The sequence below is a fragment of the uncultured Amphritea sp. genome (assembly GCF_937127095.1).
GTDB lineage: Bacteria > Pseudomonadota > Gammaproteobacteria > Pseudomonadales > Balneatricaceae > Amphritea.
The window spans coordinates 1-54,556 of sequence record NZ_CAKZLP010000069.1 but is presented as its reverse complement, the minus strand read 5'-3'; the positions used below and the strand labels follow the sequence as shown (position 1 = coordinate 54,556).

The following is a 54,556-nucleotide window of genomic DNA, read 5'->3' as shown; positions in this document are numbered from 1 at the left end:
AGCACGAAAAAGTTAAGAATTTGTAAAAAACATCGAAGTTTTTAACGGCGAGTCGTTAGAACGCGGCTGCGCCGCTGCTAGACGCTTCGCTTGCTAGTGGTTAGCAGTGCCTTCTTTATGGGTATTGTGAAAACTGACTTCGTAAGAGCATCCGCAAAACAGAAGCCAAAAACATAAAAACCGCCTCACGGCGGTTTTATGTTTTTTCTTGGCTTTTTCTAGCAGGAAACGCAGTTTCCGTTCTCGCCACTAGCAAGCGAAGCGTCTAGCTCCTAAATAAGCGAAGCGACGGTTTTTTTTACCCACTAACGTATCCAAGTGGAATAACGGTACTCCACATGATAACCGTTACCGCCAGTAGACCGACCAGCACACACAGCCCAACGGTCAGGATGGATGAGGCGAAGAAGAATGCCCGGTCTTCAGGTATCTGCATGATTTCGGGAACGCCGGTGAACAGCAAATACACGGTAAAAGCCAGCGCAATCATACCTACGATCACATTCAGCCATAGAACCGGATACAAGCCAACAATTCCCGCCATAAACATGGGTGTCGCGGTAAATGTTGCTAGCACCATGCAATCATCCAGGCTGGCCTTCCCACCATAGGTTCGCTCCATCCAGTGGATAACATAGGCGATAAAGCCAACACCTACCCACATCGCTACGTAGAATGCGATTGCCGCCATCATTGCACTTTGCATAGACAGTTTAACAAACTCGCCCCCGGATATACTCCAGCCAATCTGAGTGGTTCCGATAAATAGAGACAGAGCCGGGATTGCGGCCAGAATGCTGATCTGTGACACGAAGCAGTGCATCATCGAGTAATGCTCTTTGCGTATATCTCGCCACTCATGTTTAGGGTCGTAGATTACACCCCACATATGTTGCAGAAACATAGGTCATACCTCCCAAGGCTCGGACTTATTATCCCCCGGCCTTATTCTTGTTTTTGGGTAACCGTACTCTTCCTAATGTCCGGTTCTCGTCTGTCAGTGACAGTTCTTGATAATCAGTAACCAAAATTCGTTGAAATTATGCGTTTCATTTTAATCAGTGTAGACCTATTACATAGTGATCAACCAATAACACCACAAATAACCACATAATATATTTCACACTAAACCAGAACATCGCCATCGGTGCTGAGGGATCTTTCGCCTGATACACCCTTACTGCCCATTGGCAAAATCTCAGATTCAGCAGAGTCACCCCGATGAGATATATCAAACCACTCATCCCGGTCATGTACGGAAACAACGTGGTCAGCACCATCAGCACGGTGTAGAGCACTATCTGCAACCGGGTGTATTGCTCACCATGAGTGACCGGCAGCATCGGAACACCTGCGCGGGCATAGTCATCTTTCTTGTGGATGCACAGCGCCCAGAAATGCGGCGGTGTCCAGGCAAAAATAATCAGTACCAGCAACAGGCTATCCGGCTCAACCTGGCCGGTTACGGCGACCCAGCCCAGCAACGGTGGCGCAGCACCGGCGATGCCACCGATAACAATATTCAGCGGCGTCGCCCGCTTCAGCAGCATCGTATAGATCAGTGCATAGCCTATCAGAGCCCCCAGAGTCAGCCATGCGGTCAGCAGGTTGGTCCAGAGTATCAGTACCACAATGCCTGTCAGGGCGAGAAATGCCGCAAACAGCAGCGCCCGATTCTCATCAATGGTGCCCTGTGGCAAAGGACGCCGATGAGTTCGGGCCATCTTTGCATCAATGCTACGATCCATCACATGGTTAACGGCGGCTGCACCGGCAGCCATCAAACCTATCCCCAGTGTTGCACTGATGACGGTCATCACCGGAGGAAACTCAGGCGTCGCCAGACACATCCCTACAATCGCGGTGAGCAGCATCACGGCAACTACCCGGGGTTTGCACAGTTCAAGATAGTCACGCCACAAGGCAAACGGTGAACTAAATATACGTTGTTGACCATTACTCATAGCGAACCTCCGATTCGTAACATGACTTCAGCCATAACAAACATAACAGCAGCAATACAGCACCCAGATGATGCAACCAGGCCAACATCACCGGTATGCCATAGACAACATTGGCGCCCCCTACGAAGAGCTGGAGAACCAATAGAATAAAAAGCACCAATGCCGGCTTTCGGCTCGCACTGTTGCGCAACGCCAATACCCCAACCAACAACATCACTACTGTAACCACTAGCGCGCCTAACCGATGTGTCATCTGTATAGCTGCCCGGGCAGGCTGGGGGAGCGTTCCTCCCTGATGGTTCTGATCGGTGTCATAACGCAAACTAAACCCTGCCCTGAAATCCAGATCAGTCCGTTGTCCTTCGACACAACTCAACCAGTGAGTACAGGCCCAACCGGCGTAGTTCGCACTGGTCCAGCCCCCCAGCAGAATCTGCATAAACAGCACCAGTACAGCTAAACGCATCATCCATCGGCCCGCCGGTTGAATTTCAGGCTCGTCTGCCCCGCGCAGCTTACCCTGCAGCATAACCAGCAATGTTAATGTCAGTAACCCACCCAGCAAGTGCCCGGTCACCACTGGTGGTAGTAGTTTCAAGGTCACTGTCCACATGCCAAACAACCCCTGGCAAACCACCAGCACCAGCAACAGGATTGACAGCCGTACCGGATAGCCATTTTCTTTACGTTTCTGCCACGCAATCACCGCCAGCAACAAAATCAGCAACCCCAGCGTTGACGCCATATAACGATGGACCATCTCTATCCACCCTTTACCGGCATCAACCTCAACCCCCGCATAGTTTTGCTGTGCCTCGGCAATGTGCGCCGCAGACATAGGTGCGGTAATCCGGCCGAAACACCCGGGCCAGTCGGGACACCCCAGACCTGCATCCATAATTCGGGTCCAACCGCCCATCAGAATAACCATAACCGTCAGCACTATCGCCATATAACAGATCACCAGGGGCCGCCGATTATTCATCTCATCCCACCTTAGATATGCGCAACAGACGCTTAAGATCTTTGACTACCGTTTTGGGCGACAGGGAAAGATCATAACGGGTGACCATAAAGCCGCGCGGATCCGCCAGTAATAAACCGCTGCCATGCTGATCATCATCGATACGCTGCCACAGCAAACGGTCACGATCCTTACCCAAAGATGCCTGCAGGTTTGGTAGCAGGGTCTGCCAATCGCTGCACTGATCTTCACAATCGCTATCCACCAGAAGTATCAATTGCCAACTGCCCTCAGCTATTACACTCTCTCCTGGCAGCTGAAGATCCTGAAGCGTCACCCCCGGCTGATACAACTCGCCTTCGGTAATTTGCTGTGCAGGTCGCCAGCCAGAGAAGAAGGCCAGTGACGCCGCGAACAGGGGCAGCAGTGCAGCCCCCCACACCAGCCAGAAAACAGTTCGGGGATAATGTCGGTTACTCATACCTGCTCCTTACGATGCAAAACCAGCCAGCTGCAACCACCCATCAGTACTATCGCCAGACCAAACCACTGGATCGCATAGCCGACATGTCGTTCAGGTGTCATATTCACCACCGGCCAGCCTACGCTTAGCCCTGACAGCAACGGTTTATCAATACGGATAACCGCCGGGTATAAGCCCGGATGCCTCAACGCTAATCGATCCATATCCAACTGCTGTATTCTCACCCGCCCATTCTCCTGCCACCTGTCAGGACTCAGCTGCATGGCCTGCGACGGGATTGCAAGCCTACCGGTAATACTCTGTGAGCCTGAGGGCAGACTAATATCCGGCAACTGATCCCGGTACTGACTGGCGGCCAGCCATCCCAGATTAACCAACACGACCGGGTGTTTGGCATTGGCATCAGTATCGGGTTTAAACGGCACAATCACTTCATAGCCAGTGCGTCCCTCCCGGGTGCGGTTATCCAAAAGATAGATAACATCACTGATAAATTGCCCGTGGAGGCTCACGCCGACCGGCTCAGTACTTTCCCGCTCAGGCAGCTCAGTCAGGTCTGTGCGTGCACTACTCCAACGATCCAGTAACTTCTGTTTTTCATCCGCCCGCTGTAGTTGCCAAACACCCAGCCACAGCAGCAGAGGAATCAACAACAGCGCGAGAATCACAATCAGCCACTTGCTAACAGGTAGCCTCTGAACTTTACTCAAATGAAGTCTGTTCATAGACGCTTCACTCATAACCGCTTTACTCATACACCGACCTGAGCACTGCATATGTTTAAGACTGTGATTGTTATCATCTTTATTCTTATCATCATCACCCTCTTCGCGGGACTCTACTTTTTGTTGAAAGATCAGAGCCGCTCGCGGCGCACCGTGCAATCCCTGGCGCTACGGGTATCCTTGGCGGCGCTTCTACTCATCATCATCCTCTTTGGCTTCTACACCGGGGAGCTGAAACTGCGAACACCATTCCCCCTGGCTCCGGCATCGCACTCTTCACTACAGTACCCGTCACAACAGATAGACAAACAGGAATAGTCCGACCCAGACCACATCGACAAAATGCCAGTACCATGACACCGCTTCGAAACCAAAATGGTGGTCCGGCTCGAAATGCCCACGTATTACCCGCAGCAGAATAATCAGCAGCATCAGCATACCCAGGGTCACATGCATCCCATGGAAACCGGTCAGTATGAAGAAGGTGGCACCATAGATACCTGCATGCAAGGTTAGCCCGAGTTCATGATAGGCTTCTGCATACTCCACTGCCTGAAACACCAGAAATAATGATCCCAGGGCGATAGTGAGTACCAACCACACAATCACCTGCGGGCGGCGATCCTGCTTTAAGCGGTAATGGGCGAAGGTCATAGTAACGCTGGAACTCAACAACAACAGAGTATTCACCAACGGCAGATGCAGGGGGTCAATAACCCCTTCGGGACCGGGATAGGCGGTCATATCCGGCGTTTTCATCAGCGGCCAGGTTGCTTCAAATCCCTGCCACAACATATTGGCGACGCCTTTCTCACCCTCCCCGCCCAACCAGGGAACGGAGAGGTTTCTAACGTAAAACAGCGCACCAAAGAATGCGGCAAAGAACATGATTTCAGAGAAGATAAACCAGCTCATTCCCCAACGGAACGAACGATCCATCTGATCAGAATAGAGCCCCCTGCGGCTCTCATCGATCACATGACCAAACCAGCCGGTTAGAATCAGCCCCATACACAGAGCACCGACTAACAAAAGGCTCAACCCAAGGGCTCCGCCAGTATTGGCACTCAACGCATTGATCAGCGTCCCGGCGCCATAAGCGATCAGAAACAGAGACACCGATGCCAGAATAGGCCAGCGGCTTTGAGCCGGAACATAATAAGCCTGAGTACTCATAGAACACTCCTTGCCGGTACAGTGAACACGCTACTCACCGGCCTGGGTTCAGGGGTAATATCAAATAATGTATACGAGAGGGTGATAGTGGTGATGTACTTCGGCAGTTCATCATCCACCATAAATACCAATGGCATTTCGCGCTTTTCGCCTGCAGCGAGCGGCTGCTGCTCAAAACAAAAACAGTTAACTTTATGCAGAAAAGGAGCGGCTTCAGAGGGCGCAACGCTGGGTATGGCCTGCGCTACCATATTGCTGTTGGTTGGATTAAAGGCCATGAAAGCGGTTTGCGTCATCTCTCCCGGATGAACCGAAATTTCAGCCAACTGAGGATCCAGTCGCCACGGCATCGACTCATTATTAACCGCCAGAAACTGCACACGCACTTTGCGCTTATCGTTAATCGCATATTCCTGCGTCAGCGCACCGGTGTTCTGCAGTTTGCCATTCAAGCCGGTGATATCGCAGAACACGTCATACAGTGGTACCAGCAAAAAACCAAAACCAAACATAAGCACGGCACCCGCTAACAGCTTTATTAACAAAGAGCGATTACGTTGCTGCAGCTGATTCATTGTTCACCTCAACCATTATCTTTGTAAGGATGCTTGAATACTGGAGGTTCAGTGAACGAGTGATAGGGGGGCGGAGATGACAGCGTCCACTCCAGCCCATGACTGCCCTCCCAAACGTTGTCGGTCGCTTTTTTACCTGAACGGATACAGCTGATGATGTTATAGACAAAGAGTAACTGGGAAAAACCAAACAGGAATGCCCCAAACGTCGCCACCATATTAAAGTCGGCAAACTGCAGTGCGTAATCGGGAATACGCCGCGGCATACCCGCCAGGCCAAGGAAATGCATCGGGAAAAAGGTCACATTCACGCCGATAAAGGAGAGCCAGAAATGCAGCTTCCCCATCGACTCGTTGTACATATGCCCGGTCCATTTAGGTAGCCAGTAGTATGCCGCTGCCATGATCGAGAACACCGAACCCGGCACCAGTACATAGTGGAAGTGAGCCACCACAAAGTAGGTGTCGTGATACTGGAAATCGGCAGGCGCGATCGCCAGCATCAATCCGGAAAAACCACCGATGGTAAACAGCACAACGAATGCCAGGGCAAACAGCATCGGCGTTTCAAAAGTCATCGAGCCGCGGTACATGGTAGCGACCCAGTTAAACACTTTGACGCCGGTCGGCACCGCAATCAGCATCGTGGAATACATAAAGAACAGCTCACCCGCCAACGGCATACCCACAGCAAACATATGGTGCGCCCAGACGATAAAAGAGAGTATCGCAATCGAAGCGGTGGCATACACCATCGAGGTGTAACCAAACAACCGCTTGCGGGCAAAGGTAGGGATAATCTCGGACACCACACCGAAGGCCGGCAGGATCATGATATACACCTCAGGGTGGCCGAAAAACCAGAACACATGCTGAAACAGCACCGGATCACCACCACCAGCCGCATCAAAAAAACTGGTGCCAAAATGGATATCCATCAGCATCATAGTCACCACACCGGCTAAAACCGGCATTACCGCAATTAACAGAAATGCCGTGATCAGCCAGGTCCAGACAAATAGCGGCATATCCATAAGTTTCATACCGGGTGTGCGCATGTTGAGAATGGTGGCGATCACATTGATCGCCCCCATAATCGAACTGATCCCCATCATATGCACGGCGAAGATAAAAAATGTCACACTGGGAGGGGCATAGGTGGTCGATAGGGGGGCGTAAAAGGTCCAGCCAAAATTGGGGCCGCCGCCCTCCATCAACAGGGTGGAAAGCATCATTGTGAAGGCAAAGGGCAAGATCCAGAAGCTCCAGTTATTCATCCGCGGCAAGGCCATATCCGGTGCACCAATCATCATCGGAATCAACCAGTTTGCCAGCCCGACAAAGGCAGGCATCACCGCGCCGAACACCATGATCAGCCCGTGAGAGGTGGTCATCTGATTGAAGAACTCAGGCCTGACCAGCTGCAGCCCCGGCTGAAAAAGCTCGGCCCGGATGGTCAGCGCCATGCAGCCACCAATAAAGAACATCATCAGACTGAACAAAAGATAGAGCGTACCGATATCTTTATGGTTAGTCGTATAAAGCCAGCGGGTGATACCTGTGGCAGGGCCATGGTGACCTGTACTGTGAACCGGTTGTTCTAAACTACCCATCACCCTACTCCTTCAACAATTCACTGATTTGCTGAACCGTAACCATGTCACCCTGATTACCCCAAGAATTTCGTTCGTAAGTAATCACTGACGCCAGATCGGCCGCATTGAGTTGCTCGCCAAAGGCTTGCATCGCAGTACCGGAACGACCATGCAGCACCACATTAATATGCTCTGCCGGATCTCCGGTCATCAGTGGACTGCCAGCCAGTGCCGGGAAGACTCCGGGAATCCCTTGACCTTCCTGCTGATGGCAGGCAGCGCAAGCGCCCTTATACACCTGCTCACCCCTTTCCATCAGCTGAGCCTGGCTCATCTCCTGCTGCGCCGACTGCGCTTCTGCTACTTTCAGACTGGCCTGCTCAGCGACCCACAACGCATAATCGTCCTGAGACTTCACCTCAACAACAATTGGCATAAAACCATGATCCCGACCACAGAGCTCAGCACACTGCCCGCGATAGATTCCCGGCTCATCCACCCGCGTCCAGGACTCATTGACAAACCCCGGAATAGCATCTTTTTTCACCGCCAGCGCGGGCACCCACCAAGAGTGAATAACGTCATTTGAGGTCAGCAGGAAACGGACTTTCTTCCCAGCAGGGATCACCAACGGTTTATCCACCTCCAGCAGATAATGATCGCCTTTAGCCTGTTCATTGCTGATCTGTTCCTGGGGCGTTGCGAGGGAGCTGAAAAAATCGATATCCTGGTTGAGATACTTATAGCGCCATTTCCACTGATATCCGGTGATCTGAATATCAATATCCGCGCTGTTTTTATCGTACATCTGAATCAGGGTGGTGCTGGCTGGAACCGCCATAGAAACGAGGATGACCACGGGCACAATGGTCCAGATGATCTCAACCCAGGTACTTTCGTGAAAATGTGCAGCTTTCGCTCCACGGGATTTGCGATGCCAGATGATCGACCAGAACATAACGCCGAACACCACAACTGCAATAGCAACGCAGATGTAAAAAATAATCATATGCAGGTTGTAAACGGAGCGACTGATCTCAGTTGCCCCCTCAACCAGATTTACCTGCCACTGTGCTGCAACCAGCGGCGCATAAAAAAGTCCGGCCAGAAACAGGACCCTTCCTATACGTCGAATCATCCCCAGGTCTCCTTGCTGCTGAATACTCAACAGCGGTACACCAAGCCTAAAAATGATCCCTTTTAGTCCAGTTCAATATCCCAGCTGATCACTTGGTTATAAGCCAGTATAGCAGCAGATTTCAGAGTGCAAGGGGAAAGTTCAACCTGCGTATAAAGTACAGGGGCGCAAATAAGCCGCCCCTGTCGGAGAGAGAAAAACTTCAGGTTATTCTGAAAACTGCCTACCCTGCCAACGTCGTTAAAAGCCAGAAAAGTAGCGCAATTAACGCTACCATAAAGACTGCCAAAACCAGCAGACTTGACCACACAGACTTCATCGGGAGGTTATATCGTCGCTCCCGCTCATCAGGTGGTTTGGTGAATACCATGCACCATAACTTATGAATCCCGGCTATCCAGTTAATCAACAGCAGCAGTTGTTCAGAGAGTCGGTTCGGATACATAGTACCGCTCCTCTATTAACTGAGCCTTTTAAGATATAGTCGATAGCCCAGCAAAAGAGCTAATAAAATTGCGAAAATAAGTTGCTGCAAGAAGTCAGCCCGGATCTGCCAAAGAAAGTGAAGCATCACCAGAAGACTGGCTGGATAGATAAGAGCGTGCAGTTTTTTCCAACGTTTACCAAGGCGACGCTGCATCCCCTGAGTTGAAGTCACCGCCAGTGGCAACAGCAGCAACAAGGCTACCGAGCCCACGACGATATAGGGGCGTTTAGTCAATTCGGTTATCAGGATATCCCAGCGCCAGCCCAGCAAAAAAGTGGCAAATGCCAGCAGGTGCAGCAGCCCATAGAAGAAAGCATAGAGCCCGAACATTCGCCTATAGCGAGCTAGCCAGCGCCAGCCAAATAGTTTTCGCGACGGGGTAACCGCCAGTGTCAGCCATAGCCAGCACAGCGCCCAGAAGCCAAGTTCTTTAACAATATATTTTGCCGGATCAGCCCCAAGATCATCGGTCAGCAGCCCTTCCAGCAACAGCCCCAACGGCAACAGTAATAACAGGAAAATCAGCCACCAGCGAATCAACCCGATACGCTCTACAGGTGTCATCAAAACCACTTGGTCAGATCCATCCCCCTGTAAAGGTGGGCAACCTGATCTGCATAGCCATTAAACGGCAGTGTATCAATAATATTCGGGGTTAACAGCGAAGAGGGTAAGCGTCGTTCAGTAGCCTGAGACCAGCGCGGATGATCAACCTGAGGATTCACATTGGCATAGAAACCATACTCATCCGGGGCTATATCATTCCAGCTGGTAGCGGGTATCGTGTCACTGAAGTGGATACGGACAATCGACTTAATCGACTTAAACCCATACTTCCAGGGCACCACCAGCCTTAACGGCGCGCCATTCTGAGGAGGCAACGCATTACCATACAGCCCCACCGCCATCAGCGTCAGCGGATTCATCGCCTCATCCATTCTCAGCCCCTCAACATAGGGCCACTTTATCGTGCCAAAAAAACCGCGCTGTCCCGGCATCTGATCTTTATCCATCAGGGTGGTGAACTGCACATATTTCGCTTTCGATGTTGGCTCAAACCGTTTAATCAGATCAGCCAGAGGAAACCCTAACCAGGGGATCACCATCGACCAGGCTTCAACACAACGAAGCCGGTAAACCCGATCTTCCAACGCATGGGGGGCGAGAATATCTTCCAGGTTGTAGCTGCCCGGCTTGGCAACTTCACCGCTGATCTCGACCTTCCAGGGGTCGGTAACAAACCCCTGAGCATTGCGCACCGGGTCACGTTTATCGGTACCGAACTCATAGAAGTTGTTATGGGTAATCGCATCATAATAAGGTGCCAGAGCCTCACTGGTCGAAAAGTCGTTATTACGTACCGCATCAGCAAGCTTCTGTTGCAGCCATAAAGGCCCTTTATAACGGGGCAGATCCGCAGGAATATCATATTCTGCAGCACCGGCCAGAGAGGGAAAACCCACCATTGGAATTGCCGCAACAGACAGCGCCGCTTGCATAAAACGGCGCCGGTCACGATAGACCGATTCAGGGGTAATCTCTGATGGCAGGATCGGTTGCGATATCCCGGTTTTATAACGTTTCAAAGCGTTTACCTCCTGCCATAAAACATAGCGGTTTAACTGCTGATTGACTTACGTTTACGCAGTAACCAGAGAACTGGACCAGACAGGGTATAACCCAACAGCAGTAACCAGAGAAAGATGGGCGGGCTGATTGAGATAACACCGATGGTCAGCACAATCACCAGCAAAATCATAAAAGGGATCTTACCCTTAGGGTCCACATCTTTGAAACTGTAGTAAAGCACATTACTGACCATCAGCACGCCCATCAGGGCAACATAGATGGCGATCGGGAAGACAAAACCGCTGACATCGATATCAAACTCGACACAGGCCCATACCAAACCGGCAACTGAAGCCGCCGCCGCAGGGCTGGGCAAACCGATAAAGTAACGCTTATCCACAGAGCCGATCTGTGTATTAAAGCGCGCCAGTCGCAGGGCCGCCCCGGCAACATAGATAAAGGCGCAGAACCAGCCAAACTTACCGGCACCGCTGAGTGCCCAGCTAAAGGTTACCAGCGCTGGCGCGACACCAAATGAAACCATATCCGAAAGTGAATCATACTCAGCGCCAAATGCACTCTGAGTGTTGGTCAGACGGGCTACACGTCCATCCAGACCATCCAGCACCATTGCAACGAAGATCGCTATTGCAGCATTATCAAACACACCGTTCATACCGGCGACTACCGCATAAAAACCACAGAACAGCGCCCCTGTGGTGAACAGATTCGGCAGCAGATAGATCCCGCGACTGCGGGGCTTGGGATCTGTCTGATCCGGACATGCCTGTTCCTGATCGGATTGTTCAGATGGTTCCGGTTTGTTTCCCTGTGGGTCATTCATAGAGCTATTTACACCAATGGATTAACAAAATGTTCCGACATTCTACTTACCCATATACGGGAAAGCTATCGGTACGGAAAAGCTCTCCTACCCGAGAGCCACGACAAAACACTGCTGCAACGTATCATTACAGCGAACTATCCGAGTCCTAGAAGTACCCGGTCGACAAATTTTCGCACCAGAATATTCGACTCCGGCGTGTCGACCGCCGAGTTTAAGACCTGCTCCAGTTGACCATCACCCTCGGTATAGTGGGATTTATAAAAGGTCAGCCGTTCAATCAGGGTGGCTTTATCAACCTCCGGATGAAACTGAAACGCCCAGAAGGGTTTCCCCTCTAACTTGAAGCTGTGAACACACTGGTCGGTATAGGCTAGCAACCGGCAACCCGGAGGCAATTTTTCCGCATATTGCCGGTGCACCGAGACAGCGGCAAACTGATCCGGAGTGTCATGATAAAGCAGATCATTAGCGGCCGTTGCGGCCAGGGTAATGGGGATGGCACCTATCTCGAAGCCAGTATCTTTGTGCAGAACCTCTCCGCCCAGGGCAAGTATCGCTAACTGAAAACCAAAGCAGGAAGCAAAAACCGGCTTACCGGTTTCGCCGCAGTGACGAATCAGCGCCTGACACCCCCGGATAAACGCATACTGATCCGGTTGCAGAACATCCGCTTCACTGGCGCCGCCAACTAACAGCGCATCATACTCATCGGCAACCGTTACCGGAAAATCCGGTGTATCAAATACGTTAAGGATCTCGATCTGCCGGGGCGAGACACCACAATATTCGGCAAAGCTATGGTGCTCTTCCCGGCGTACCTGCTCGCCATCACGGATCTGCAGTAGCAGAATTTTCAGTTGCTCTCGGGTTTTCATAACAGGGACTGGTCCGGACATCTTCGCTCTTAACACTCAGTTTTAGCTACTCAACTCTTAGTTCTGAGAAGTAAGTTCTCAGAACTAAGTTCTGACTGATAGCATTAAGAATACCCTGCTAAGTTGAAGACTCAATAGAAAAAGGGCAATTGTGATAGAAATCGCCCTTTCACTACCACCCGTTCAATCGGGTCTCTGCCCGTTATTTCAAGCCCGGCAGAAAGAAGGGAATATCGATCTTCTTTTCTGTCAGTTTACGGGTGATCACCTGTTTCAGCGGGGCAAAGTTATTGGCAATTCGCAGCGTCGCCTTACGGGCAATTTTTGCCGCAAAATTATCATTGGTAAACAGCCCGACCACCAGGTTCGTGCCCATATACAGCGGTTTGGTTACCCGCATATGGCTGCTTTGATATTTTTCCAGCACCGCGTGTGAACCGATATCCAGCCCCTTAGACAACGCGTGCTTAATCTCTTTGGTCAGAGTTTCCTGACTGCGTAACCCCAAATTAAAGCCGTGTGCTGTAACCGGATGCATCCCCACCGCCGCATCACCAATCACCGCAAACCGACGGCTGATAAACTTATTCGCATGCACGGCCACCAGCGGATAAAGATGGCGGCGTCCGTAGAGCTTCATGTTACCCAGCTGCCCCTGCAAACGCTGCTCAATATCAGCCGCAAACGCCTCTTCACTCATATTAAAAATAGTGTCTGCCTCGGCACTGGAGACGGTCACCACGATAGAAGACAGATTACCGGTCATCGGCAGAATAGCCAGCGTCCGGCCATAGTGGAAACACTCAAACGCGGTCTGATTATGGGGCCGGGTATGTTCCATCCGACACACTATCGCCGTGCGGGAAAAATCTTTCATGGTTGCCGGCACACCCATTTTGCGGCGGGTTTCGGAGAAGCGGCTGTCTGCGGACACCAGCAGATCACACTCGATCCGTTCACCATTGGACAGCACAACCCAGGCGCAGTCGGCACTGCTGCCAACATCTTCCACTGATATCTCAGTCAGCAGTTCAACGTTCTCAACTCCCTCAACAACCTCGAAATATGCCTTGCGGATCTTATCGTTGGGCACCAGATAACCCAGGGCATCCAGGTCGGTATCGTTATTATCGAAGTTCAGGGTATAGCTGGAGTTTCCATCCAGCACTTTTGCGGCACAGATCGGTGAGACATCTTTGTCGGCCAGCTGCTGCCAGGCCCCTGAAGCCTTCATCATCTCAATCGACAGGTGCGTCAGCGCGATCTCACGGCCATCTTCCGGTGGCTCGCGCAGGGTCGCCAGGGATGAGCGCTCCACCAACAGCACTTTCAGGGAAGTATCGCCAAGCGAGCGGGCAAAACTCAGCCCGGCCGGACCTGCGCCAATTATTACGATGTCATACTTCATACCGGACCTCAGGGCGAGCAAACGCCATTGCAACGTGAATATGACCGCAAACAGTACCGGCAATAACGGCAGATTTCCCTAATCCAGATCAAGCCTGTCAGAAAAAGCAGATCGTTAGCACCGATCAGGACAGCTTTTTAGACACAACAGCCCGAGGAGTAAATCTTTATTGCAGTTTTCGATACATATGTGAAAATATATTTCAAATACTGCAACACATTGACCGACGATTAGATTATGGACACCCGCTCTCTTAAATTTTTTATCAGCCTCTGCGACACCTTGCACTTTGGCCGCGCCAGTGAAGCCTGCCATATCAGTCCTTCCGCGCTGACCCGGTCAATTAAGCAACTGGAAGACACTCTGGGAGTACAGCTGTTCGACCGGGATAACCGCACGGTCAGCCTGACCCGAGAGGGAAAACGCTTTCAGGAGTATGCCCGGGAAGCACTGATCGAATGGGATGTAATACGCAATGCGTTGCTGCAAGGCGCGCAGGAGCTGCAAGGGGAGATCAGTGTCTATTGCTCGGTGACCGCCAGTTACAGTTTTCTCTATGAGATTCTTAGCAACTTCCGCAGGCAGTACCCCAAAATCGAAATCAAGCTGCATACCGGCGATCCGGAAAGCGCGATTCAACGGGTACTCAGCGGTACCGATGATATAACCATTGCCGCCCGGCCAGATACCTTCAACGCCAGCCTGGCATTCAAACATATCGCCACCTCGCCACTGGTATTTATCGCGCCGCAACAGGATAAACAGCTGGATGCATTGTTAAACGGCACACCCGACTGGTCAGCGGTACCGATGATACTGTCCGAGGAGGGCGTATCACGCAAACGGATCGATCAGTGGTTTAAAGCCCGGCAGAGTAAACCGCTTATCTATGCTCAGGTGGCTGGTAATGAAGCGATTGTCAGCATGGTCAGTCTGGGGTTTGGCGTGGGGGTTGTCCCCAGGATAGTCCTGGATAACAGTCCACTGGCAGAGCGGGTTCGTATCCTCAATATCGAGCCGGAACTGAAAGCTTACGACGTTGGCCTGTTTGCGCTGAAAAAGAAACTGCAGAGCCCGCTGATTGACGCTTTCTGGTCACAGATCCGCTAGAGCGCTTTACTACCGAAGCCATTTCTACAGCGGGGCATCGCTAGAAGCGGGTTACTCTGTTACCACCCGCTTACCCGGTTTATTGACCAGATAGATACCCAGCGCCACCAGCAACAATGCCCCGAGCATATCGAGTGTGAGCTGCTCATCCAGAATCAACCAGGCAAACAGCACCCCAAACAGCGGTGTCAGAAAGGTAAAACTGGCAATCTTCGATGCCGGATAATGACTCAGCAACCAGAACCAGGCCAGATATCCCGCAAACGCCATTAACACTGTCTGGAACAACAGCGATCCGATCACCAGTGAAGTCAGGTTGGTTATCCCCGGCTCATTCATCAGCCACGACAACAAGGGCAACATCAACGCAGATACGACCAGCTGATAGAGCAGCACCCGGGAGGGTGACTGATGCCGTTGGGGCGAAGCCTTCAGCACCACCGTTGTGGCGCCCCAGAAAAACGCCGCAGCCAGCGCCAGACTATCGCCCAACAGTGAAGCTTCACCATCGAGTGAATCCCTGAAGGCTAAGAAAACACCGGCAAAAGCGATTATCAGCCCGACAACCTGCGCCCTCTTCAGTGATTCATCCGGGACAAACAGATGTGTGCCCAGTGCGACAACAAACGGCGAGGTATAGAGAAAAATGGTGGTATGAGACGCGGTGGTCAGGGTCAAAGCTATATAGATCAGCAGAAACTCGATGGCAAACAGCACACCTAATAATACCCCCCACCAGAAAGCACCGTCGTCACGAAAGATCTTCTCGCCGCGAAACACCATCCACAGCATCAGCAGCAGTGAGGCGCCAACCGATCGCAGACCCGCCTGCATCAACGGCGATATCCCCTCCAGGCCAAACTTAACCACCACCTGATTGAGGCCGAACAGCATACACAGCCCCACCAACAAGACAATGGCGGGAGTATCAAAGGAGGTTTTAATCATGCGCTGAACAGCGCATCAAATTCCGGGGGAAGATAGGGTCGCCCACGTTGATTCAGAGCAGCACCGACTACCAGACCGGCAACACAGACCTTTTCATCCGCAAGACGGACAACCTGTTGACGGAAACCAAACCTCGCTTTCCCTACCCGTTCCAGCGCAACCTCAACCCGAAAGCGGTCTCCACTTTTCAGTGACGCTTTGTAGTCCAGTTCAGCACGAATGACCACCAGATTAATCCCGGCCTCAGCTAAGGCCGAAAAACTGATACCATTGCCTGTCAGAAACTCATGTCGGGCGTGTTCCAGATAGTTGAAATAAACACCATTGTTGACGATGCCCTGCATATCCAGTTCATAATCCCTTACGCTCATCTCTATACTGAACATTGCAAACCTCCAGGACAAAAAAAGAGGGTGCGATCATAGCACCCTCCTGAAAATCAGTCATAATTTAGTGTGTTGAACGGGCAGCCTTAACCGAGGCTGGCGCCAGAGATTCTATCAGTTTCAATAGCGCATCCACACCTTCCTGCAGGTGCGTATTATTATCGATCAGCATAATATTTTCCGGCAGACTATCAACAAACTGGCGGTGTCGGTTCAACCGTTTAACGATCTCGGCTTCGGTTTCCCGGCCACGCTGAATCAACCGCTGTTGCAGTATCGCTTCATCCACCTCAACCAGTACCGGAATCAGATTCGGATAGGCATGCATCGCAATCTGCAGATATTCCCGCGAGCCATTGATAACAACATTGATCCCTTTCGCCAGCCAGTTATCGATCTCTGAACCGATGCCATAGCTATAATCATGGGAATACCATTGCATGGCAAACATCCCCATCGTGGCACGCATATCAAACTCTTCAGGGGACAGGTGGATATGATTTTCCCCGCCAACATTGGCCGCACGGGTGATATAGCGATGGGCAACAAAACAGCAATGGTTTGGCTGCAGGCGCTGGCGACAGCCCTCAAGCAAGCTGTCTTTACCACTGCCTGAAGCGCCTACCAGATAGAGCAGTTTTCCACTCATAGGATGATCTCTGAATACTATAATCAGTTATGTTGAGACCAAGAGTAATACGCTTAAATTTGAAACGCCAGTATTGATTACCCCCGCACCGGATCACGGGGGCAATATAGCATCAGGCAAGCATCTCCTGTTCAAATACAATAACGTAGGTATCATTCCAGCGGGGGAACGGAGTGGTTAACCGCCATGGTGGCTCCTGGTGATAACCGCCAACCGTCTGCAGGTTTGCAATCCCCACACCGGTTGAGCTCAGATAGGCTATAGCAAGTAGAAAGGCCAGCATTATTAGCCTGATTGAATGGATCATAATAACCTCCTCAGACCGGTACTCTGTTAATAGACTTCCTGACTCTGTCGCCAGGACACCGCAGGTTCCCTGTGCCGCCGATCTGCATCCCCGTATTTAATTCCCGGAGGACTGTTAATTATAGTCTGAATAACAGATTCGCCAGAAAATTTCAGATTTTTCATCTTTTATATAAGCAAAGTCCGGTAGCCCCCAGGCAACAAGAATCCGCTGCAATAAGTCTGAATACCTGACGCGAAAGGGCATAGAAAAAATTTCACCACTGATAACACGCAGAAAAGCTGCTCATCAGATTTTCTCTGTGCTCTCTGAGTCCTCTGTGGTGAGTCTGTTTTTGATGGTGGGAATGACTACAGAATATAACTCAACCAACCTCTGCCATGACGAAACCCTTGCTCAGTAAAGTACTGATGAACCAAAAAAAAGCCACTCAGTGAGCGGCTCTTTATCAATAATGGTCAACAAAGCCCGAATATCAGAGGCTTAACACCTTTTCACCACGGGACAGACCCGAAACACCGGTACGCACCACTTCCATAATATTGGTGGTTCCCAGCGTCTGGATAAACGCATCCAGTTTGTCACTGGCACCGGTCAGCTGAACCGTATAAGTGTTCGGCGTTACATCGATGATCTGACCACGGAAAATATCCGCCGTCCGTTTGATCTCTGCACGCATCTGGCCAGTCGCCTTCAGCTTGATCATCATCAGCTCACGCTCAATATGATCACCTTCTGTCAGATCCACTACCTTAACCACATCGATCAGCTTATTCAGCTGCTTAGTGATCTGCTCGATCACCCGGTCACTACCGATGGTCGTGACGGTCAAACGGGACAGGGTCGAATCTTCTGTTGGCGCAACGGTCAGCGACTCAATGTTAAAGTTCCGCTGGGAGAACAGACCAACCACCCGGGACAACGCGCCGGGCTCGTTTTCCATCAACACAGAAATAATATGTCTCATGATCAGGTTCTCTCCGTCTTGCTCAGCCACATATCACGCATAGAGCCACGCGGTACCTGCATCGGGTATACATGCTCAAACGGATCTACGCTGATATCCATAAACACCATGCGATCTTTCAGGGAGAACGCTTCGGTCATCGCAGCTTCCAGATCTTCATATTTCTCTACTTTCATACCCACATGACCATACGCCTCAGCCAGTTTCACGAAGTCCGGCAGGGACTCCATATAAGACTGCGAATGGCGAGACTCATAGTTCATATCCTGCCACTGACGCACCATCCCCAGAGACTGGTTGTTAAGGCAGATAACCTTAACCGGAATATTGTACTGACTGATGGTCGACAGTTCCTGAATGTTCATCTGGATACTGCCCTCACCGGTGACACAAACAACCTCTTCATCCGGGAAGTTCATCTTCACACCCATGGCTGCCGGCAGACCGAAACCCATGGTGCCCAGACCGCCGGAGTTGATCCAACGATTTGGTTTGTTGAACTTATAATACTGCGCCGCGAACATCTGGTGCTGACCTACGTCAGAACAAACATAGGCATCACCCTTGGTGACTTTACTCAGCATCTCGATAACCTGCTGCGGCTTCATCTTATCCGAGTCATCGGTGCGATAACGCCCGCCGTGACGGGCACGCCACTCTTCAATCTGCTGCCACCAGGAATCGATTGCTTCTTTGACTGGCTGTTTCTTACTCTCTTTTACCAGCCCAACCATCTCCTGCAGAACATGCTTAGCAGGTCCTACAATTGGCACATCAGCCTGAATGGTTTTCGAGATAGACGCCGGATCGATATCAACATGGATAATCTTGGCCGTAGGACAAAACTTATCCACACCGTTGGTGACACGGTCATCAAAGCGCGCACCGACCGCCAGAATCAGGTCAGCGTGGTGCATCGCCATATTCGCTTCATAGCTGCCATGCATCCCCAGCATACCGATAAACTGACGATCCGTACCGGGATAACCACCCAGGCCCATCAGCGTATTGGTCACCGGCGCATTCAGCAGTTTAGCCAGCTCAGTCAGCTCAGTGCTGGCATCACCCATGATAACGCCACCACCTGCATAGATAACCGGACGGCGGGCATCCAGCACCATATCGATCGCTTTCTTAATCTGGCCACTATGACCACGGCTAACCGGGTTATAAGAGCGCAGTTTAATGCTTTTCGGATACTCGTAATTAAAGCGATCTGTCGGGTTAGTCATATCTTTAGGGATATCAACCACAACCGGCCCTGGACGACCACTTTCAGCAATATGGAACGCCTTCTTGATAATAGAAGGGATATCTTCAGGGTTCTGAACACTGAAACTGTGCTTAACCACCGGACGGGAGACACCGATCATATCGGTCTCCTGGAACGCATCTTCACCGATCAGGAAGCTCATCACCTGGCCGGTAATCACCACCATCGGAATCGAATCCATGTACGCGGTAGCAATACCGGTGATCGCATTGGTTGCACCCGGGCCGGAAGTTACCAGCGCCACACCGGCTTTACCGGTTGCACGGGCATACGCATCAGCCATATGGGTGGCAGCCTGTTCATGACGGACCAGCACGTGTTGTACTTCTTCCTGCTGAAACAGCGCATCATAGATATGCAGCAGCGCTCCGCCCGGATAGCCGTAGATGTGTTTCACACCCTCATCTCTAAGAGCGCGAATAACCATTTGTGCGCCAGAAAGTTGTTCCACAATAGTATCCTCAAATTACATGCACGAACGCATGTATAAAAAATTCTGATACTGGAGGATGTTATGACGCGCCTACTGGTGTTGGTGTGTAATAACATCAACCAGCAGGCTTTTGCGAAGATGACCGGTACGGTCAGAGAAAGGCAAAAGCAACTCTTCATCCGATGATTAAGTGTGGGTACACACTGTAAACCCGGGAAAATAAGCTGGGTGTGCTTATCAGGTTTCTGCTTCGGGGTAACCTACTTAACGCAGAAACAACTAAATTGTGCCGCCATTCTGCCAGCAGCGCCGAAATTGATCAATAGATAATCAGCATAAATATTATATTTTTCAGATGCTGAAACGGATAGCTGCAGACCCGTCAGTGAGAGTGCTATAGTGAGGCCATCAGACTTTCCCCTTTTCTGTCGGAGACCGTTGCATGAATACTTCGGAAATTAAAAACAAGGAACGCGCACTCAACGAATTTCTGCTGGTACTGCGCAAGATAATGGTAGAACCACACATCTGCGCCACCGCGCTGGAAATTACCCGCAAACATATTGATGATAAACACGCCAATGTAAAAATTGCGGATGAGTTATCCGCCACCACCAGCGTCAAGATCCCCGCTGTACACAGCGAAGCAGACACGCTGTTTCTGGAGATGCTCAAAGATCTGGTGCGGGACGAGAAAGCGCTGTATTAAGCTAATCCAGATAAATCATCATCGGGGTCTTCGTGGCCCCGTCTTAACTAAAAAAGCATCCCCCTCCTCTTAACATACCCCTTGCTATAACTTACACTTAACACCCTCAAAGGCAGTGAAGCCAATAGAATGACACCCCCGCTTGTCAAACAAGCGATTGCCACAGAATTAAAGGAATAATTCATATGTCAGTGCGCATCAGCGACCATCCAGCTTGCGATAGTAAAAAACTGTTTATTGAAGTCACCGGTATCAATCACACTACTGATCAGACATTTCAATTTTACGATCTTAGCGATAATACCCAACAGGAATATATTGAAGCCAAGCAGGCTATAGAGCAGGTCGATGACACCACTATTTTCAGTTGGGACTGGACCCCCGAAACAGAAAACCGCAATGTTTGGCTCTCAATTTCAGGTGATAGTGGTCCCATAAAGTTGCCACTGTTTCCCGATGTAGCAGACGTACCCCGTCAGTTGAAAAACCAACACTATCAGCTTCAGGCCATCTTACCCATGACCTTGCTGCCCAGTTTTAACCACCTGGACGATACACAACGACTGGCTCCCATTCGCAATGGCTATATCTACCTTATCTACAACAATAAAATATGGCGAGAGATCGCCATTAATCGCCCCTCTGTTGAGCAGATGGAATTTCGCGACATTAACCTCTACGCTCACCGTGTGGGCCGTGACAAACCTTTTAACAAAGGGCCTCGCGAAGCCAGCGGTACACCACTGAAAGATATCTGGCTACCCCTTAAAGCAAACAACCGTACTGTGCATCTGCGGGCAGCCTATTCTGAAGTTCAGTGGAGCGCAGCCTATCTCAACTTTTTAGAACAGAAAGAAAACTGGCCTTTGTTGGCACAACGCAGCCATACCGTAAACCCAAACCAAATTGAGAATCTGTATCAACAGTTTCAACATGGTTTTATACCCCCGATGCGCCTGCGCGAACCGGAGCTGGAAACTCAACTGGCGGAACCAGCCAACCACAACCGTGATATCAGCGGCAACTACCGGGGCAACTTATATAGTCAGATGCAGCAAGAGATCGCGAGCATGCGCTACAGCGCTCAGAGCGCTGCCGATGCGATTAAATTCGATACGCCGTTAAGGATGGAATATGGTGTCCGCAGCGCAGCACTGAATCAACAGGTCAATGGTATAAATGACGAACAGAAATACTGGCAGCCAATCAATGGCAGCGATTATCTCAGCGAAGCCCGCGAACGCAAACTACGCTTATTACAACTCCCCGACCCGCTATTCGATCTTCGCCACCATACTCAGATGGCGATGCAGGTCAGTGCCTGCCTGTTCCATATTCTGGAAGACGCGGGTCAGCAGAAATACTTTCAGAGCGCCGAGCTGGTGCAACGCTTTGTGGTGCCAGATAAACTGCCCAACGGTCAGGAAAACCCCAACCACAAGCACCTGGACAGCTTTGACTTCAGCCCTATCAGCGTATTCCAGCGCACGCTGCGCACGATAGAACGGCAACGCTGCCATGCGGATATGGCGCTATTCCAGGAAGCCCTTGGCCAAACGCTGGATAATCCGGCCACCGCTGCGGCAGTGCGGGATATCACCAGCCAGGAACGCGGCGCCCCCGGCGCCTACCGATTAGTCGGCAATGCCTTCCAGGCCCTGAGCCTTAACCTCACCGCTATCGATCCGCTGCAGGACAACGGTCAACCGCAAGACTGGCCCGGCCGCAGCACCATCGCCAACTTCTACACTCGGGGCGCCAGCCATCCGCTGCATGCCCTGCTCTACCCCCCTGCCGATCAGGTGCCGCTGGACACCGCTTACACCGCGCCCAGCCCAGTGAACGACGGTAGTGGCCTGGCAAACACAAGCAACATCGCCGGCTGGGCCGGAGATACCCTGCTGCTGAATGATCAGATAGAAAATCTGGAACAGGCGCTCCTGCTGGCCGAAAACAGCGAAGATGGCTTTAGCGGCAGCCGCCGCCTTCTGAATACCGCCGACGGAGTCCTCAGTGGTTTCTTTACCGCCATGCTGGCACTGCAGAACAAAGCCAGCGCCCGCGCCAGCCTCAGCGAACTGGTCGAAACCATCGAATTCAAGTCAGCCTACCTCGACAATATCCGTCTGGGCAAACTGATAGCGCCGGACAGTTTCGGGCAAGCCACCTTTATTCCCACCTCCGGCGAATCGATTGCGGGCGCCTATGTGGTGGGGGTACACAGCAAAAAAGCCGGGCTGCACTTTGGCCTCACTGAAGGACTGCGGAAGCAAACGACCGGACAACGTACCGGCGTACTCCAGGATAGCAACGGTAAACTATTGGCCTCCACCAATAAACGCAGTTTGCAAGGTACCGAGCTAAGACAGGGTGCCACTGCCCGCAGCAAAGCCGACCTCAAGGCTCTGGTGATACCCGATGATAATCCTGTCACCCAGATGAAGGTCGAACAATTAGCGAAAGAAGCCGATCTGGCGGACAAACTGAAGCCCCAGAGCAAAGCGGGCGGCATCGCCGGACAGGCCTACACGAGGCTGGGGGTTCCCTACTTTATTGTGGTGCTGGAGATTGTTAATTTGCAGAGGGCAGTAGCGGGGTTTGAAGGGAAAAGTACGTCTTATATTCTAACTTCAGGAGCTAGTGCATTTTGGGATCTTGGTGTAGCTATAGTCAATGCTTCAAACTTTCTGTCACGAGAAACAGGCCGTGTAGCCACTTATACAACCAAGACCATTATTAAGTTACCAGCAAGTGCTGTCAGGCTCCTCTCCGCGCCTTCTTTAGGCCTGCATCTTGAAAGGAGCCTAAGCCGACTCAAAATTGCCGGAGTGGTCGGCGGCGCTTTAACAACAGCGGTTGCCATATGGGATACCTGCCTGTTAATTTCCGCCCAGGACAAGGATGCCGCAGCGGCTATGGCAATGGTGGCGCTCGGCACCGGCCTGTCAACTTTTGGTAGCCTCTATACCGCTACCTTCCTAATGAGCCCGCTGGGCTGGATCGGACTAGCCATAGCCCTGGTAGGCTTCGGCCTCTACATGCTGTTTAAAGACAGTCCGATGGAGACCTGGCTTAAGAACGGCCCTTTTGGCGCAAGTCCCGACCGGACCGGCGACTATAAATATCTGCAAAAACCGGACAAGGCCTGGCAACACTTTATCAACCTGATTATGAATCTGCGGATTAAAACCTACCTAATACAGCAGATCGAACTACCCACTAAACTACGTCTGCACCTGGAAAATCTTGGAGCCACTCACGGCGTCTGGGTAACCAGCAACATGTTTGGCCTGAGCAACCCAGATCAGCAAGCATTGCGCTTCCATGCCAGACAGGCAGTATTAAAAAGCACGGTTAAAGTCACCCGCATAGGTCGTCAACGGCCAACGTTCAGTGTAGAACAGTTGAGCCGTTCTGACGCTCCTGTGATCTATCAGCACAAGCTGGATAACGGTTATATCTTCTTCTATCGCTACGATAAAACCGTGCCTCGCCCCGATAGTGAATATAAGCTGCTGGAGGGCAGTAGTTATCTCTATAATTATGATCCCCATTTCCATACCCGGGCCCAGCTGCAGATCGGTGAGCATACCTTCCCCACCCCGCCATTAAACAAAGAGGAAGAAGCCGGCAGCCCTCCCCGCACCCCGACCTTTACAAAAGGGGAATACTGGTGGGCCAATGAATTTGGCTGGGAACAGTAACAGGACTCATTATGAATAAAATAGAAACGCCACAGGATCGATATCAAGACAGCGCCTGGAATAGTCAGCATTACAGCAACCAGAAACCCCGCCCCGAACAGGGAGTGCTGATAAAGCTTCTACAGGGAAGCGACCCCCTGCCCTGGAGCCGGGCCAACGAAACGGTTCCGGTCAGTATGGTTGAGGAACCCACCCCAACCGAGATCAGGCAGCGCCTAAAAGAAAACAAAGGGGAAACCCACTGGGATGAAAACCAGTATAGCGCAGGGTCATTGAATAAATGGGGACTGATCTATTTTTACCTTACGGCCTTCGGTAAAGGTATCTGTACAATGTTCTTACCATTCTTTATTTTGGTTGTAATTATTCTTCCTTTTATATACGAACCTATAACACATTTAGATTTAATCGAGCCGATATATATATATATACTCTATGTTTTTATCCCTTCAGCCCTGATCTGGGGCTACTTCGAAGCCTCAGGCCGGGGATATCTCCCCATGCCCTGGTTTATGAAAGCGGTCAAACATTTCACCTTCAGCCGCAGCACCGGTATGGTCACCCGCTATAAAAACAATAAAGAGCTCTATAGCCATCCTTTCCCCGAATTCGACTGTTATCTGGTTAGCAGCCCCAGCCATCAGGGTATCCTCAGCTATCAGCTGCATCTGGTGCACCGCTATCATCGCTACTTCGACAGTATTCCCCTGCACGGTTTCAGCACCAGCCAGCAACCGGACGAGTTTGAGCGGATCTGGAACCTGATTCAGCGCTATATGGACACCAGCCAACCGATGCCCGATGTACCAGAGTTAGAGCTGGCCCGTCCTCGCGACCCTACAACTGCCGCCTGGGACAAACAACATCACCGCAAGCCCGACTACTGGTTCTCAATGGATGATGACGAGTTTGAAGAGGCGATAAATCAACTGCGTGCCGAACAACGATTTATGCCCACGCAGGGCCCTGAGATCGATCTGTTTAATGGCGGCACTCAAGCCTGATAACGCCTGAGCACACTAACGGACTGAATAGATAGAAATGGACTTCCAACAAATAACGCCCTATAGCAGCACGGCCTGGAACAGCGAGCGCTACTCCAACCAGAAGCCACGCCCGGAACAGGGCTCGCTGATTAAACTGCTGCAAGGTGGTGACCCGCTACCCTGGAGCCGGGCCAACGAAACGGTTCCCGTCAGTATGATCCGGGAGCCAACCTCCGCAGAGATCAAACAGCGCATCAAAGACAATAAAGGGGAAACCTATTGGGATGAGAGCCAGTATAGCGCAGGCTCATTAAATAAATGGGGACTGATCTATTTTTACCTTACTGCAATCGCCAAAGGTTTTTGCACGATAGGCGGACCACTTTTCATCATTGTGATTTTAGGCTTTATTATTTTTGACACCAGCTTAAATTTTAATGAACTACTAGAAACCTTATATATATATATACTCTTTGTCTTCCTTCCATGCGGACTGATCTGGGGCTACTTCGAAGCCTCGGGCCGCGGCTACCTCCCCATGCCCTGGTTTATGACAGCGGTCAAACATTTCACGTTTAGCCGTGCTACCGGCATGGTCACCCGCTACAAAAACAATAAAGAGCTCTATAGCCATCCTTTCCCCGAGTTCGACTGTTATCTGGTTAGTAGCCCCAGCCATCAGGGGATTCTCAGCTACCAGCTGCATCTGGTGCACCGCTATCATCGCTACTTCGATAGCATCCCCCTGCACGGCTTCAGCACCAGCCAGCAACCGGACGAGTTTGAGCGGATCTGGAACCTGATCCAGCGCTATATGGACACCAGCCAATCGATGCCCGATGTGCCTGAACTGGAACCCGCCCGGCCCCGCGACCCCACGACTGCTGCCTACGATGCTAAAACCAATCGTAAACCTGATTACTGGTTCTCAATGGATGATGATACATTTCAGAAAGCGCTTCAGGAGCTGCGCTTCGGTCCCTCAATGGGCCCGGAGATCGATCTGTTTAATGGCGGCACTCAAGCCTGATAACGCCTGAGCACACTAACGGACTGAATTGATAAAAATGGACTTCCAACAGATAACGCCCTATAGCAGCAGTGCCTGGAACAGCCAGCGCTATTCCAACCAGAAGCCACGCCCGGAACAAGGCACGCTGATTAAACTACTACAGGGGGGTGACCCCCTGCCCTGGTGCAGGGCCAACGAAACCGTTCCGGTCAGTATGATTGAGGAACCCACCCCAACCGAGATCAAGCAGCGCATCAAAGACAATAAAGGCGAAACCCACTGGGATGAGAACCAGCATAGTGCTGGGTCACTGAATAAATATGGATTAATCTACTTTTATCTTACTGCTATAGCCAAAGGAATATGTACCATATTACTACCTGTGTTTATTGCTGTATTACTTTCTTTTGCTGTTTTTGACGGCTGGGGCTTTACAAAAATCGCTGGGGCCATATATATATAGCATTTACGTGTTCCTTCCTTCAGGCCTAATCTGGGGCTACTTCGAAGCCTCTGGCCGCGGCTACCTCCCCATACCCTGGTTTATGAAAGCGGTTAAACATTTTACCTTCAGCCGCAGCACCGGCATGGTCACCCGCTATAAAAATAATAAAGAGCTCTACAGCCACCCTTTCCCGGAGTTTGACTGTTATCTGGTCAGCAGCCCCAGCCATCAGGGGATTCTCAGCTATCAATTGCATCTGGTGCACCGCTATCATCGTTACTTCGACAGTATTCCCCTGCACGGCTTCAGCACCAGCCAGCAACCGGATGAGTTCAAACGGGTCTGGAACCTGATCCAGCGCTATATGGACACCAGCCAACCGATGCCCGATGTGCCTGAGCTGGAACCCGCCCGTCCTCGCGACCCCACGACGGCTGCCTACGATGCTAAAACCAATCGTAAACCTGATTACTGGTTCTCAATGGATGATGATACATTTCAGGAAGCTCTTCAGGAGCTGCGCTTCGGTCCCTCAATGGGTCCGGAGATTGATCTGTTTAATGGTGGCATACAAGCCTGATAACACTAACGGACTGAATAGATAGAAATGGACTTCCAACAGATAACGCCCTATAGCAGCAGTGCCTGGAACAGCGAACGCTACTCCAACCAGAAGCCACGCCCCGAACAAGGCACACTGACCAAGTGGCTACAGGGCGGTGATCCCCTCCCCTGGTCACGCCCCAACACAAGCCTTCCAGCCAGCATGATCCAGGAACCCACCCCAACCGAGATCAAGCAGCGTCTAAAAAATAATAAAGGCGAAACCCATTGGGATGAAAAAAAGTATGGGGCAGGATCACTAAACAAGTGGGGGTTAATTTACTTTTACTTAACCATGTTTGGTAAGGGCATTTGTACTATCTTTGCTCCTATTTTTTCAATAGTCGTTTTATGTTTCATAATTTTTGACGACAATCTTGATTTCAATGAATTAGCAGATGTCATATTTATATATATAGCCTATATTTTCCTCCCTTCCGGCCTAATCTGGGGCTACGCTGAAGCGTCTGAACATGGATATTTACCCATGCCTTGGTTTATGAAAGCGGTAAAATACTTTACCTTCAGCCGCTCCACCGGCATGGTCACCCGCTACAAAAATAATAAAGAGCTCTATAGCCACCCTTTCCCGGAGTTCGACTGTTATCTGGTCAGCAGCCCCAGCCATCAGGGTATACTCAGCTATCAATTGCATCTGGTGCACCGCTATCATCGTTACTTCGACAGTATTCCCCTGCACGGCTTCAGCACCAGCCAGCAACCGGATGAGTTCAAACGGGTCTGGAACCTAATCCAGCGCTATATGGACACCAGCCAGCCGATGCCTGATGTGCCGGAACTGGAGCCAGCCCGGCCCCGCGACCCTACAACTGCCGCCTGGGATAAGCAACATAACCGCAAGCCCGACTACTGGTTCTCAATGGATGATGACGAGTTTGAAGAGGCGATCGCTCAACTGCGCGCCGAACAACGCTTTATGCCCTCCCAGGGCCCGGAGATTGATCTGTTTAATGGCGGTACTCAAGTCTGAGTAGCCTGACATTGACTGCCGTAATAGTTAACACATGGAGGTGTAACCGATGAATCATTCTGTATTGAAAGATCTTAGTTTTTCCAAAGCCAGTGAATACACTGAAAAGATGGCCAGGTTAAACAAAAATCTGAACAGTCTTAAGTACCAGCTGTTGTTCGCTTATCTGTTATTAACGTTCACACTCTTTGCGATGATAAATTTCCCCTACCTACCGGTATACGCATTTGTCATTATTTTCATATTCCCGATATTGTCGGTATCACGTCAAATCAAACACTATGAACACGCCATTCAAACACTAAAAGAATCCGTCGAAGATTTTGACTTCTATATGCACTGATTTTCGTCATAAAAAAACGCGCTGGCCTTTCGGACAACGCGTTTTTATTTAACCAACTCTAAAGAGTAGGCAGCATCAGATCACAAACAGGTGGTGCTTTTTCTTACCCAGTTTCACCAGGAAGAAACGACCGTAAGTGCCGTTCGCAGCGGCGAACACTTCAGCCGCTTTCATGTTGTCATCCATACCCTTCTCAGCACCGTTAACGATAACAGCATTACGCTGCAAGGCATCTTTGATCTGTTTACCGGAAGCCGCCAGACCCGCATCACTCAGCAGAGTGGTCAGCGGTGTTTCCACCAGGTCAATACCTGCAAGACTGGATGACGGCAGACCATCCAGTTGCAGCTGTTCAAAATCCGCTTCGCTCAGGTCAGAGAGGTTTCCACTGAACAGGGCGTCAGTAATGCGCATCGCAGCAACCAGCCCCTCTTCGCCATGCACCAGACGGGTCACTTCCCTTGCCAGTACCGACTGTGCTTCAGGGCGGCCTTCACGCTCAGCATCCGCTTTTTCCAGTGCATCGATCGCTTCAATGGATAAAAAGGTGAAGTATCTGAGGAAGTTGTATACATCAGCATCATTAGTCTGCAGCCAGAACTGATAGAAGGCGTATGGTGAGGTTTTAGCCGGCGACAGCCAGATAGTGCCAGACTCAGTTTTACCAAACTTAGTACCATCAGATTTGGTAATCAGTGGCAGGGTCAGACCAAAGGCTTTGTTGCCGTTCATGCGCCGGGTCAGCTCGGTACCACCGGTGATATTACCCCACTGATCAGAACCACCGATCTGCAGGGTGCAGCCGTGACTGGCGTTCAGTTGCTGATAATCATAAGACTGCAGAATCATGTAGGTAAATTCGGTAAAGGAGATCCCCTCACCTTCCCGGTCGATCCGCTGTTTGACCGACTCCTTAGCAATCATCTGGTTAACGGAGAAATGCTTACCCACATCCCGCAGGAAGGTAAGAATATCCATCCCCCGGGTCCAGTCGAGGTTATTCACCACCTCTGCACTGTTTGCACCACAGTCGAAGTCGATAAACTGACTCACCTGACCTTTGAGTTTTTCAACCCAGCCCGCCACGGTGCTGTCATCGTTGAGTTTGCGTTCCTGGGCTTTAAAGCTCGGATCACCGATCAGACCGGTGGCACCACCCACCAGCGCCAGTGGCTTGTGACCGGCCTGCTGAAAACGTTTCAGCGCCAGCAGTGGCACCAGTGAACCGATGTGAAGACTATCTGCGGTGGGGTCAAAGCCACAATAGAGGGTAACAGAGCCTTCAGCCAGGTGTTGTTCCAGCTCTTCTTCACTGGTCATCTGCGCGATCAGTCCGCGCGCACTGAGATCCTGTAACAGTGTTTTGTCTGTCATTGCCGTCTATTAACCTTCACAAAATAAGTAGTAATCATGGATTGGGGGCATATTCTACCCTTCCACATTAAATCCGACAAACCTATGATGTTCAGATCAAACAAAGCCAACACTTTTTTCAGGCTAAACATCGCTTTACTTACATGCGGCTTACTTACAGCAACTGCAGACAGAACTTTCCTCTGAAAACGCGTTCTGATAGAGCTGACCGGACGCGCAACCCTGTCATCCTGATCTGAAAAAGAGACAACCGCGTCTGCGGATGCTGAACTTTTCGCTTAATTTGTAACGTTTTTCGCCGATACAGGGTGAATATTTCGATTATGTGACAGCATCCGGTATAATTCAGCGAATTTTTGCATACAGAGGTACAGTGCCGTGTTTTTAGTTGAACGGTTAAAAAGGCATCTCCCGATCACCCACCTGATGGCGGTCATCATCTGTACAGCCATTATCGGTCTGACAGCGATGCTGATGCCGTCTGCGGAGGCTCCGGCTTCAGACGCGCCAACGACATTCAGCCAGCCTCAAATCAACGACTCAGAACCACCGTCTCCATTCGGTCTACAGTCTGCCACACCACATGCAGATAAGACTAAGCCCGATCAGATGGCGATGATGTCACCCGCAGCCCAGCCAGCGTCCCCTCAGCCAGAAGAGCAGAAACCAGACGTTTGGCAGGATGTGACCGTTCGCAGTGGCGATACCCTGACTTCTGTGTTTCAACGGGCGGGTCTTAGCAGCCGGGATGCTTTTCTGGTGAGTGATGCCGTTAAAGGCACTGAAGCGCTGAAACGAATCTACCCTGGCCAGACCATCAGCTTTGTTATCGACGATAAACAGTTGGTTAAACTAAAGCATATCCGCAATCAACTGCAAAGCACTCTTCTAAGCGCCACCGATCAGGGCTACAGCGTTAAAGAGATAACCAAGCAACCTGATATCGAGTCCCGTTTTGCTTCCGGCACCATCGAAAACTCCCTGTTTCTTGATGCCTCTGCTGCGGGCCTGTCCGACAAGATGATTATGGAGCTGGCCGCGATTTTTGGCTGGGACATCGACTTTGTTCTCGACCTGCGTCAGGGCGATAGTTTCAACCTGATCTACGAAGAGAAGTTTCTCGATGGCAAAAAGATCGGTGAAGGCGACATCCTCTCTGCCCAGTTCGTTAATCAGGGTGAAACCTACACCGCTATCCGCTTCACCGACAGCGATGGCAACAGCAGCTATTACACGCCGGAAGGCGACAGCATGCGCAAAACGTTCCTGCGTAGCCCGGTGGATTTTGCTCGCATCAGCTCCAGCTTCAAAACCAACCGAAAACACCCTGTGCTGGGTCTGACCCGCGCCCATAAAGGCACTGACTATGCTGCGCGCACCGGCACACCGATCAAAGCGGCTGGCGATGGCAAGATTATCTGGCGCGGCAAGAAAGGCGGCTACGGCAACTGCGTGATCGTCCAGCATGGCGGCAACATTACCACCCTCTACGGCCATATGAATAACTTCCGCAAAGGCCAGAAAACCGGCAGCCGGGTCAGCCAGGGTGATGTGATCGGCTATGTAGGAAAGACCGGACTCGCCTCAGGTCCGCATCTGCACTACGAGTTCCGGGTTAATGGTGTACATAAAAACCCGCAGACAGTAAAACTACCTCAGGCGGCATCTATTGATAACGCTGAGCGTAAAAAGTTCTTAGTCGTGGCTGAAACATCACTGGCACAACTGGAGTCGTTCAAAGCAACTCAGCTGGCATCAGCGGCTAACTGATCTCAGCATCCGGCAGGCAGACACCTCAATGAGCAGCCCAACTCCTGACCCAATGAATGCGCCCCTCTATATAGGCCTGATGTCGGGTACCAGCCTGGACAGCATCGATGCGGTAGCAGTTCGCTTTGAACCGGCATTTGAGCTGCTTGCCTGTCATAGCGAACCGATCCCTGCGGCTATCCATGCAGCCACCCTGGCGCTGTTCGACCCCGGTGATAATGAGATTGAACGACTGGGGCGACTGGATCTTGAGCTCGCTGAACTGTTCGCCACCGCCGTCGAAAACCTGATTCGCCTGAACGCTCTGGACCGCCAGCAGATCGCCGCGATTGGCAGCCATGGACAGACTATTCGTCACCGACCCGAGGCACATTTCACCCTACAGATTGGCGACCCGAATCTGATCGCCGAACGCACCGGCATCACCACCATCGGTGATTTCCGTCGCCGTGATATGGCTGCAGGCGGTCAGGGCGCACCACTGGTGCCCGCGTTTCACAGTGCGCTGTTTCGTCACCCTGATCATAACCGGGTGCTGGTAAATATTGGCGGTATGGCTAACATGACCATTCTGGAAGCAGCTAAGGATAAACCGGTGCTGGGTTACGATACCGGCCCCGGTAATGTGCTGATGGACAGCTGGATTATGCAGCACAAAAGCGAAAGCTATGACCGGGATGGGCGCTGGGCCGCTACAGGCAAAGTACTGCCAGCACTACTGGAAAAACTGCGAGCACTACCCTACTTCAGTGAAGCTCCCCCAAAAAGCACCGGCCGGGAGCAGTTTAACCTGCATTGGCTGGAGCAGACGGTGCAGACCCTCACAGAAAAACCATCGTCTGAAGATGTTCAGGCAACCTTGCTGGAACTTACCGCAGTGTCGATTGCCGATGCCATCAAAAGCCACCATCTGAGTGACTTGCAGATATTTCTCTGTGGTGGCGGCAGCCACAACAGCCTGCTGAAAGCCCGGCTGACTCAACTGCTGAAACCACACTATCTGAGCACCACCGCAGAACTGAGCCTTGATCCGGACTGGGTTGAAGCGGCAGCATTTGCCTGGCTGGCCTACCGCACCCTCAACCGGATGAGCGGTAACGTTCCGGAGGTTACCGGCGCTGCAGGATATCGGCCGCTGGGGGCAATTTACTGGGGTTGACTAGCCTGAAACTTCAAACCTAACCTACCGCCAACAATGGAATCAGCTGATTCTTATTCACCATCAGGTCGGCCAGGGTGTAGTTTCGCAACGTATCGATAAATGCCCGCATCCCTTCAATCAGGGCTTTTTTCAATTCACAACAGGGAAGCAACTGACAGGATGTCGTGGTGCAATCAACACCGTCGAGATAATTTTCTAACTGTTCGATAACCTCCCCGATATTGATCGTTTCAGGGCTAACTGCCAGCCGGATTCCACCATTTTTGCCGCGAATTGTCTGCACATATCCCAGTTTTGCCAGTTGCCCGATCACTTTAACCATATGACTCTGAGACACCTGATATACAGCAGAGACTTCTGCCACGCTACTGAGCCGCGCCTCTTCCAGAGTAGCCAGATACATCAGAGTACGCAGGCCAAAATCAGTGAAAGCGCTTAATCTCATGGACACTCCTCAGGGTCAAAACAATAAAAAACGGGGTATAGACAACTATACCCCGTTTAATTGCCTCGCCATAGCGGCAGCAATCATAAACGCCTCAACAATAAATTGCAGCAGGTGGCCAGTGCAGCCGCTTGTGGATAAAGCTTAGCCCACAGGCCCAACTGGTCGGTACTAAAACAGAAGAACAGCGACATCACACCGGCAACCACAGCACTCTTAACGATCAGTTTCACTTTGCTCAAGCCAGACTTTCCCCCGGGCCAAACACTTCATAGTGAAGCCGGTCATCATCAATATTACGATCTTTCAACTGCTGATAGATCGCCTTCATAAACGGCAACGGTCCGCAAAAATAATACTCGGCATCTTCCGGGCAATAATGTTCAAGCCAGTCGGCGGTGATATAACCTGAGTGGTCATAATCAACCCCCTGCCGGGCATCGCTCAAATCATCATAAAAGGTGACTGCGGTCAGCTCGGGGAAGTCCCTATTCAGGCAATGGATATGTTCTGCAAACGCATGGGTATTACGGTTACGGGTGCCATGCAGCCAGACAATTTTCCGACAGTCCTGATTGAACAGCAGCTGATTCAGCATACTCAGCATCGGTGTTATCCCCACCCCTCCACTAATCAATACCACGGGGCGATTATTCTGCTGCAAAAACAGATCGCCACCGGGCATATGGATCGCCAGGCGACTACCCACCTCAACCTGAGTATGCAGATAATTAGACACCCGGCCTTCAGGTATATCAGCAGCCGGTGAAGGCTCTCGTTTGACTGAGATTCGATATCCCTCTGGAGTATAACGATCAGACAGACTGTATTGGCGAATCTCTTCATGTTCCCAGTCCGGATTCACAATTTTCAGGCTGAGAAACTGACCCGCAAGGTAAACAGGTAGCGGCTTGCCATCCACCGGGCTCAGATAGAAAGAGCGGATCTCATCGCTCTCATCGACTATACGGGTAACGCTGAACGCTTTAAAACCAGCCCAGCCCTCTGCTTCTGCCTGTGCATAAAGCTGTTGCTCGCGTCCGATCAGAATATCCGCCAACTGTTGATACGCTTCTGCCCAGGCTTGCAAAACACTGTCTGTAGCCACCTCTTCACCTAACACCGCTCTGATCGCCTTCAGCAGGTTACGCCCGACAATCTCATACTGCGGCGGGGTGATATCAAGACTGAAATGCTTCATGGCGATTTTTTCGACCGCGCCACTCAGTGCACCAAGATTATCGATATTCGCGGCATACCCCAGGATAGCGGCCGCCAGAGTTGACTGCTGTCGGCCGTTCGCCTGACTGGCCATATTGAACACATGCTGAAGTTCCGGATTCTCGGCGAATAGCAGCCGATAAAAATGTTGTGTGATCGCTTCTCCCGATGCCTGAATAGCAGGCACTGTCGCTTTCACAATGGCAATTGTTTCTGTTTGCATAACCACCCTTCCTAATTAACAAAATTGATCTTTTCATTTTTTATAGTGACGCACTGAAGCGATGTTTCAGCGTTGCCGATTGCGTTGCAAAATATCGTAATGGCAGGCCTCTAAAGGAGGAAACAGCTCCCGTTCTTCAAAACGGATGTGATCTTTAAGCAGGATTGCAAACGCCTTTACGCCCTCTGCATCCTGAGCACTCATCAATGAACGCAGTTGCCGGTGTTCTTCTTGAAAACGATTCAACAATGGCTCGCTGATGCCCTGAACCAACAACTCTTCCTCTGCGAAATGCGCATTGAGATCGGTTTGCACTGCCTCACAGATCCCCGCCCAGTAACTCAGCATTGAATCTGAGCCCTGCTCGGAGAGATCCTGCAACCGTTTGACATAGACCAGGCCGGTATGATGCTCCCGGCTCAGGGGCTGAAGAAGCGCAGACCTTTTCACTAAATGACTCCGAAAGCAGGATATATAATAATATTCATTTGAAATACATATTATTGAGATATAATATTCATGTCAAATGAATATTAATAGGGAGACTGACAATGGTTATCTGGTCTACAAGTGAGATATGTGTCTTTTTTGCGGTTATCGGAATGATCGTTTTTAAGCTCTGGAGTGTCTGGCACGTGTCGCTTAAAGCGGGGGCTAATCGTGAGGGGCGCGCTATTTTTCTCGGAATACTAGGCGGTCTGACACTGTTTGGCCTGACCGCAAAAATGTATATCTCCCATGTCCTGGGCTAATCAGGAAGCCTGAAAAATAAAAAAGCCAGCAGATGCTGGCTTTTTGAATGTTGTAACAGATGTTAATCAGATCGAGAAAGAGGATCCACAACCGCAGGTAGTCGTCGCATTGGGATTATTGATGACAAACTGTGAACCCTGCAGGCCCTCTTTGTAATCCACTACCGAACCTACCAGATACTGATAGCTCATCGAGTCGATCACCATGGAAACGCCATCGTTATCGATCTCGGTGTCATCATCGGCAACCGCCTCATCAAACGTGAAGCCGTAAGAGAAACCCGCGCAACCACCACCAGTAATATATACCCGCAGTTTAAGGTTATCGTTCTGTTCCTCTTCGATCAGACTTTTCACCTTGGCGGCCGCGGAATCGGAAAACACCATATCCGGCTGCTGGTCAGTCATCTCTGTCATATCTGCTCCACTAAAAAATAGTTTTACCTGTTCAGGTAGGTATTATCTATTTAACCAACTAAAATAGTCAAGTATAGATAATTAACCTTTACGGCATCATCCCTGCGTGACGCAGACCTTCGGTCTCATCAAAACCAAACATAATATTGAGATTCTGAATCGCTTGCCCGGCAGCGCCCTTGACCAGATTGTCGATCACTGACAGTACTACCACAGTGTCATCGTTCTGTGGTCGGAACACACTGATACGACACATGTTAGCGCCTTTAACGCTGCGGGTTTCTGGCAGACTGCCGGCTGGCATCACGTCCACAAATGGCTCATTGGCATAGCGCTGTTCAAACAGCTCCTGCAAACCATCGGTCGGATCTTTGAGAATACCGTAAAGCGTTGCATGGATACCGCGAATCATCGGCGTCAGGTGGGGCACAAAGGTCAGACCAACGGGACGGCCTGCGGCTTCACTCAGCCCCTGCTTCACCTCTGGCAGATGACGATGTCCGGCAACCGCATAGGCTTTCATGCTTTCACTGCTTTCACACAACAGCGAACCGACACTGGCACCACGACCGGCACCACTAACACCGGACTTAACATCGGCAATCAAACGACGATGATCGATCAGGCCGTTTTCCACCAGCGGCAGAAAGCCCAGCTGGGTCGCGGTTGGATAGCACCCCGGACAGGCAATCATCCGCGCGGTTTTAATCAACTCCCGGTTCACTTCCGGCAGACCATAGACCGCTTGCGCAGCCAGTTCTGCACTGGTGTGCTCCATGCCATACCATTGAGACCAGAGTTGCAGATCTTTAATCCGGAAATCCGCGCCCAGGTCGATCACCCGCACTCCCCGCTCCACCAGCTCAGGGGCCATCTTCATCGCCACCCCATGCGGGGTAGCAAAGAACACTGCATCGCACTGTGCCAGGGTATCCACATCCGGTACCGTAAACTGCAGATCGTAGTGACCACGCAGGTTGGGGTACATATCGTCAATTCGCATACCTTCCTCAGAGCGGGAGGTAATCACCTCGACCGATACTTCAGGATGATTCGCCAACAACCTTAGCAGCTCTACGCCGGTGTACCCGGTGCCGCCTACGATACCTACTTTGATCACTTTGACCTCACAAATCGTTCTACGGTTTTCTATTCAGTCTGCGTATGATACAAACCCTTGAGGGGCATTACTATTGCGTATAGATAAAATAGGCAGTCAAAAGCCCATCTGCTAAGGCTTTCTATCACGCGCGTTTAAAAACAGGCTGATCAGTTCCCGATGTTCAAAGACTCCCTATCATTCGCTCACTTCCGTAATCGGCTGGCCCATGCAGAGGCTCTGCCGCAGCTGGTGTTGCTGGGGATCATGTCAGGGCTGGTTTCCGGTATGGTGATTCTGGCCTTTCGGCTGATGATCGATCTGCCACTGGAGTTCTGGTTGCCCGGCGGGCAGAGTGAAAATTTTGAAGGACTACCTGTCTGGCTGCGCATTGTGTTGCCGATCATCGGCGTTATCGTGATTGCATTGCTGTTCTGGCAGCTGTTACCAGCCACCCGAAAAGTGGGTGTTGTCCATGTGCTCGAACGGCTTAGCTACCATCAGGGCAACCTGCCCGCAAAAAATATGCTGGTACAGTTTTTCGGTGGTGGCATTGCACTGTTAACCGGCCAGTCAGTTGGCCGGGAAGGGCCAGCGATCCACCTGGGCGCTGCCTGCGGTAGCCTTATCGGCCAGGTGTTTAAGCTGCCCAACAATACCCTGCGATTACTGGTGGGCTGTGGTGTGGCAGCGGCGATATCCGCTGCATTTAATACCCCATTGGCCGGGGTAATTTTTTCCATGGAAGTAATTCTGATGGAGTACACCGTGATCGGCTTCACCCCGGTACTGGTTGCCTCGGTCACCGCAGCTTTGCTGATCCGGATAACCTACGGCGCGGAGTCAGTGTTCACTATCCCGGCACTACAGATACAGTCTGTCTCTGAAATTCCTTTTGTGATTCTGCTGGGCGTTATTTGTGCCCTGCTCGCCGCGGGGTTTATCCGTATTATGGTACAGACGCAGAAGTCAGTTAGCTGGCCTCTGGGGGTAAAACTTTTAGTCGCCGGCAGCCTAACAGGGCTGGTAGCAATCTGGTATCCACAGGTAATGGGGCTCGGCTATGACACCATCTCTGAGGTGCTACAGGGAAATGTGAGCCTGACACTACTGGCGGGGCTGCTAATTGCTAAATCGTTATTGACGCCCATCGTTCTCGGGCTGGGTATTCCCGGCGGCCTGATCGGCCCAACGCTTTATATCGGTGCTGTGGCCGGCGCCACCTTCGCGATGCTGGTCGCCCATTATACCGGCGAAAGCAATTCCGGTGTTGGCTTCTACGCCATGCTGGGGATGGGCGCGATGATGGGGGCCGTGCTGAACGCACCACTGGCGGCCCTGATAGCCCTGCTGGAACTGACCGGCAACCCCAATATTATTTTCCCCGGTATGCTGACGATTGTGGTCGCCAGCACCGCCGTGCGTTTCTTCTTTAATCAACCATCGATTTTTCTCAGCTCGCTCAAAGCGCAGGGGCTGGACTACCGTCAGGAACCACTGACACAGGTACTCTCACGGCTGGGTGTCGAAAGCGTGATGAATACCAGTTTTGTCCGCTGTGATATGAAAATCGGCTGTGAGTCAGCAATAAAAGCACTGGAACAGCGGCCCGAGTGGCTTATTCTGGAGGACAAAAAAGGCCTTCCCCGCTATATTCTGTTACCCGCCGATCTGCAATATTTTATCGACCGGGAGACTGAACTGAACGGTTTTAATCCACAGCTTGAACTGGACCTTCTCGAAGTACCTGCCATTCGTAAAGATATTGTTTCCCTGGGCGTCAATGCGACGCTCAAAGAAGCCCTGGACAGGATGAACAGTGAACGGCTGGATGCCTTGTGGATACAGAACTACAGCAAAGAGATTACCGGCACCATCACCCGTGAACAAGTCGAACAGTTCTATACCCAAAAAACAGATTAACCCGCCAGCAGAGCAACCGATCAGCCGATGAAAAATTTCCAGTTACAAGGCCTGTACGCCATTACCGATAGCAAACTAATGCCCGATACCGACAGTATGCTGTTTCAGGTGGAACAGGCTCTGCGCGGTGGCGCTCAGATTATCCAGTACCGCGACAAATCTTCCGATCACCCCCGGCGCCTTCAGCAGGCGCTGGCACTGGTTGACCTGTGCAATCAGTTCAGTCGCCCCCTGCTGATCAACGACGATACCGTGTTAGCCAAAGCCTGTTGCGCTCATGGCGTTCATCTGGGACAGAGTGACGGCAATATCCGCCAGGCCCGTGAATATCTGGGTGTCGACGCGATTATCGGTAACACCTGCCACAGCTCTCTGGAGCTGGCGCAGATAGCCTGTGAGCAAAGTGCGGATTACGTCGCCTTTGGCGCTTTTTTCCCTTCCAGCACCAAACCCGATGCCACACCCGCACCGATTGGCCTGCTCAATGAAGCAAGATCAACACTCCCCGTTCCGGTGGTAGCGATTGGCGGCATTAATATGGATAATGCAGGGCAGGTAATTTCAGCCGGGGCGGATATGATCGCAGTGATCCACAGTCTGTTTGCCAGTGATGACATTTGCGCCCGGGCCGGACAGTTTGACAGTCTGTTTAACTGATCCGCTCACGACACGAATTTAAGAGAGTTCAACATGTCCCGTTCAGAGTCTTTATTTCAGGCCGCACAGGCCCATATCCCTGGTGGCGTTAACTCACCGGTCCGCGCCTTTAAAGGTGTCGGTGGCACGCCGATCTTCTTCAAGCGCGGTGAAGCGGCTTATCTGTTCGATGAAGACGACAAGCAATATATCGACTATGTTGGCTCCTGGGGGCCGATGATTCTCGGCCACGCTCACCCATCAGTGATGGATGCGGTGCGCAAAGTGATGGATTCCGGACTGGGATTCGGCGCACCGACAGCGATTGAGATCGAAATGGCTGATAAGGTCTGCGAGATGATGCCGGGCATGGATATGGTGCGGATGGTGAACTCCGGCACCGAAGCCACCATGAGTGCCATCCGTCTGGCCCGGGGTTATACCGGCCGTGACAAGATTGTGAAGTTTGAAGGCTGCTACCACGGTCATTCTGACTCACTGCTGGTTAAAGCCGGTTCCGGCATGCTGACGCTGGGCGAGCCTAGCTCTCCGGGTGTACCAGCCAGTCTGGCAGAACACACCATCACCCTCACCTATAACGATATCGACAATGTGCGCGAGGCCTTCGCGGAAGCGGGCAACGATATCGCCTGTATTATTGTTGAGCCCGTGGCTGGCAACATGAACTGTATTCCACCGGTTCCGGGATTCCTCGAAGGACTGCGTGAAGTTTGTGACCAGTATGGCGCAGTGTTGATTCTGGATGAAGTGATGACCGGCTTTCGGGTCTCGCTGACCGGCGCACAGGGTTATTACGGCGTAGTGCCGGACCTGACCACCATGGGCAAGGTTATCGGCGGCGGACTGCCGGTCGGCGCCTTCGGTGGCAAGCGCAAAATAATGGAACACATCTCTCCACTGGGCCCGGTTTATCAGGCAGGCACCCTGTCCGGCAATCCACTAGCGATGGCCGCTGGTCTGGCGATGCTGAACGCCCTTGAGGAAGAGGGCTTCCACGAAAAACTCAGCGCGAAAACTGAACTGCTGACACAGGGTTTTGAAGCAATGGCACTGCGTTATGGCGTGCCGTTCACCACCACGCAGGTCGGCGGCATGTTCGGCCTGTTCTTCACCGATCAGGAACAGGTCACGTGCTTTGCCCAGGTAATGAAGTGCGATGCCGCGAAGTTTGGTCGTTTCTTCCACGGCATGCTGGAAGAGGGTATCTATTTGGCGCCTTCCGCGTTTGAGGCGGGCTTTATGTCTCAGGCGCACACCGAAGCGGATATCAACGCGACTATCGAAGCGGCTGGGCGGGTATTTGCCAAGCTGGCAGCGGAGTAAAACGATTGCTGAGTCTGGCTTTAGGCGCACTGCTGATCGGCGCACTGTTTGCAGCGTTACAACTGCAAAACAGTGCCAAAAATCTGACAAAAGATCAGGCTGATTCGCCACGTACAACCCTGCAGGCGGGCGCGTTAAGCGCCCTCTTTATCGCCCTGTCCGCGTTAGCTGAACTACTGCTCACACAGACAGGCAGTGATATAGAAACCCTGCAACGGATGCTGGCAAACCTAGCGTATTATGCCGCCTTACCGCTCCTGGCAACGGCAATGTTAGTGAGTGCTCGCAATGCTCATTGGGAACGTCCTGCATGGGGCCGCTGGCTGATCGGTCTTTTCGCCCTGTTTGAGTTATTACGACGAATGGAACATGGTGAGCTTTATACACAAGTAGTGGCCGTCTTCGTCTCTGCCGCACTGCTGTTTGCAGCGCTGCTCACACATGAGAAACGACTGCGAGGCGTAACGCTGATTGCCAGTATCAATATGGCGATAGCCCTGCTGCTGACCGGCCCCGGCGCACTATTACCAAACCCTCTTGATGACAACGACTATCTATACCCTCTACTGCTAGCCGGCGCTCTGCCACTGATCGCCAGCGCCATTAAGCAAACAGTGCTTTTTAACCTGCAAAAAAACAGATAACAATAATTGTCCTGTTGATTCAGAACAATGTTGATTTCATTCAACATTAACGACAACACATCGTCTGCATGCAATAAAAAAAATATTTAATATCAGAAACTTATAGACTTACCGTCAGCATCCCTATACAGTGGTCACCAGCTAGAAAGAAGTCTCATATTTACATCCTACATTTCGTTGTATTATTCGTAACACCACGTCCTGCAGTTTCTAAGTCTTAGTCTACAATTTCATGCATTTCCGCCTTTTTAAGGCACACTCTAAATTTCAGGATATTATTATGTCTAATACAACAACTGGCACGGTTAAGTGGTTCAACGAAACTAAAGGTTTTGGTTTTATCGAGCAACTGTCTGGCCCCGATGTTTTCGCTCACTTCAGCGCAATCGTCAGTGATGGCTTTAAAACTCTGGCTGAAGGCCAGCAAGTACAGTTTAGCGTTACCAGCGGTCCTAAAGGACCTCAGGCCGAGAACATTGTAGCGATCTAATCGATAGCTGCTGTTAAAAAAGGGCAAACCTTGCGGGGTTTGCCCTTTTTTTTATTTTGCTAATAGAGAGGGAGCGTTAAACTTTGTTAGCCTGCAACCTCCCCTGCGCATTATCTTTGCTCTTTGTAGTAAACCTCTACTCTGCTCTTTAAAGACAAACCTCTGAGAAAAAGTCTATCCATTCAACAGACATGCTATGGGAGAATATACTTAAGTCATAGAAAGTTAAAAATTTCATCAAGGTCGAGCAAATACAGTTAAAAAGACATAGAAAAATCCGACATCAGTGATGATATCGGATTTCCTAACAAGCTCTGCTGACGCTCAAGTGAGCAGCATTACGCTCATTGCCGGGCTCTTTAAAAATAGCAATAGCTATTCTGATAAAGAAACAGAGCCCTGCTCAACATTTAATTCTGATAATTTCTCAATAAATCGCTGAATGTTTTTCTTTCCCGAACCTTCGTTGGCTTTTCTCAGACGTTCGCTTCCCAAAAAGGCGTCGCCTACAGACGCGGTATAAGGAGCTCTTACAACCTCATCAATTAAAACCTTATTGGTTACCGTATCCACCAAATGGTATCTCACTCGTGTGGTAACAGTCATATCCAATCCGAACAAAGGCTGGTCAACATCAAGCATCTGCACATCGAGCTTATATTTTCCTATCGACGAAAACAGACCGAAGCTATCCAGACTACGTTTTAAAGCAAGAGAGAAGCTCTCGTTACTTATTTCAGATGTCCAGGCTGGATTAGTTTTTTCGCCACCACTAACGGATTGCACATCAACTTGTTTATTAAGAGCAGGATCAAACGAGACTTTAGCCGGCCCGTTGTTTCTATATGTCATATTCTCCATTTTTGCGCCAGAGGCACAACCAAATAGGAAAGCACTACATAAAAAAAGGAAACTAATTCTGAATATACTCATAACTTAGCTCCGTTTCTATTGCCCTAGTTTGCTTGCTTTAGCTTGCTGAGCATCTTTAGCTTTCTGCTCTTCTAAACGAGCAAGCTGTTCGTCTGCATGATAGTTCTTTGCGACATCAATAGCGGGTTGACACTCTTTTAAAATGGCGACGTTTTCCATTGCATTAATCTCACCCTTTACACGAGAAAACTCAGCAGCTTCTGCTCCATCACCACCTTCAAGAGCAAACAAAGCAGGCCAGAACAGTATCATACCGATAGCCATTTGAGCTTTATCGCCCTCAGCTTTTTCATCAAGAACACCTGCTAACTCATGGACTATGTTAATACTGGATTGCAACTCTGCATGCAGTTCAGGGCAACTCAACCCCTTATAACCGGCAGTAGATACATGAGCAGCTTCTAATTCCCGGCTATTCGAGGCACAACCTGAGACTAATACAGAAAAACATAAAGCGGTCAAAGCGGGCTTGAAAATTGATTGCATATTAATCCTTTAAATCTCATAAATAATTCTGAGTCCTGACCATGTTCAGGAAGAACAATTGTGAATTTGAAAGGACAGCATATTCTTCATCCATGGAAAATACGCATGCAAGTAGGCAAGCATAATATTCAACAAAAACTCGAAAAGTTGTCCTTAACGCTGTAATTTTAATCAACGGTCATTTTATTGACCAGTTAAAATTATCTATTATGGTTATAAATATTAGAAAACTACTCACGAAAATTAGTAAAAAGGTAATTCAATGATTACAAAGGACACTAATTATGATATCTGTCTATACGTAAAATCAATGGCCGAAAGCCCGCAAGCCAGGCAGATCTTTCACTCTAATCTCAGCACCATTCACCTCGATCAACGCCTGATCTTTCATCTCTTTAATCAACCGGGAAAAGGTTTCAGGCTGCATGCCTAACTGGGACGCGATCAGTTGCTTAGCCATCGGCAACTCGAAGAGACACTGCTGCGCGGCCGGATCAGGTGCCAGACCTGAAAGATAATTACCCAGTCGGTGACGAGTGTTTTGCAGCGTCAGGGTTTCGATCTCGTTGATCCGCTTATGCAGCTTTACCGCCATCCCCCCCATCAAATGCATCGCCGCTTGGGGATCTGCCATCAGCAGGGATTTATAAGGCTGACTAACAATTGCCACCACCATCGTATCCCCCATCGCTTGTGCATTAAGAGGGTAGTGGTTCTTTTCCAGAAACATCAGGGCTTCCGCAAAGGGATCTCCCTCACGAATCACTTCCATCACTTTTGCCTGCCCCTCGGGGGAGAGCCGAAACAACTGCATACTGCCACTTTTAACAATATAGAAGTGCTTCGATTCATCGCCCTGATTAAACAGCGTTTCACTGTTTTTCAGGCGGATCAGCCGACAGTGAGGCAGCAGTTTCTGGCGCTGTTCCTCCGAAAAGGTCTGAAACAGGAAGTGACCCGCCAGAAAGCTTTCAACAGCTGAATCAATCATCACCTATTCCTGTGGTAGCAAATCAATACAGATTAGCTTTATCCCGGGCATCTGCCGCGCCACTGTGATCGCCCCCTTCACTGCGAATATCGGCAATCAGAAACCAGAGTTTGCGTTCCAGTCCGGATTTACCACGGGCCAGTGTCAGTCCTTTAAGGGCGAACTGTTCCGCCTGCAGATACTGGCCCTGCTGACGACGCAGGTCGGCAAGCCGCAGATAGACATGGGGATCACGTGGGTCGATCCGTTGAGCCCGCTCCAGGCTGCTTTGCGCCGCGCTGTAATCGCCCTGTTTCTGCTGTTCTCTGGCACCCTGAAGCAGCGCTATGATCGCAGGATTACTGTTAGCGACAGGGGTTGGTGCAGCAACCTGACTGTTTATCACCGTGAAGCCCTGCCCGGTATCAACCGGGGTGGTTACCGCCACATCAGAACCGACATTCTGATCGACCGTTACACCGTTTCCGGGCGCAGAACGATCTTCCACAATCGGATTTATATTGGCATTACCGCCCATACAACCGGCCAGTAATGATGTTAAGAGCAGCCCACAGCCTGTCGTTATAACTTTTTTCATTTTGTTTATTCCGATCTGAACCAGCGCTTGAGAAGATCAAGCGGATTACTGATAACGTTATCACCGCACCCGGACGATTCCTTAGGCTCGGTGCCCTCAATAAATGGTAACTGTCGGGCACCCTCGCACCCCTCGCCGGACATTAGCCCGGTAGCATCCTCGACCCAATGATACTTGATAGTCTCGGGTCTCTCCGCCATAAATGGCTGCGGCCGCGCCTGCGCCATAAACTCGGTCCAGACTCTTAAAGCACCGCTACTACCGGTCAGCGGCAACGGTTTATTATCATCCAGCCCCAGCCAGACGACCGCCAGGCGATCGCCAGCAAAACCGGCAAACCAGCTATCCCGCTGATCATTGGTGGTACCGGTTTTACCCGCCACCGTCAGACCTTGGGGTAACCGACTATACACCGAACGGGCGGTGCCTTCGCGAACTACTTCCTGCAAGGCATACTGAACCAGGTGTACCGGGCCGGATGCGACTGTCTGCAGGATATTGTAAGAGTAGCGTGACAGCTCTTCGTTGTGGCTGTCCGTTACCATGCGAATGGCCCGCATCGGCACCTGAAAACCGTTACCGGCGATGGTTTGATACAGCTGCGCGACCTCCAGAGGCGATAACGCGGTCGAGCCCAGCAGCATGGACGGATATTCGTCAACATCACGCTGCAACCCCAGCCGCTTGAGCATATCCACCACCTTTGGTGTACCGATCTCCAGCCCCAACCGGGCTGATGACTGGTTGTAGGAGTGCGCCAGCGCGGTATGCAGTGGCACCGGCCCATGACTGGTACGGCTGTAATTTTGTGGCTGCCACAGGTCACCGTTGGGCAGTTTCACTTCGACAGGCTCATCCTCGATGATCGAAGCAAGGGTATAATCTCCCTCCAGCGCCGCCAGATAGACCACAGGTTTAATCAGCGAGCCCACGGGCCGCAGCGTATCCAGTGCCCGGTTAAACCCCTGATAACGGGTATTACGTCCGCCAATAATCGCCAGCACCTCGCCGCTTAACGGATTGCTGACCACCATCCCGCCTTCCAGCTCTTTAAGCGTTTGACCATAACGTTTCTGCAACTGACCAACCACATCGACCAGACTGTTTTCAGCCCGGGTCTGAACGATCGGGTCCAGCGCAGTAAACACCCGCAGCCCCTCGCTGTTCAGCGCTTCTTCGGGATATTCTTCACGCAGCTGCCGCTTTACCAGATCCAGATAAGCGGGGTAAGCCCCCTTAAGTAAACTCTGCTGTTTGACGACTCCGAGCGGCTGCTTCTCAGCCTCCATCCGCTCTGCCAGGGTGATAGAGCCCTGCTCCTGCAACACTTTCAGCACCAGATTACGCCGTTCGATAGCCCGTTGCGGATGGCGTCGGGGATCATAAAACGAAGGACCTTTAACCAGCGCCGCCATCAACGCGACCTGATGCAACTTCAGTTCGCGGATCGGCTGGGCAAACAGATACTGACTGGCCAGACCGAAACCATGGATAGCCCGGGCGCCCTCCTGCCCCAGATAGACCTCATTAAGATAGGCTTCGAGAATCTCATCCTTGCTGTAATGCAGATCCAGCAGCACCGCCATCGGTATCTCAGTGAGCTTGCGCGTCAGCGATCGTTCAGAACTAAGATAGAAGTTTTTAATCAGCTGCTGCGTCAGGGTACTGCCGCCCTGAACAAAACGTCCCGCTTTAGCATTCACGACCATCGCCCGGGCAATCCCCCGGGGTGAGATGCCAAAATGGTTGTAATAGTTACGGTCTTCGATAGCAATCAGCGCATCCACCAGATGCGGTGGAGCCTCAGACAGCTGAATTAGATCGCGGTCTTCATTGTCTTTCGGGTAGATCCCCCCAATCAGTACCGGTTCTAAGCGTGTCAGCGGCAGCTGATTACCGGACTCATCACGAATACTACTCACAGTATCGCCACTAAAGTCGATCAGCAGTTTGCGGGCATGTTCCTTTCCATCAGGAAAGTCGAAGCCACGGGTATACACCCGCACCCGTGAGGTTGCCCATTCGGCACTACCCGGTTGCGTGGCACGGGAGGTGAACTGATAGCCCAGCCCTTTCAGCTCAATTTTCAGATCATCACGACTGAGCGGCTGACCGGGAAAAAGCTCCAGCGGACGGGCATAGACTTTCGCCGGCAACGCCCAACGTTTTCCTTCAAATTTAGCCCGAACCTGGGCATCCAGATAAACCAGCCCGGCCGCGGCAACCACCAGCATAACCAGGGATATTTTCAGAAGCAGGACAAAAAACCGACGCGTCCAGGAGGGCTTGTTTGGCTGTGTTTTACGACTCTTTGGGGAACGGGATGTTGCTGCCCCTCTCTTTTTTGCCATTGGCTACGTATAATCCTCTGTGAATTCCGGCAACTACTTAAAGCACATATGACTCAAGAACTGATCACAGCCCTGTCAGATCCAAACAATTATCCACATCCGGTCGCCGAGATCCGGGTGATAGAGACGCATATCTCCTGGGTAATTCTGACCGGCGAGATCGCCTATAAAATCAAAAAGCCGGTCAATTTTGGGTTTCTGGATTTTACCAGTCTGGAGAGTCGCAAACACTACTGTTATGAAGAACTCCGCCTTAATCAGCGTTTAGCGCCGGATATTTATCAGGAAGTCGTCGCTATTTGTGGCACACCGGCGAGCCCTACGTTAATCCCCCCTGAATTAACCATTCCTGAACCAGCGTCCGCTTTAACGGATATGGATGCAACAAATTCAGCTTCAACAGTCCCAGAATCAGCCGCTGCTGCCAAACCGTTTGAGTATGCCGTTAAAATGCGGCAGTTTGATGATTCCCTGCGATTAGACAGACTACTACAGAAAAGTGCCCTGACAACCGCTCATATCGATGCCCTGAGCCAGCAGATTGCCGATTTTCACCTGCGGGTACCCCATGCCAGCACCGACGGCCCCTGGGGAGAAAGTGAGACGATCTGGCAGGTGGTCAGTGATAACTTCGCCCACACCGGCGAGCATCTCGAGGCACTTGATGACTGGATGGAGCTGCAACAGTTGGCCTATCAGATAAGCCAGCAGTTCCGTGGACTGTCCTCCAAGATTATACAACGTAAGCGGGAAGGTAATATTCGTGAGTGCCACGGGGATCTTCACCTCGCTAATACGACCCTGCTGAATAATCAGGTGCGGCTGTTTGACTGTATAGAATTTAATCTTGAGTTCCGCTGGATCGACACCATCTGTGATCTGGCATTCCTGCTGATGGACCTGGAAGCCAATCAACAACAATCATTTTCACACCGCAGCCTCAACCGCTATCTGGAAATTACCGGTGATTACGACGGCACCCAGCTACTCAACTTTTACAAAGGCTATCGGGCGATGGTGCGGGCAAAAGTAGCGGTGATCGGTGCGGTATGCAATCTGCAGGAGTACCGCCGCTATATCAAGCTGGCGCTGAGTTATGCCAATAAGCCCTCCCCGGTGCTGTTCCTGATGCATGGAGTTTCCGGCAGCGGTAAAAGCTATCTCAGCCAGCAGCTACTGGAACGCAGCGGTGCAATCCGCATCCGTTCCGATGTCGAGCGCAAGCGACTGCACCGGGAGTTTAGTCTGAAGGGGGAAAACCTCGAACTCTATGGCCATGAGATGAATGTACATACCTACAACCATCTTAAAGCGCTGACGGAAAAACTGCTCAGAGTGGGTGAATCCGTTATCGTTGATGCCACCTTTATCCGCATCAGAACCCGTAAAAACTACCTGAAAATGGCAACCAAACTCGGGGTTGAACTACGCATTGTCGCTTGTCGCTGCGACCAGCAGCTAATGCAACAGCGCCTCGATGCCCGCAAAAAAGAGGGCGCTGACGCCTCCGATGCTGACGTCACCATTATGTTAAAGCAGCTGGAGAGCAAACAGCAGCTGGAAGACGATGAGCTGGCTTACAGCTACCGGGTCGATACCGGAGCTGATCAGTCTATCAATGCGCTGTGTCAGCAGATCAGACAGGACCCGCTGATCAGCTTGCCGTTGATTGACTAATACTGTCCAGAAAGCCTTTCCTGAACGCACTTATAAAGAGTACTTCAGTAGAGAATACTTATAGAAAACCGCTCACAAAAACCGGCTGCGGTTCGCTGGCGACCTGACGTACCGGCACCGAATAAAGCTTACTCAGAGCCGCTGCGGTCATCACCGCCGCCACCGGCCCTGCAGCGACCATCCGCCCCTGTCGTAACAGCACCACCCGATCGGCCAGCTGTGCAGCGAGATTAAGATCATGCAGAACACAGCACACCGCCACCCCGGCATCGGCAGCTGTGCGGATTCGTTGCAGCAGCAACTGCTGGTATTTCAGATCCATCTCACTGACCGGCTCATCCAGCAACACAACCTTACAACCGGTCCCCACCTGGGCCATCACGCGGGCAACCTGCACCCGCTGCTGTTCACCGCCGGAGAGCGAGGTGTAGTCTCGCCGGGCCAGCGATTCCAGTTCGAACTGCGCCAGACACTCTGCGACCCGTTCAGCGGTAGCATCCACGCCAAGCATTAAGGGATAACAGCCCAACGCCACTACCTCTTCCACCCGAAAAGGAAAGTTAAGGGGCTGTTGTTGGGTATACATCGCCAGCAACCGCGCTCTGAGTTGCGGATCAATACCACTCAGGAGCTGCTGATCAAGCAGAACCTGCCCGCTATCAGCAGGTTGCAGACCAGACAGCAGAGCCAGAAGCGTTGATTTACCGGCACCATTGGGGCCCAGCAGCACAGTAATCTCTCCCGGCTGCAGTGCAACACTGACATCCTGTAACACTGTTTTACCATTGCGCTGCAGACTCAGATTTTCTGCCGTTAACATACTCTCAACTCCCGCTTGCGCCGGGTTAACAACAACAGAAAAAATGGCCCGCCGACTAACGCCGTGACAATACCCACCGGCAACTCTGCCGGACTGACTAATAAACGGGAGATGATATCGGCGACCGTCAGTAATAACGCCCCCAACAAGCCAGACAAAGGCAATAAGCGGCGGTTATCGGGGCCGGTTAACAGGCGCACCAGATGGGGCACCACCAGCCCGACAAAACCGATAATACCGGTCAGGGCGACCACCGCCCCCACCCCCAGAGCAATTAGTAAAATCATCACCCGCTTACAGCGCAGCACATCCAGCCCCAGCAAGCTTGCCTGCTGCTCTCCCAGCAGCAACAGATTGAGTTTCTCGCCATAACGGGGCAGCAGCCATAACACCGGCACAGCCGCCACCAGCAACACCAGAAGGTCCTGCCAGCGACTGTGGTTCAGACTGCCCAGCAACCAGAAACTCAGTTGCCGCAGCTGCTGATCCGCCGCCAGATATTTCAACCCACCCAGCCCTGCCAGAGCGATCGCATTAATGGCGATACCACAGAGCAGCATATTGGTTACTGAAACGCCCTGCAGAGTAACCGATAAGCGAGCCACCAGCAGGGTGGTTAGCACGCCTCCGGCAAAGGCAGCCAGCGGTAACATCAGACCACCCAACAGATACACCGAACCGCCCAGCAACACCATCATCGCCCCCGCACTGAGAGCAGCGCCGGCGGAGATGCCGATCAGACCGGGGTCGGCCAGCGGATTTCGAAACAACGCTTGAGCAGCAGCACCGGTAATTGCCAGCAGGGCCCCGGCCAGCAATGTCAGCAGCAGACGTGGCAACCGTAGCTGCCAGAACACCTGACTGGCCACTGAGCCATCAAACACCTCAGTCAGATCAAGCGCTACCGGGCCGGTGGTCAGCGACAACAGCATTGCCAGCAGCAACATAAACCATAATATAAACAGGATATTGCGATGACTCATCAGCGGCCTTCCAGGACAAAATCAATCGGCACCCGCACATAGGACGCCACCGCCAGGCCATTCTGCGTTGCCGGCACGAACTGCCAGCGCTGCACCGCACTGCGGGCAGCCTGATCCAACAGATCAGAACCCGAGCTCTGTTCCAGTCTCAAACCCTCAACACTCCCATCACGCCCGATCTCCACACGTAAAATAACCTGCCCCTCGATCCCCAGCTTACGCGCAAGACGCGGGTATTGCGGCTGATCAGGGGGCGTCAAAAAGTCTGGATGTGACTGATAAAACAGTGTGCTTTGCTGTACAGAGGATACCGACTCATCCGCAACAGGGGTGGCAGCAACCTGAGTGGCTGGAATGACCGGTGGGGTTTCTGCTTTGCCAGCCTCGGATTGAGTCAATATCAGTTTGCGCTCAGGGACAGATGACGGGCTTGAATCGACTAAAGGTCTGACAGCAGGCTTAGGCTTAAGGGGCGTCTCAGCCTGAGCAAGCGAGGACGCTGGCACAGCGTTATCGTGGAATGATTCGACCGCTGCGGCCTTGCTTTTCTCTGTTCGCTTATCGACGTGCTTTACGATCTGCCGATCTGACTGTTGCAGGATATCAACGGCATCTTCGGTGTCTGCACTATCATCACCCCGGGTAGCGGTAACCGTAACGTTCAACGGCTGCCCTCCCAGCTGAACTGAATCCTCGAAATCCAGCCAGCCACCCCCGATCAGTGTCAGGTGCACAGCACCAGACACACACAGGGTGATTATAAAGATACGCAACTCCATCAGAGTCGCTAACAGGCTGTTCACAAATTCAGGCTACACTATTGGAGAGTATGATTAGTCACAAAAGTTGGCGATTATAATAGCAGTATCAGCGCAACAGTCTGATATTTTCTCATAGGATGATTAAACGGATTCACGATGACGACTGTTACCCCATTATTTAATATCAGTGAACTGGCAGATAACAGCGCAAAAGGTTTAGAGCTGAACCAGCGAAAACTGTTTGCGGTCAGCCGCAAAGGCCGCATCCACCTGTATGAAAACCGCTGTCCACATAAAGGCGTTCCTCTGGAGTGGCTGCCAGATACCTTTCTGGATGTGGAAAAAGAGTTTATCCAGTGTTCCACCCACGGCGCGCTATTCACTATCGATAAAGGGCTCTGTATCGCTGGCCCCTGTTCCGGTGCCAGTCTGGTAGCGGTCGACTATGAAATTATTGACGGGCAGGTCTGTCTGACGGAGTAGCTTCAGAGCTTTACAATTCAGAGTTTTACCCTTCAGAGCTTTACCGGCAACGAGTGACTGATCGTGACCTGCTGTGGCGTAATCGTCGCACCATAGGCATAGACCTCGACGCCGGCCGTCACCGCTTGACGCAATAACTGACCATAAGCCGGGTCGATATGATCCGCCGGGCGCACCTGTTGAATACCGGTATGCGGCACACAGAAGATCAGCACGGCACGATGCCCCTGAGCCACCATCAACATCAGCTCGCGCAGATGTTTCGCCCCACGGGTTGTGACAGCATCCGGAAAAGCGCCAATACCACCGGGCTCCAGCAGCGTGACATTTTTAATCTCGACATAACAGAGTGATCGCTGAGACGCGTCAAGCAACAGATCGATACGGCTGCTCTCATCACCATATTTCACTTCCTGACGAATCTGGTCGTAGCCTTGCAGCTCTCTAATGACGCCTGTCTCGATGGCTTCGCGGATAAGCGCATTCGCCCGACCAGTATTAATACAGGCCCAGAAGCGCCCCTCAACCTGAACCAGCTCCCAGCCGAACAGGTATTTGCGTTTCAGATTTCCGGAATCCTGAATCCAGACCTCACTGCCGGGGTCGGCACAGTTTTTCATTGAGCCGGTGTTGGGGCAGTGCACTGTCAGCTGGCGGCCGTCATCCAGCTCGATATCCGCCAGAAATCGCTTATAGCGCTTAATCAACCGGCCAGACTGCATATTCTCCAGCTGCATCAGCTCAGCCTTTGCTGCAGTCGCTGCAGTGCTTTTTCGATCTGCTCCACACTGGTGGTGTAGGAGAAGCGGATATAACGATTCGCCCGGTATTCGCCAAAATCGATTCCCGGCGTAACCGCCACTTTATCTTGCTCCAGCAACTCCCAGCAAAAATCAAAGGTATTGTCGGTAAACCGGGAGGCATCGGCATAGACATAAAACGCGCCCTCCGGCATCAGCGGAATCTCGAAACCCAGCGCCCGCAGGCCACTGACCAGCAGATCACGCCGCGCTCTGAATGCTTCCCTGCGCTGTTCAAGAATATCAATGGTATCAGGCTGAAATGCTGCCAGTGCGGCGTGTTGCGCAATCGTGGGTGGCGAGATAAACAGGTTCTGCGCCAGCCGCTCGATATCCGCTACCGCCGTCTCCGGCACGATCGTCCAGCCCAGCCGCCAACCAGTCATACCGAAATACTTTGAAAAGCTGTTCAGGACAAAGGCATCCTGATCCACCGACAGCACCGAAGTCGCATCAAATCCATAAGTCAGGCCGTGATAGAGTTCATCCACCACCAAGTGACCGCCTTTGCTTTTTACCGTCTGCGCGATCAGTTCCAGTTGTTCCCGATGAACCACGCTGCCGGTGGGGTTGGCCGGTGATGCCAGCAGTACACCCGCCGTATTGTCATTCCAGTTTTGCTCAATCAGCTCAGGCGTCAGTTGGTAGTTATCCGCAGCGGTCACCGGCACCAATTGGCCGCGGGCTTCAAGCAGCCGTAAAAAACGTGGATTACAGGGGTAACCGGGGTCTGCAATCATGAATGTCTGTCCCGGGTTGGCCAGCATGGCAAACACCATCAACAGCGCCCCCGAAGCTCCCGCAGTGACAATCACCCGCTCCGGCGAAATATTCAACCCGTAACGCTGTTGGTAAAAAGCCGCAATAGCGGCGCGCAGCGTTGGGATACCCGCCGCAGGCGTGTACTGGGTATGTCCATTGCGAATCGCGGCAATACCGGCCTCAGCAATGGGTGCCGGTGTCGCAAAATCCGGTTCTCCGGCACACATATGCACAACATCATGACCCTGAGCATCCAGCTCTTTGGCACGTTTAAGCAGATCCATTACTTTGAAAGACTCGATATCAGCAACCCGATCGGACCAGTTATTCATGACAGGCGACTCCCCCCGTTGACCGTTTTTGAATGGCCGGGATTATACATTAGTCATAGCGTTAAAGCAGAATTCCTCCACTCAGAATAAGAACAGGCACGTCAGGCCGACAACTATAAAACGGCTAATCGCTGCTATAGTTAGGTGTTGTGCCGTCTTGTATAATTTTGTATTGCACAACAGGTTGAAAAAGAAAAAATGCGACCGTTACAGATGATTTACAGTTTTTTGATCTGGGGGCTGGTGAAAGCGCAAAGGTTCTGGTAACTTCAGCACCCTTCTGATGGTTGGTTTAAACACCTTCAGCATCATGGCCGTTGGTAGCGTTCGGGCACAATCGCCCGACCTGTAGAGAGAAGCGAGGCAGAACTATGCCGAATCAAGAAACACAGTTCACCCACTTTGTACCCTATCCTATTAAGGATGG

At 51.4% G+C, this 54,556-nt stretch carries 56 protein-coding genes; 19 read left to right on the top strand and 37 right to left on the bottom strand.

Annotation, left to right across the window (positions count from 1 at the left end):
• Positions 1 to 298: 298 nt before the first annotated feature.
• The 5 genes from Q0499_RS18125 to Q0499_RS18105 form a co-directional block, all read right to left on the bottom strand.
• On the bottom strand, positions 299 to 904 hold the full coding sequence (locus Q0499_RS18125) for a Yip1 family protein (protein ID WP_299202387.1): 606 nt from the start codon (positions 902 to 904) through the stop codon (positions 299 to 301).
• A 154-nt stretch (positions 905 to 1,058) separates the two neighbouring features.
• On the bottom strand, positions 1,059 to 1,964 hold the full coding sequence (gene cyoE / locus Q0499_RS18120) for a heme o synthase (RefSeq protein ID WP_299202383.1): 906 nt from the start codon (positions 1,962 to 1,964) through the stop codon (positions 1,059 to 1,061).
• A complete protein-coding gene (locus Q0499_RS18115; protein WP_299202380.1) occupies positions 1,957 to 2,949 on the bottom strand; it encodes a COX15/CtaA family protein in 993 nt (330 codons plus the stop codon). Before Q0499_RS18115 ends, cyoE begins: the two co-directional genes overlap by 8 nt.
• A gap of 1 nt (position 2,950) precedes the next feature.
• Positions 2,951 to 3,409 (bottom strand): hypothetical protein, encoded by a 459-nt coding sequence (locus Q0499_RS18110; RefSeq protein ID WP_299202377.1) that lies wholly within the window; start codon positions 3,407 to 3,409, stop codon positions 2,951 to 2,953.
• Positions 3,406 to 4,167 (bottom strand): SURF1 family protein, encoded by a 762-nt coding sequence (locus Q0499_RS18105; RefSeq protein WP_299202374.1) that lies wholly within the window; start codon positions 4,165 to 4,167, stop codon positions 3,406 to 3,408. Before Q0499_RS18105 ends, Q0499_RS18110 begins: the two co-directional genes overlap by 4 nt.
• Before the next feature lie 21 nt (positions 4,168 to 4,188).
• Between Q0499_RS18105 and Q0499_RS18100 the strand changes: the two genes are divergently transcribed.
• Positions 4,189 to 4,455, top strand: a complete 267-nt coding sequence (locus Q0499_RS18100) for a twin transmembrane helix small protein (RefSeq protein WP_299202371.1) — start codon at positions 4,189 to 4,191, stop codon at positions 4,453 to 4,455.
• On the opposite strand, the gene Q0499_RS18095 is transcribed toward Q0499_RS18100, so the two are convergent.
• The 9 genes from Q0499_RS18095 to ubiM form a co-directional block, all read right to left on the bottom strand.
• Positions 4,429 to 5,313 (bottom strand): cytochrome c oxidase subunit 3, encoded by an 885-nt coding sequence (locus Q0499_RS18095; RefSeq protein ID WP_299202368.1) that lies wholly within the window; start codon positions 5,311 to 5,313, stop codon positions 4,429 to 4,431. The two genes, Q0499_RS18100 and Q0499_RS18095, sit on opposite strands and share 27 nt — an antisense overlap.
• Entirely contained in the window at positions 5,310 to 5,888 is a 579-nt protein-coding gene (locus Q0499_RS18090; protein WP_299202365.1) for a cytochrome c oxidase assembly protein, read from the bottom strand. The genes Q0499_RS18095 and Q0499_RS18090 overlap by 4 nt, the downstream gene beginning before the upstream one ends.
• Positions 5,889 to 5,896: 8 nt before the next feature.
• Positions 5,897 to 7,501 carry a cytochrome c oxidase subunit I gene (ctaD, locus tag Q0499_RS18085; RefSeq protein WP_299202362.1) on the bottom strand — a complete coding sequence of 535 codons (1,605 nt, stop codon included), beginning with the start codon at positions 7,499 to 7,501 and terminating at the stop codon, positions 5,897 to 5,899.
• Between the two features lie 4 nt (positions 7,502 to 7,505).
• On the bottom strand, positions 7,506 to 8,621 hold the full coding sequence (gene coxB, locus Q0499_RS18080) for a cytochrome c oxidase subunit II (RefSeq protein WP_299202359.1): 1,116 nt from the start codon (positions 8,619 to 8,621) through the stop codon (positions 7,506 to 7,508).
• Positions 8,622 to 9,081: 460 nt separating this feature from the next.
• Positions 9,082 to 9,672 (bottom strand): protein-methionine-sulfoxide reductase heme-binding subunit MsrQ, encoded by a 591-nt coding sequence (locus tag Q0499_RS18075; RefSeq protein WP_299202356.1) that lies wholly within the window; start codon positions 9,670 to 9,672, stop codon positions 9,082 to 9,084.
• Positions 9,672 to 10,694 (bottom strand): protein-methionine-sulfoxide reductase catalytic subunit MsrP, encoded by a 1,023-nt coding sequence (gene msrP, locus Q0499_RS18070; RefSeq protein WP_299202353.1) that lies wholly within the window; start codon positions 10,692 to 10,694, stop codon positions 9,672 to 9,674. The genes Q0499_RS18075 and msrP overlap by 1 nt, the downstream gene beginning before the upstream one ends.
• Before the next feature lie 32 nt (positions 10,695 to 10,726).
• Positions 10,727 to 11,521 carry a CDP-diacylglycerol--serine O-phosphatidyltransferase gene (pssA, locus tag Q0499_RS18065; RefSeq protein ID WP_299202350.1) on the bottom strand — a complete coding sequence of 265 codons (795 nt, stop codon included), beginning with the start codon at positions 11,519 to 11,521 and terminating at the stop codon, positions 10,727 to 10,729.
• A gap of 137 nt (positions 11,522 to 11,658) precedes the next feature.
• Complete coding sequence (locus tag Q0499_RS18060; protein ID WP_299202347.1) at positions 11,659 to 12,399, bottom strand: type 1 glutamine amidotransferase; 741 nt, start codon at positions 12,397 to 12,399, stop codon at positions 11,659 to 11,661.
• 202 nt (positions 12,400 to 12,601) lie between these two features.
• A complete protein-coding gene (gene ubiM / locus Q0499_RS18055; RefSeq protein ID WP_299202344.1) occupies positions 12,602 to 13,807 on the bottom strand; it encodes a 5-demethoxyubiquinol-8 5-hydroxylase UbiM in 1,206 nt (401 codons plus the stop codon).
• A gap of 237 nt (positions 13,808 to 14,044) precedes the next feature.
• Between ubiM and ilvY the strand changes: the two genes are divergently transcribed.
• The gene (gene ilvY, locus Q0499_RS18050) at positions 14,045 to 14,917 is read left to right on the top strand and encodes an HTH-type transcriptional activator IlvY (RefSeq protein WP_299202341.1); all 873 of its coding nucleotides are present in this window, start codon (positions 14,045 to 14,047) and stop codon (positions 14,915 to 14,917) included.
• Positions 14,918 to 14,968: 51 nt separating this feature from the next.
• Here ilvY and Q0499_RS18045 read toward each other — a convergent pair whose 3' ends face one another.
• From Q0499_RS18045 to Q0499_RS18020, 6 genes are all read right to left on the bottom strand, one after another.
• Complete coding sequence (locus tag Q0499_RS18045; RefSeq protein WP_299202338.1) at positions 14,969 to 15,865, bottom strand: DMT family transporter; 897 nt, start codon at positions 15,863 to 15,865, stop codon at positions 14,969 to 14,971.
• Positions 15,862 to 16,251, bottom strand: coding sequence for a thioesterase family protein (locus Q0499_RS18040; protein ID WP_299202335.1), 390 nt, complete (start codon positions 16,249 to 16,251; stop codon positions 15,862 to 15,864). The genes Q0499_RS18045 and Q0499_RS18040 overlap by 4 nt, the downstream gene beginning before the upstream one ends.
• Positions 16,252 to 16,315: 64 nt before the next feature.
• Positions 16,316 to 16,900, bottom strand: coding sequence for a phosphonate metabolism protein/1,5-bisphosphokinase (PRPP-forming) PhnN (gene phnN / locus Q0499_RS18035; RefSeq protein ID WP_299202332.1), 585 nt, complete (start codon positions 16,898 to 16,900; stop codon positions 16,316 to 16,318).
• 112 nt (positions 16,901 to 17,012) lie between these two features.
• Positions 17,013 to 17,207 (bottom strand): hypothetical protein, encoded by a 195-nt coding sequence (locus tag Q0499_RS18030; protein ID WP_299202330.1) that lies wholly within the window; start codon positions 17,205 to 17,207, stop codon positions 17,013 to 17,015.
• Between the two features lie 475 nt (positions 17,208 to 17,682).
• Positions 17,683 to 18,174, bottom strand: a complete 492-nt coding sequence (gene ilvN / locus Q0499_RS18025; protein WP_299202327.1) for an acetolactate synthase small subunit — start codon at positions 18,172 to 18,174, stop codon at positions 17,683 to 17,685.
• A gap of 2 nt (positions 18,175 to 18,176) precedes the next feature.
• On the bottom strand, positions 18,177 to 19,898 hold the full coding sequence (locus tag Q0499_RS18020; protein ID WP_299202324.1) for an acetolactate synthase 3 large subunit: 1,722 nt from the start codon (positions 19,896 to 19,898) through the stop codon (positions 18,177 to 18,179).
• 424 nt (positions 19,899 to 20,322) lie between these two features.
• Between Q0499_RS18020 and Q0499_RS18015 the strand changes: the two genes are divergently transcribed.
• The 7 genes from Q0499_RS18015 (at position 20,323) to Q0499_RS17985 (ending at position 28,330) form a co-directional block, all read left to right on the top strand.
• Positions 20,323 to 20,589, top strand: coding sequence for a hypothetical protein (locus Q0499_RS18015; protein WP_299202321.1), 267 nt, complete (start codon positions 20,323 to 20,325; stop codon positions 20,587 to 20,589).
• A 185-nt stretch (positions 20,590 to 20,774) separates the two neighbouring features.
• Positions 20,775 to 24,293 (top strand): hypothetical protein, encoded by a 3,519-nt coding sequence (locus Q0499_RS18010; protein ID WP_299202318.1) that lies wholly within the window; start codon positions 20,775 to 20,777, stop codon positions 24,291 to 24,293.
• 11 nt (positions 24,294 to 24,304) lie between these two features.
• On the top strand, positions 24,305 to 25,297 hold the full coding sequence (locus Q0499_RS18005) for a hypothetical protein (protein WP_299202315.1): 993 nt from the start codon (positions 24,305 to 24,307) through the stop codon (positions 25,295 to 25,297).
• Positions 25,298 to 25,334: 37 nt separating this feature from the next.
• Positions 25,335 to 26,309 carry a hypothetical protein gene (locus Q0499_RS18000; protein WP_299202312.1) on the top strand — a complete coding sequence of 325 codons (975 nt, stop codon included), beginning with the start codon at positions 25,335 to 25,337 and terminating at the stop codon, positions 26,307 to 26,309.
• A 37-nt stretch (positions 26,310 to 26,346) separates the two neighbouring features.
• Complete coding sequence (locus tag Q0499_RS17995) at positions 26,347 to 26,754, top strand: hypothetical protein (protein WP_299202309.1); 408 nt, start codon at positions 26,347 to 26,349, stop codon at positions 26,752 to 26,754.
• A gap of 7 nt (positions 26,755 to 26,761) precedes the next feature.
• Entirely contained in the window at positions 26,762 to 27,316 is a 555-nt protein-coding gene (locus Q0499_RS17990; RefSeq protein WP_299202307.1) for a hypothetical protein, read from the top strand.
• A gap of 27 nt (positions 27,317 to 27,343) precedes the next feature.
• Complete coding sequence (locus tag Q0499_RS17985) at positions 27,344 to 28,330, top strand: hypothetical protein (protein WP_299202304.1); 987 nt, start codon at positions 27,344 to 27,346, stop codon at positions 28,328 to 28,330.
• Between the two features lie 418 nt (positions 28,331 to 28,748).
• On the opposite strand, the gene tyrS is transcribed toward Q0499_RS17985, so the two are convergent.
• Entirely contained in the window at positions 28,749 to 30,047 is a 1,299-nt protein-coding gene (tyrS, locus tag Q0499_RS17980; RefSeq protein ID WP_299202301.1) for a tyrosine--tRNA ligase, read from the bottom strand.
• A 378-nt stretch (positions 30,048 to 30,425) separates the two neighbouring features.
• Between tyrS and Q0499_RS17975 the strand changes: the two genes are divergently transcribed.
• Together Q0499_RS17975 and Q0499_RS17970 are read left to right on the top strand one after the other, a co-directional pair.
• Entirely contained in the window at positions 30,426 to 31,817 is a 1,392-nt protein-coding gene (locus Q0499_RS17975) for a peptidoglycan DD-metalloendopeptidase family protein (RefSeq protein WP_299202298.1), read from the top strand.
• 52 nt (positions 31,818 to 31,869) lie between these two features.
• Positions 31,870 to 32,976 carry an anhydro-N-acetylmuramic acid kinase gene (locus Q0499_RS17970; protein WP_363317830.1) on the top strand — a complete coding sequence of 369 codons (1,107 nt, stop codon included), beginning with the start codon at positions 31,870 to 31,872 and terminating at the stop codon, positions 32,974 to 32,976.
• Positions 32,977 to 32,995: 19 nt separating this feature from the next.
• On the opposite strand, the gene Q0499_RS17965 is transcribed toward Q0499_RS17970, so the two are convergent.
• The 4 genes from Q0499_RS17965 to Q0499_RS17950 form a co-directional block, all read right to left on the bottom strand.
• Positions 32,996 to 33,424, bottom strand: coding sequence for an Rrf2 family transcriptional regulator (locus Q0499_RS17965; protein WP_299202291.1), 429 nt, complete (start codon positions 33,422 to 33,424; stop codon positions 32,996 to 32,998).
• Positions 33,425 to 33,507: 83 nt separating this feature from the next.
• Complete coding sequence (locus Q0499_RS17960) at positions 33,508 to 33,666, bottom strand: hypothetical protein (protein WP_299202288.1); 159 nt, start codon at positions 33,664 to 33,666, stop codon at positions 33,508 to 33,510.
• Positions 33,663 to 34,868, bottom strand: coding sequence for an NO-inducible flavohemoprotein (hmpA, locus tag Q0499_RS17955; protein ID WP_299202285.1), 1,206 nt, complete (start codon positions 34,866 to 34,868; stop codon positions 33,663 to 33,665). The genes Q0499_RS17960 and hmpA overlap by 4 nt, the downstream gene beginning before the upstream one ends.
• Before the next feature lie 66 nt (positions 34,869 to 34,934).
• The gene (locus tag Q0499_RS17950; protein WP_299202282.1) at positions 34,935 to 35,318 is read right to left on the bottom strand and encodes a hemerythrin domain-containing protein; all 384 of its coding nucleotides are present in this window, start codon (positions 35,316 to 35,318) and stop codon (positions 34,935 to 34,937) included.
• A gap of 152 nt (positions 35,319 to 35,470) precedes the next feature.
• On the opposite strand from Q0499_RS17950, the gene Q0499_RS17945 reads away from it, so the two are divergent.
• Positions 35,471 to 35,620, top strand: coding sequence for a hypothetical protein (locus tag Q0499_RS17945; RefSeq protein ID WP_299202279.1), 150 nt, complete (start codon positions 35,471 to 35,473; stop codon positions 35,618 to 35,620).
• A gap of 66 nt (positions 35,621 to 35,686) precedes the next feature.
• Here Q0499_RS17945 and erpA read toward each other — a convergent pair whose 3' ends face one another.
• Together erpA and argC are read right to left on the bottom strand one after the other, a co-directional pair.
• On the bottom strand, positions 35,687 to 36,037 hold the full coding sequence (gene erpA, locus Q0499_RS17940; RefSeq protein ID WP_296062005.1) for an iron-sulfur cluster insertion protein ErpA: 351 nt from the start codon (positions 36,035 to 36,037) through the stop codon (positions 35,687 to 35,689).
• Between the two features lie 88 nt (positions 36,038 to 36,125).
• Positions 36,126 to 37,157: an N-acetyl-gamma-glutamyl-phosphate reductase gene (gene argC / locus Q0499_RS17935; RefSeq protein WP_299202276.1), complete on the bottom strand. Its 1,032-nt coding sequence runs from the start codon at positions 37,155 to 37,157 to the stop codon at positions 36,126 to 36,128.
• A gap of 159 nt (positions 37,158 to 37,316) precedes the next feature.
• On the opposite strand from argC, the gene Q0499_RS17930 reads away from it, so the two are divergent.
• The 5 genes from Q0499_RS17930 to Q0499_RS17910 all read left to right on the top strand — a co-directional run bounded on the left by Q0499_RS17930 (position 37,317) and on the right by Q0499_RS17910 (position 42,173).
• Complete coding sequence (locus Q0499_RS17930) at positions 37,317 to 39,059, top strand: chloride channel protein (RefSeq protein WP_299202273.1); 1,743 nt, start codon at positions 37,317 to 37,319, stop codon at positions 39,057 to 39,059.
• Positions 39,060 to 39,086: 27 nt separating this feature from the next.
• Complete coding sequence (gene thiE / locus Q0499_RS17925; protein WP_299202270.1) at positions 39,087 to 39,716, top strand: thiamine phosphate synthase; 630 nt, start codon at positions 39,087 to 39,089, stop codon at positions 39,714 to 39,716.
• Positions 39,717 to 39,749: 33 nt separating this feature from the next.
• Positions 39,750 to 41,039, top strand: coding sequence for a glutamate-1-semialdehyde 2,1-aminomutase (gene hemL, locus Q0499_RS17920; protein ID WP_299202267.1), 1,290 nt, complete (start codon positions 39,750 to 39,752; stop codon positions 41,037 to 41,039).
• A 5-nt stretch (positions 41,040 to 41,044) separates the two neighbouring features.
• Positions 41,045 to 41,683, top strand: coding sequence for a hypothetical protein (locus Q0499_RS17915; protein ID WP_299202264.1), 639 nt, complete (start codon positions 41,045 to 41,047; stop codon positions 41,681 to 41,683).
• Positions 41,684 to 41,963: 280 nt separating this feature from the next.
• Positions 41,964 to 42,173 (top strand): cold-shock protein, encoded by a 210-nt coding sequence (locus Q0499_RS17910; protein WP_299202261.1) that lies wholly within the window; start codon positions 41,964 to 41,966, stop codon positions 42,171 to 42,173.
• A gap of 375 nt (positions 42,174 to 42,548) precedes the next feature.
• On the opposite strand, the gene Q0499_RS17905 is transcribed toward Q0499_RS17910, so the two are convergent.
• The 5 genes from Q0499_RS17905 to mrcB form a co-directional block, all read right to left on the bottom strand.
• Entirely contained in the window at positions 42,549 to 43,106 is a 558-nt protein-coding gene (locus tag Q0499_RS17905) for a hypothetical protein (protein ID WP_299202258.1), read from the bottom strand.
• Between the two features lie 15 nt (positions 43,107 to 43,121).
• Positions 43,122 to 43,592 (bottom strand): hypothetical protein, encoded by a 471-nt coding sequence (locus Q0499_RS17900; protein ID WP_299202256.1) that lies wholly within the window; start codon positions 43,590 to 43,592, stop codon positions 43,122 to 43,124.
• A 307-nt stretch (positions 43,593 to 43,899) separates the two neighbouring features.
• Entirely contained in the window at positions 43,900 to 44,583 is a 684-nt protein-coding gene (locus Q0499_RS17895) for a Crp/Fnr family transcriptional regulator (RefSeq protein ID WP_299202253.1), read from the bottom strand.
• Between the two features lie 22 nt (positions 44,584 to 44,605).
• Positions 44,606 to 45,160 (bottom strand): tetratricopeptide repeat protein, encoded by a 555-nt coding sequence (locus Q0499_RS17890; protein WP_299202251.1) that lies wholly within the window; start codon positions 45,158 to 45,160, stop codon positions 44,606 to 44,608.
• Between the two features lie 5 nt (positions 45,161 to 45,165).
• Positions 45,166 to 47,511: a penicillin-binding protein 1B gene (mrcB, locus tag Q0499_RS17885; RefSeq protein ID WP_299202248.1), complete on the bottom strand. Its 2,346-nt coding sequence runs from the start codon at positions 47,509 to 47,511 to the stop codon at positions 45,166 to 45,168.
• A gap of 48 nt (positions 47,512 to 47,559) precedes the next feature.
• Here mrcB and Q0499_RS17880 point away from each other — a divergent pair, with 48 nt between their 5' ends.
• A complete protein-coding gene (locus Q0499_RS17880) occupies positions 47,560 to 49,188 on the top strand; it encodes a bifunctional aminoglycoside phosphotransferase/ATP-binding protein (RefSeq protein ID WP_299202245.1) in 1,629 nt (542 codons plus the stop codon).
• Positions 49,189 to 49,246: 58 nt separating this feature from the next.
• Here Q0499_RS17880 and Q0499_RS17875 read toward each other — a convergent pair whose 3' ends face one another.
• The 3 genes from Q0499_RS17875 to Q0499_RS17865 are packed head-to-tail and all read right to left on the bottom strand — an operon-like array spanning position 49,247 to position 51,794.
• Positions 49,247 to 50,008, bottom strand: coding sequence for a heme ABC transporter ATP-binding protein (locus Q0499_RS17875; protein WP_299202242.1), 762 nt, complete (start codon positions 50,006 to 50,008; stop codon positions 49,247 to 49,249).
• Positions 50,002 to 50,991, bottom strand: a complete 990-nt coding sequence (locus Q0499_RS17870; RefSeq protein ID WP_299202239.1) for an iron ABC transporter permease — start codon at positions 50,989 to 50,991, stop codon at positions 50,002 to 50,004. Before Q0499_RS17870 ends, Q0499_RS17875 begins: the two co-directional genes overlap by 7 nt.
• A complete protein-coding gene (locus Q0499_RS17865) occupies positions 50,991 to 51,794 on the bottom strand; it encodes an energy transducer TonB (RefSeq protein ID WP_299202236.1) in 804 nt (267 codons plus the stop codon). The genes Q0499_RS17870 and Q0499_RS17865 overlap by 1 nt, the downstream gene beginning before the upstream one ends.
• Positions 51,795 to 51,908: 114 nt before the next feature.
• On the opposite strand from Q0499_RS17865, the gene Q0499_RS17860 reads away from it, so the two are divergent.
• Entirely contained in the window at positions 51,909 to 52,235 is a 327-nt protein-coding gene (locus tag Q0499_RS17860; protein ID WP_299202233.1) for a Rieske 2Fe-2S domain-containing protein, read from the top strand.
• A gap of 32 nt (positions 52,236 to 52,267) precedes the next feature.
• On the opposite strand, the gene sfsA is transcribed toward Q0499_RS17860, so the two are convergent.
• Positions 52,268 to 52,972: a DNA/RNA nuclease SfsA gene (gene sfsA, locus Q0499_RS17855; protein WP_299202230.1), complete on the bottom strand. Its 705-nt coding sequence runs from the start codon at positions 52,970 to 52,972 to the stop codon at positions 52,268 to 52,270.
• Complete coding sequence (locus tag Q0499_RS17850; RefSeq protein ID WP_299202227.1) at positions 52,972 to 54,129, bottom strand: pyridoxal phosphate-dependent aminotransferase; 1,158 nt, start codon at positions 54,127 to 54,129, stop codon at positions 52,972 to 52,974. Before Q0499_RS17850 ends, sfsA begins: the two co-directional genes overlap by 1 nt.
• Between the last annotated feature and the right edge of the window lie 427 nt (positions 54,130 to 54,556).

Coding starts and splice junctions, on each gene's coding strand:
- ctaD (WP_299202362.1), bottom strand. CDS start 7,501: ATGGGTAGTTTAGAACAACCGGTTCACAGTACAGGTCACCATGGCCCT.
- mrcB (WP_299202248.1), bottom strand. CDS start 47,511: ATGGCAAAAAAGAGAGGGGCAGCAACATCCCGTTCCCCAAAGAGTCGT.
- Q0499_RS17995 (WP_299202309.1), top strand. CDS start 26,347: ATGGACTTCCAACAGATAACGCCCTATAGCAGCAGTGCCTGGAACAGC.
- sfsA (WP_299202230.1), bottom strand. CDS start 52,972: ATGCAGCTGGAGAATATGCAGTCTGGCCGGTTGATTAAGCGCTATAAG.
- hmpA (WP_299202285.1), bottom strand. CDS start 34,868: ATGCAAACAGAAACAATTGCCATTGTGAAAGCGACAGTGCCTGCTATT.
- Q0499_RS17970 (WP_363317830.1), top strand. CDS start 31,870: ATGAATGCGCCCCTCTATATAGGCCTGATGTCGGGTACCAGCCTGGAC.
- Q0499_RS17875 (WP_299202242.1), bottom strand. CDS start 50,008: ATGTTAACGGCAGAAAATCTGAGTCTGCAGCGCAATGGTAAAACAGTG.
- cyoE (WP_299202383.1), bottom strand. CDS start 1,964: ATGAGTAATGGTCAACAACGTATATTTAGTTCACCGTTTGCCTTGTGG.
- Q0499_RS17910 (WP_299202261.1), top strand. CDS start 41,964: ATGTCTAATACAACAACTGGCACGGTTAAGTGGTTCAACGAAACTAAA.
- Q0499_RS17850 (WP_299202227.1), bottom strand. CDS start 54,129: ATGAATAACTGGTCCGATCGGGTTGCTGATATCGAGTCTTTCAAAGTA.
- Q0499_RS17905 (WP_299202258.1), bottom strand. CDS start 43,106: ATGAGTATATTCAGAATTAGTTTCCTTTTTTTATGTAGTGCTTTCCTA.
- Q0499_RS18015 (WP_299202321.1), top strand. CDS start 20,323: ATGAATACTTCGGAAATTAAAAACAAGGAACGCGCACTCAACGAATTT.
- Q0499_RS17985 (WP_299202304.1), top strand. CDS start 27,344: ATGGACTTCCAACAGATAACGCCCTATAGCAGCAGTGCCTGGAACAGC.
- Q0499_RS18115 (WP_299202380.1), bottom strand. CDS start 2,949: ATGAATAATCGGCGGCCCCTGGTGATCTGTTATATGGCGATAGTGCTG.
- Q0499_RS18110 (WP_299202377.1), bottom strand. CDS start 3,409: ATGAGTAACCGACATTATCCCCGAACTGTTTTCTGGCTGGTGTGGGGG.
- Q0499_RS18075 (WP_299202356.1), bottom strand. CDS start 9,672: ATGACACCTGTAGAGCGTATCGGGTTGATTCGCTGGTGGCTGATTTTC.
- Q0499_RS18045 (WP_299202338.1), bottom strand. CDS start 15,865: ATGATTAAAACCTCCTTTGATACTCCCGCCATTGTCTTGTTGGTGGGG.
- Q0499_RS17880 (WP_299202245.1), top strand. CDS start 47,560: ATGACTCAAGAACTGATCACAGCCCTGTCAGATCCAAACAATTATCCA.
- Q0499_RS18040 (WP_299202335.1), bottom strand. CDS start 16,251: ATGTTCAGTATAGAGATGAGCGTAAGGGATTATGAACTGGATATGCAG.
- Q0499_RS18000 (WP_299202312.1), top strand. CDS start 25,335: ATGGACTTCCAACAAATAACGCCCTATAGCAGCACGGCCTGGAACAGC.
- Q0499_RS17870 (WP_299202239.1), bottom strand. CDS start 50,991: ATGAGTCATCGCAATATCCTGTTTATATTATGGTTTATGTTGCTGCTG.
- hemL (WP_299202267.1), top strand. CDS start 39,750: ATGTCCCGTTCAGAGTCTTTATTTCAGGCCGCACAGGCCCATATCCCT.
- Q0499_RS18005 (WP_299202315.1), top strand. CDS start 24,305: ATGAATAAAATAGAAACGCCACAGGATCGATATCAAGACAGCGCCTGG.
- Q0499_RS18105 (WP_299202374.1), bottom strand. CDS start 4,167: ATGAGTAAAGCGGTTATGAGTGAAGCGTCTATGAACAGACTTCATTTG.
- Q0499_RS17900 (WP_299202256.1), bottom strand. CDS start 43,592: ATGCAATCAATTTTCAAGCCCGCTTTGACCGCTTTATGTTTTTCTGTA.
- Q0499_RS17930 (WP_299202273.1), top strand. CDS start 37,317: ATGTTCAAAGACTCCCTATCATTCGCTCACTTCCGTAATCGGCTGGCC.
- thiE (WP_299202270.1), top strand. CDS start 39,087: ATGAAAAATTTCCAGTTACAAGGCCTGTACGCCATTACCGATAGCAAA.
- Q0499_RS17965 (WP_299202291.1), bottom strand. CDS start 33,424: ATGAGATTAAGCGCTTTCACTGATTTTGGCCTGCGTACTCTGATGTAT.
- coxB (WP_299202359.1), bottom strand. CDS start 8,621: ATGATTCGACGTATAGGAAGGGTCCTGTTTCTGGCCGGACTTTTTTAT.
- Q0499_RS17890 (WP_299202251.1), bottom strand. CDS start 45,160: ATGAAAAAAGTTATAACGACAGGCTGTGGGCTGCTCTTAACATCATTA.
- Q0499_RS17860 (WP_299202233.1), top strand. CDS start 51,909: ATGACGACTGTTACCCCATTATTTAATATCAGTGAACTGGCAGATAAC.
- Q0499_RS17895 (WP_299202253.1), bottom strand. CDS start 44,583: ATGATTGATTCAGCTGTTGAAAGCTTTCTGGCGGGTCACTTCCTGTTT.
- Q0499_RS18030 (WP_299202330.1), bottom strand. CDS start 17,207: ATGATCCATTCAATCAGGCTAATAATGCTGGCCTTTCTACTTGCTATA.
- ubiM (WP_299202344.1), bottom strand. CDS start 13,807: ATGAAGTATGACATCGTAATAATTGGCGCAGGTCCGGCCGGGCTGAGT.
- ilvY (WP_299202341.1), top strand. CDS start 14,045: ATGGACACCCGCTCTCTTAAATTTTTTATCAGCCTCTGCGACACCTTG.
- ilvN (WP_299202327.1), bottom strand. CDS start 18,174: ATGAGACATATTATTTCTGTGTTGATGGAAAACGAGCCCGGCGCGTTG.
- Q0499_RS18090 (WP_299202365.1), bottom strand. CDS start 5,888: ATGAATCAGCTGCAGCAACGTAATCGCTCTTTGTTAATAAAGCTGTTA.
- Q0499_RS18010 (WP_299202318.1), top strand. CDS start 20,775: ATGTCAGTGCGCATCAGCGACCATCCAGCTTGCGATAGTAAAAAACTG.
- Q0499_RS17945 (WP_299202279.1), top strand. CDS start 35,471: ATGATCGTTTTTAAGCTCTGGAGTGTCTGGCACGTGTCGCTTAAAGCG.
- phnN (WP_299202332.1), bottom strand. CDS start 16,900: ATGAGTGGAAAACTGCTCTATCTGGTAGGCGCTTCAGGCAGTGGTAAA.
- pssA (WP_299202350.1), bottom strand. CDS start 11,521: ATGAATGACCCACAGGGAAACAAACCGGAACCATCTGAACAATCCGAT.
- erpA (WP_296062005.1), bottom strand. CDS start 36,037: ATGACAGAGATGACTGACCAGCAGCCGGATATGGTGTTTTCCGATTCC.
- tyrS (WP_299202301.1), bottom strand. CDS start 30,047: ATGACAGACAAAACACTGTTACAGGATCTCAGTGCGCGCGGACTGATC.
- Q0499_RS18100 (WP_299202371.1), top strand. CDS start 4,189: ATGTTTAAGACTGTGATTGTTATCATCTTTATTCTTATCATCATCACC.
- Q0499_RS18095 (WP_299202368.1), bottom strand. CDS start 5,313: ATGAGTACTCAGGCTTATTATGTTCCGGCTCAAAGCCGCTGGCCTATT.
- Q0499_RS18060 (WP_299202347.1), bottom strand. CDS start 12,399: ATGAAAACCCGAGAGCAACTGAAAATTCTGCTACTGCAGATCCGTGAT.
- Q0499_RS18125 (WP_299202387.1), bottom strand. CDS start 904: ATGTTTCTGCAACATATGTGGGGTGTAATCTACGACCCTAAACATGAG.